We start from the raw sequence: 57,671 nt of genomic DNA on the forward strand, positions 1-57,671 counted from the left end.
GGAGGCGGGGGATGCTCCGGCGGGGGTGGTTCCGGCGGGGGTGGTTCCGGCGGACGCCGGGGCCGGTGCTGGTGCTGTCGGGGACGCTGCGGGTTCGGAGGCGGCTCCGGTGAAGAAGGCGGCGCCGCGGAAGCGGGCGGCGAAGGCCATGGGTGAGGTCGCGGCCGCTAACGGGGCCGCGGTGGCGGCTTCCCCGGGGGTGGAGTCGCCTGCGGTGTCCTCCCCTGAGGTGTCCTCCCCTGCGGTGTCCTCCCCGGCGGTGGAGTCGCCGGCGGCTTCTCCGGCGGTGGGCTCTTCCTCGGTGGCTTCGTCGGTGAGCGGTGGGGGTGGTGCGGGGACCACCGCGCGGACGGTCGCCGCCGACGGCGGGCCGTTGCCGAGCGCACCCGGCACCCGCCCGGTGCCGGCTTTCGTCCCCGCGGACGACGACGCCCTGGACGCCGTCGCCCTCGCCAAGGCCATCGCGGAATCCCAGCTCCGCGAACCCAAGAAAGCCCTCGGCCTGCTGGCGATCGTCGCCCTGCTGGCCTACCTCTTCGGCAAGCGACGGGGCCGCAGGGCCGCCCGCTGACCCCGAAAATTGTCGTACCCCTGTTCTAAAGTGGTGACAGTGGCCGCCGGTCGGTAGCCACTGTCACCACGACGGAGGGACGGCTCATGACCCCCCAGATCACCGTCAACGAGCAAGCCAACCCCGCGCGCCTGCTCGCCCGCCGATCCGGCGAACCCTGGACCGACGACGAGTACTCCAGCGTGGTCGCCGCACTCGCCGCCGACATCAGCGTCGAGCAGATCGCCGAGGAGCTGCAGCGCACCCCCGGCGCCGTCCGCGGCGCGCTCCGGCTCCTCACGCCGCCCGCCCTGGGCCTGCGCGGCGCCGCCGCCGAGAACTGGCTCCGCGAGCAGCTCACCAGCTCCACCGGCTACGACTGGCGAGCCTCCCGCCGCGCCCACAGCAACGGCACGTACTGGACCCCGTCCGCCGACGACGTCCTGGTCGACGGCTGGCGCCGCAGCACACCACTCGGCGAGCTGGCCGCCACCGTCGGCGCCACCGAACTCCACACGCACCGCCGCCTGGTACAGCTCCACCTCTCCCACAGCGTGCTCGACACCGTCAACCGGCTCGGCTGCACCCCCGGCGGTGATCTCGAGGCCCGCTACCTGGTCGCCCGCGACGAGTACCGCTCGGCGGTCTGGGTGCTCACCATCGACGGCCTGGTCGACCAGTACGGCACCGTCTCCGACCACGTCAGCGTCCACTCCAGCCGAGGCTCGGCCGCGATGACGCTGGAACGCCTCACCAACACCCACCGCTTCACCGCCACCGCCCGCCGCCTCTCCCTCCCCGCCGCCCGCTGGCGCCTCGTAGGCCGCGGCCTCGACACCGCCGCCTACGGCCTGGGCCACCCCGACACCTCCGGGGAGATCCCCGCCCACCGAGCCGCCTAGTTCCACCGCGCCGCCCGCCCCAGCGGGCGGCGCACCAAGCGGCCACCACCACGCCGCCCCCGCGGGGGCCGGGACCGGGGGCCGGGGCCGGGGGGCCGCGAGGGCCGGGGCCGCGAAGGCCGGGGCCGGGGGCCGCAGAGGCCGGAGCCCGCGGAGGCGGCGGAGGCCGGGAGCCGGGAAGGCCGCAAAGGCCGGGAGCCGGGAAGGCCGGGAAGGCCGGGAAGGCCGGGAAGGTCGGGGAGCCGGGGAGCCGGGGAGCCGGGGAGGCTCGGAGCCGGGAAGGTCGGGAGCCGGGGAGGCCGGGAGCCGGGAAGGCCGCAAAGGCCGGGAGCCGGGAGCCGGGGAGCCGGGGAGCCGGGAAGGCCGGGGAGCCGGGGAGCCGGGAGCCGGGAGCCGGGGAGCCGGGGAGCCGGGAGCCGGGAGCCGGGAGCCGGGGAGCCGGGAGCCGGGAGCCGGGGAGGCGGGAGCCGGGGAGGCCGGGAGGTTGTCACCAGGATCGTGTCCCCGCTAAGGCCCCGCCGCCACCAAGGTCTCGCCGCCATCCGCGATGGGCGCCACTGGGCACCGCCACCGGCGCGGCCCGCATCCCCAGCTGGCGCAACCAAGCCCCGCAGCTGGCACCGCCCGCATCCCCGGTCGGCGCAACCGGGCGGTACAGCTGGCGCGCTGCCCTGCTCTCAGCCAGTCGCGCAGTCTCGCTGCGGCGCCTCCGCCCGGGCCGTGGGGCAATCAACGCATCGCCATCCGCCTACTCCGCGGGCGGCGCGATCATGCTGACAAGCGGGCACAGCTGCCTCCATGCACCACGCCCCGTGCGCACCACAGGCAGCGCCGGCGAGCGGGCCACCCATCCAGGCGGACGCGACGATGCCCCGTGGCGCACCTGCGGCGTCGGCCAGTGGGCCACCCACATCTCTGGCAGCCGCGACCGTGCCCAGCAAGCCCGCAATCCGCAGCCCGCAATCCGCAGCCGCAGCCCACAGCCCACAGCCCGGGCGCACGGCCCCACGCCCGGCTCCTGGCCGACCGCCTCTCCGGCCCCGACAGAGCGATCACGGTCCGCCGCTCACGCTGACCATCCCTGTCAGCGGCCCGAGCACACCTGGCCGGCCACCTCCCCGGCATGCGCCACCACGCCCTGCTCTCGCCCCACGCACGCATCCCCACCCCACTGCTCGGCACGAGCCTCCGCCGCACCACACGACCCTCCACGCACCACACGACCCTCCACAGCACCACACGACCCTCCGCGCACCAGCCCTACAGCCGCGCAGCGCTGCCCCCCGCTACGCACCACAACAAGCTCCGCACGTAAATCCCCACCGCGCGTAGAAGCCACCGCATAGACCCACACCGCGTAGACCCACACCCCGCCAGACCCCGCCGCACCGAACCGCCCTGCGCCGCGGCAAGCCCTATGCCGCACCGCCCCATGCCGCACCGCCCCATGCCGCACCGCCCCATGCCGCACCGCCCCATGCCGCACCGCCCCATGCCGCACCAACCCCGCACCACACCAACCCCGCACCACACCAACCCCGCACCACACCAACCCCGCACCACACCAACCCCGCACCATGGCGAAGCCGCCACCAGGCCGTGCGGCGTTGCCCGGCCGAGAACCCTGAACTACCAGTGGCCGAGTATCTGGAGTACCGGGTGGCCGAGGATCGCTCCGAGGGCGGCGAGCTCATCGGCGTCGAGCTCGTCCTTCGACCGGTGCGGGTTCGTCACGTCCACGTCGAACGTCGCGAATCCCGTCAAGAACCGAGGATCGGGGTACCGGAGCGAGTTCAAGGCGACGGTGCTCCCACAGCACGGCACCGTCACCTCGGCCGACTCGTACGCCACCCCCTCGAAGAACTCAGCGACCACAGCTCGGGCAGAAGAACTCCCTGCAGTTCTCGCCGGCGTCGCTCCACTCGATCCGGTCGTAGAACCTCGCTTCCATCTCGTCGACGTCCTCGTCCCATTCGGTGAACAGACCCTCGACGTAGGTCACCGCCGCGGCGGCCTCCGCGCCGGGCCGGCCAGGTTCGGCCGGTGGGGATCGGCCGAAGCCCGTGTCACTCCTGTCCGCAGAGGATGGCCACCAACGAGCCGGAGCCGCGACGGCCGAGCCGCAGTAGGGTGACCAGCCAAGCGGACACCCGGCCCGAAGGAGCGCACGGTGAGCACCTCGCCGCACGATCACGTCGGCATCGACGACGCCCGCGTCGAGGACCTGGGCGGCGGGCTCTTCGCCTACATCCAGCCCGATGGCAGCTGGTTCATCAACAACACCGGCTTTCTCGTCGGCCGGGACGGCGTCACCGTGGTGGACGCCTGTTCCACCGAGCGGCGCACCCGCGCGTTCCGGGACGCGGTCGGCGCGGTCACCGGGCAGCCGATGCGTGTGCTGGTCAACACCCACAGCCACCCCGACCACACCACCGGGAACGCGCTCTTCGCGGAGGCGGCGATCGTCGCGCACGAGACCACCCGGGAGGACGTGAAGCGGGGGTTCCCGCCGCTGGACGGGGTCTGGCAACCGTTCGACCCGGGGTCGCTCCCGCCCGCGCCGCCGTTCCTCACCTACCGCGACGGGGTCACGCTCTGGGTGGACGATCTGCGCTGCGAGGTGACGCACGTCGGCCTGCCCGCGCACACCACCAACGACTCGATCGTCTGGGTGCCGGAACGGTCCGTGCTCTACGCCGGTGACCTGGTGTTCGCCGGCGGCACGCCGTTCCTGATGTCGGGGTCGGTCGCCGGGTCGATCCAGGTGCTCACCGACGTGATCGCGCCGCTGAACGCCGCCACGATCGTGCCGGGGCACGGGCCGGTGTGCGGGCCCGAGGTGCTCACCGACGTGCTGGAGTACCTGCGTTTCGTCCAGGACACGGCCCGCGCGGCGAAGGACGCCGGGCTGTCCCCGCTGGACGCCGGGCGCGAGACCGACCTGGGCCGGTTCGCCGAGTGGACCGACCGCGAGCGGATCGTCGGCAACCTGCACCGTGCCTACGCCGAGCTGGACGGCGCCCCGCTCGGCGCTCCCCTGGACGTCGTCCAGGTCCTGACCGACATGGTCACCTACAACGGCGGTGAACCGCTGACCTGTTACGCGTGATCACGCGGGGTCGTGGCCCCAGTTCATGAGCGAGTAGCGCCACGGGGTCTCGCGCACGTCGCCGGAGGGGCGTTGCGCCAGGTGGCGGTGCACGTAGCCGACGACCTTGCGCATGTGGGCGTAGTCGGCCTCGGTCAGGTCGGCCTTCTTCGCGCGCAGGATCGACACGATCTTCCGGCCCGAGTCGTGCCCCACCGACTCGCCGCCGGACGTGCCCTTCGACGCGCCGACCGACTTCGACTCGTCGCTCTCCAGCCACTTCTCGAGCCGGGCCGGCGCCATGTTCACGGCGTCCTTGAACTCGCGCCAGGTGTCCTGCTCGTCGTCGGTCTTCGCCGCCATCGAGTCCTCCGAGGATGTAGTACGAAACATCCTCGGCTACCCCACGGTGACCGATTTACGCCGACGCGCGGGTGACCAGCCGCACCGGCAGCATCTCGCGCACCGGTTCGCCGCCGGACAGCATCTCGAGCAGCGCCGCGACCAACCGACGCCCGAACGCGCTCACCGGCTGGTGCACGGTGGTCAGCGGCGGTTCGGTCCAGGCCGCGATCTCCTCCAGGTCGTCGAACCCGATCACCGCCACGTCCTCCGGCACCCGCAGGCCGGCGCGCCGGAGCACGCCGATGGCGCCGGCCGCGGTCAGGTCACTGGCGGCGAACACGGCGTCCAGGGACGGCACCCGGGTGAGCAGCTCGCGCATCGCCCGCTCGCCGCCGGCCCGGGTGAAGTCACCGTGCGCGATCAGCGCCGGGTCGGGGTCGCCGAGCGTGTCGCGGTGCGCCGCCAGCACCGCCTGATATCCGTCCAGGCGTTCCACGGCGGCCCGCTGGTCGAGCGAGCCGGTGATCGTCGCGATCCGGCGGCGTCCGAGGCCGACGAGGTGCTCGACCGCGAGCCGGGCCCCCTCGCGCTGGTCGACGTCGATCGAGCCGGCGGCGACGACGTCGTCACCCCAGGGGCGTCCGCCGAACATCACCGGGATCGGCAGGCTGCGCAGGGCCGGCAGCAGCGGGTCGGTGCGGTGCACCGACAGCACGATCGCGCCGTCGACGTGGCCGCCGGCCAGGTACGCGGCGATCCGGGCGTGGTCGTTCTCGCCGCCGGTCAGCAGCAGCACCGGCTGACGCCCGGCGTCACCGAGCTCCCGGCTGGTCGCGAGGATCAGCCGGGACAGGTAGGGGTCGGTCATCACCATGTTCGACGGCTCACCGACGACGAGGCCGACCGCGTCGGTGCGCCGGGTCACCAGGCTGCGCGCGACCGGGTTCGGGACGTAGCCGAGCGTCCGGATCGCGTCCTCGACCCGCGCCCGCACCTCCGGTCCGACCTTGGACGACTCGTTCACCACCCGTGACACCGTCGCCCGGGACACACCCGCGAGTTCGGCCACCGCGTCGAGCGTCGGACGCGGTCCCCAGCCCGAACGGGCCCCGTTCGCCACCTGTGTCACCCCTGGTATCAGCGCCCACCGCGCGCGCTTATCGTCTCATCGCGACAGTCACGGGACCGGAAGCCACCCGAGGGTGGAGGGAGGCCCTAGAGAGCGCTTTCTCATGTCGCCCGACACAGTATCGCGCAACCGTGCGAGCGCAGCCGATACCACCGAAACCGTCCGGAAACCTGGATGCGTTTGAACCCGTGGTAGGCGCGGTGCGTACCCAGGGTAGGCGGCCGCGGCAGTTCCGGGGGTGGCTGCCCTGTTCGAGGAGGATCCACCGGTGAAAACACTCCGGATAGCGTCCTTCGGTGCGCTCCTCGGGGTCCTGGTCGCGCTCGGCCTGCCGGCCGGGACGGCCACCGCGCACGGCGCGCTCACCGCGCCCGTCTCGCGGACGGCGGCGTGCGGCACCGAGGGCGGGCCGACCGCTCGATCCGCGGCCTGCCGGGCCGCGATCGCGGCGAGCGAACCCGGGGCGGCCGCGCAGTGGGACAACCTGCGGGTGGCCGACGTCAACGGGCGCGACCGCGCGGTGATCCCCGACGGCAAGCTCTGCAGCGGCGGGCTCGCCCGGTACGCGGGGCTCGACCTGCCCCGCAGCGACTGGCCGACGACGAAGGTGACGCCCGGCGCGAAGTTCACGTTCCGGTACCGCACGACGATCCCGCACGAGGGCACGTTCCGGATGTACGTCACCAAGCCGGGCTACCAGCCGGGCCGGGCGCTGCGGTGGGCGGACCTGGAGAGCGCCCCGTTCCTCTCGATCACCGACCCGCGACGCGACGGCAGCGCCTACGTCCTGCCCGGTCGCCTGCCGGTCGGGCACGCCGGCCACCACCTGATCTACACGATCTGGCAGAACTCCAGCACGGCCGACACCTACTACTCCTGCTCGGACGTCGACTTCGCCGCGTCGATCGGCACGTCGAAGACCGACGAGGCCCGCCCGGAAGCGCCGGCCTCCCCGGTGGTCGACGCCGGGCGCGCCGCCGGAGCACCGAGCGCACCCTCCGCCGGCGGCTCGGCCGACACCGCGTCGCACGCCGCCGAGGACCACGCCGCCCGGGACCACGGCGACGAGCACACCGCCGTCGACGAGATCGACACGTCCCCGGTCGCGGCGCAGGAACCCGTCGGCGTGATGAACGGCAGCCGCTGGCCGCTGATCGCGGGAATCGGCGCGATGCTCGCGGTGATCGGAACCATCGGCCTGGTCGCGCTCCGCTTCCGGCCGCGCCCCCGCCACCGCCGGGGCTAGGCCGGGGGCAGGTCGGGTACCTCCTCGCCCGCCACGACCGGCCCGGGCGGGGTTCCGTCGCCGAACGGACGACCGCCCAGCGCCTCCCGGCCGTGCGGGGTCGCCCAGAGCCGCAGCTCCGGGCCGATCGGCACGATCCCGGTCGGATTGATGTTCCGGTGCACCTCGTAGTAGTGGCGCGTGATGTGGTCGAAGTTCACCGTGTCGCCGAAGCCGGGCGTCTGGAACAGGTCACGGCTGTACGCCCACAGCGCCGGGTACTCGGTGATCTTGCGCCGGTTGCACTTGAAATGGCCGTGATAGACCGCGTCGAACCGGACGAGCGTCACGAACAGGCGCACGTCCGCCTCGGTGATCGTGTCCCCGACCAGGTACCGACGAGTGCTCAACCGGTCCTCGAGCGCGTCGAGCCGTTCGAACAGACGGGTCGCCACCCGCTCGTAGGCCCGCTGCCTGGTCGCGAACCCGGCCGCGTACACCCCGTTGTTCACATCGCGGAACACGTCCTCGTTGACCGCGTCGATCTCGTCACGCAGCGGCTCCGGGTACAGGTCCGGCGCGCCGTCCCGGTGCAGCGGCGCCCACTCGATCTCCAGGTTCAGCGTGATCTCCGGATAGTCGTTGGTCACCAGCTTCCCGGACGGGACGTCGACGATCGCCGGCACGCTGATCCCCCCGTCGTACGACGGCTCCCGCGCCCGGTAGGCCTCCCCGAGGTACTCGATCCCCAGCACCGGGTCCCGTCCACCGGGATCGAGCGTGAAACGCCAGCTCCGAGAATCCTGGATCGGGTCCGCGACCGCCATCGACAACGCGGACTCCAGCCCCAGCACCCGGCGCACGATCACCGCACGCGACGCCCACGGACACGCCCGGCTGACCACCAACCGGTACCGCCCCGCCTCCACCGGCCAGTCCGAAGCCCCGATCCGGTCGGTGAAATGGTTCGGCGCGCGTTCGAAGTCTTTGCTCATGGCGGCTCCGTTCTCGTCGATAGGTCCGACGAGGCTATGCCCGCCCCGTGGGTCCAGTACGCGAAAGCGCAGGTGACAGCGTGACCGAGACGCCCGACTACCAGTTCGCGCACCACACCCTGGACCGGTTCGTCTACGGCGACCTCCGGCAGGCCGCTGTGATCAACGTGGGCCGCTACTTCAACACCGACCTGTACCCCGGTGGCCGGTTCGAGCGACTCGACGGCGGCGGCGACCGCCCCGAGGTCCAGCACCAGTTCACCGCGTCGGACCTGACCGCGGTGCGCTGCCTCGGCACCGACATCAAGCCCGTGTCGGCGATCGCGCTGCTCGAGACCCACGCCGGCCGGCTGTCCGCGCTGCTGCGCCGGATCCCGCACATGCCGCTCTACGAGGCGCCGCTGTCGGAGATCAACGCGTCCTCGTCGGCCGGGACGCTGGCGAGCATGCTCCTCAGCGACGACTTCCCGCACCTCGGGCGGATGACCGCGACGAAGCTGCTGGCGCGCAAACGGCCGCACCTGCTGCCGGTCTACGACATCGTCGTCGGACGCGTGCTGGGCAAACCGCAGAACATCACCCACTGCCTGCACAGCTGGTTCCACAGCGACCCGGAGCGCGCCAAGTCACTGGCCTCGATGCGCGACGAGATCCCCGGCGTGGCCGACATCAGCCTGCTCCGCGTCCTCGACGCCGCCATCTGGACACACGGCTACGAAGACACCGTGGAGGCGGCCTCCTGAGGGCTCCAGGTTCAGACAACGAGCGCTAGCGCGCTCTCAAAACCACTCCGGGGCGACGTCCAGCGTGGTGCGGTCCAGGGAGGCCAGGAGGTCGAACTGGGGGGCGGTCTTCGGGAGCTCGTAGCGGTAGAAATAGCGCGCGGCCTGGCGTTTGCCCTCGTAGAACGGGTCCGCACCGTCGGCGGCGGCGAGGAACTGCTCGAGCCAGAGCCAGGCCACCACCACGTGCCCGACCGCTTCCAGGTAGATCGACGCGTTGGCGAGCGCGACCGCGGGGTCACCGCTGCCCCAGAGCGTCGCCGTCACCTCGCCCACCCGCGTCACCGCGGCACCGAGCGCGGCCCCGAGGTCCGCGGCCTCACCACCACGGGCCGCCGCACGCTCCACCGTCGAACCCAGCACCGAGCCGAGCAGCGCGAGCCCGGCGCCGCCCTGCATCACGACCTTCCGGCCGAGCAGGTCCAGCCCCTGGATGCCGTGCGTGCCCTCGTGGATCGGGTTCAGCCGGTTGTCCCGGTAGTGCTGCTCGACGTCGTACTCACGCGTGTAGCCGTACCCACCGTGCACCTGGATCGCCAGGTTGTTGGCTTCGAGGCACCACTGCGACGGCCAGCTCTTCGCGATCGGCGTCAGCACGTCGAGCAGGAGGTGCGCGCGCTCCCGCTCGTCCGCGGACTCGGCCGTGCGCTCGTCGTCGAGAAGCTTGGCGCAGTAGAGGTTGAGCGCCAGCGCGCCCTCGACGTACGACTTCTGCGCGAGCAGCATCCGGCGTACGTCGGCGTGCTCGATGATCGGCACCTGGGGTGTGGTCGGGTCCTTCGCCAGCCGCCCCTGGGGCCGGTTGCGCGCGTACTCGAGCGACTTGAGGTAGCCGGTGTACCCGAGCGCCGTCGCGCCACCACCGACGCCGACCCGCGCCTCGTTCATCATGTGGAACATGTACGAGAGGCCGTGGTGCGGCTCCCCCACCAGGAACCCCACCGCGCCGTCGCCGGCTTCGCCGAAGTTCAGCATCGTGTTCGTGGTGCCGCGGTAACCCATCTTGTGGTTCAGACCCGCGAGGACGACGTCGTTGCGCGCGCCGTCCGGGAGGAACTTCGGCACGACGAACAGCGAGATGCCCTTGACGCCGGGCGGACCGCCGGGGATCTTCGCCAGCACCAGGTGGACGATGTTCTCGCCCAGCTCGTGCTCGCCGGCGGAGATCCACATCTTGTTGCCGAACACGCGGTACGTGCCGTCGGCGTGGGGCTCCGCGCGGGTCACGATGTCGGAGAGCGACGAGCCCGCCTGCGGCTCGGACAGACACATCGTGCCGTGGAAGCGGCCGTCGAGCATCGCCGGCACGTACCGCTCGACCAGCTCCGGCGACGCGTGCGCGAGCAGCAGGTTCGCGTTGCCCAGCGTCAGGAACGGGTAGGCGGCCGTGCCCACGTTCGCGGCCTGGAACCAGGAGAAACACGCCCGCGCGACGACGCCGGGCAGCTGGCCGCCGCCCACCTCGGCCGGCATCGCGGCGCCGAGCAGACCGGTGCCGGCGAGGACGTCGAGCGCGCGCTTGACCTCGGGGATCATCGTGACGCGGGCGCCGTCGAACGTCGGCTCGGACGCGTCGGCCCGCTTGTTGTGCGTCGCGAAGTGCTCGGTGGCGACCTCCTCGGCGAGCTCCAGCGCACCGTCGAACGTCTCCCGGGAGTGGTCGGCGAAGTACGGACGCTTGGTCAGCGCCTCGACGTCGAGCCACTCGTAGAGCAGGAAGTCCAGGTCACGACGGCTCAGCAGCAGTGACATCGAGGGGCCGCCTTCCAGCGAAGCCGAGGTCCGTGCGGTGGTACCAGGACAGCTCCCGGTCGCCCTCCAGCCAGCAGAGGAGCACCGGGACGCCGTCGAGGTCGGAGGGGAAGTCGATCAGCAGCGGCGCCAGGCTCTTCAGCTCGGCGCCGGTCTCCTGCACGGTGGTCATCAACTCGTCCAGCCGGGCCTGGGCGGCCTTCAACTCCGGAAGGCCACCCAGGTCGGTCGGCGGGCCGTTGAGCTGCACCGCGGCGGCGAGCTCGGCGGCATCGGCGCGGAGCGCGACGATCTCGTCGAGCACCGGCAGGAGCTCGGTCAGCTCCCCACGAGCTTCTTCCACCGTGAACAGACCCATGCGGGCAATTTACAGACCCAGCGACTTGGCGATGATCGTGCGCATGACCTCGCTGGTGCCGCCGTAGATGCGGTTCACCCGGTTGTCGGCGTAGAGGCGCGCGATCGGGTACTCGAGCATGTAGCCGTAGCCGCCGTGCAGCTGCAGGCACTTGTCGATGACCCGGGACGCGATGTCGGTGCAGAACAGCTTCGCCTTGGCGGCGTCGGACGCGGACAGCTCACCGGCGTCGTGGGCGTCCAGCGCCCGGTCGACGACGGCCTGCGCGGCCTCCACCTCGGTCTGGCAGTCGGCGAGCACGAACTTCGTGTTCTGGAAGCCGGCGACCGGCTGCCCGAACACCGTGCGCTCCTTGACGTAGTCCAGCGCGAGCTGCACGGCCGCGGCAGCCTGCGCGTAGGCGCCGACGGCGATGCCGAGCCGCTCCTGCGGCAGGTTGTGGGCCAGGTACGAGAACGCCTTGCCCTCCTCGCCGAGCAGGTCCTCGACCGGCACCTTGACGTCGACGAACGAAAGCTCCGCCGTATCCGAGGTTCGGAGCCCGATCTTCTCGAGCTTGCGTCCGACCTGGTAGCCCTCGGACTTCGTGTCGACGACGAGGATGCTCAGGCCGCCGCGGCGGTCCTCCTTCGTCGCCGGCGCGGTGCGGCAGACCACGAGCACGCGGTCGGCGAGCACACCGCCGGTGATGAACGTCTTCGCGCCGTTGAGCACGTAGTGCGTGCCGTCGGGCGAGAGCTTCGCGGTGGTCTTCATGCCGGCCAGGTCGGAGCCGGTGCCGGGCTCGGTCATCGCGATCGCGGTCATGATCTCGCCGCTGACGAACCCGGGCAGCCAGCGCTTCTTCTGCTCGTCGTTGCCGTACGCGAGGAGGTACGGCAGGCAGAGCGCGGTGTGGACGCTGGAGCCGCCGAAGCTGACGCCGGCCCGGGCCAGCTCCTCGGTGGTGACCGCGGAGAACTTGAAGCTCGACTCGCCCGCGCCGCCGTACTCCTCCGGCACCTCGATGCCGAAGACGCCCATCTCGCCGAGCTTCAGGTAGAAGTCGCGCGGGACGTGCCCCTGCTCCTCCCACTGCGAATAGACCGGGACGACCTCGTCGGCGATGAAGTCGCGAATCGTGGCGCGGTACGCCTCGTGGTCCTCGTTGAATACGGTTCGGCGCACGCGCGTCGTCCTCTCCGGTGCCGCTGGACGTTCGTTAAGTTACTTCCGGGTATAAGCCGCAGTCTACTCAAGGCCCCGCGCGAAATCCGCCGGGATCTCGAACAAGCGTTAAGCTCATGATCCCGCACCCGGAGGTAACCCTGACCACTGCCCCACTCCGTCCGCCCGGCCAGAAGGCGCTGCTGGCCGCCGCCCGGCTGGAGTTCGCCGAACGTGGCTACGGGGGCGCCTCGATCCGGGACATCGCGCACCGCGCGGCGGTGAGCCTGTCCGCGCTGTACCACTACTACGGCGGCAAGCAGGAGATGCTCTACGCCCTGCTCGACGAGGGCATGGACGTCTACGAGGAGACCTGCGCCGAGGTGCTCGCCGAGGTCGGCGACGACCCCGCCGAGCGGCTCGAGGCGCTGGTCGAGGCGCTGATCCGGTTCCGCACCGGGCCCCGGGGCAGCAGCCAGCTGGAGCTCACCGAGTGGCGCAGCCTCAACCCCGAGCAGCACACGGCGCTCCGGGCCCGTCAGGCCGTGGCCACCGACCGGTTCCGGCAGGTCATCGCGGCGGGCGTCGAACAGAAAGTCTTTCTGACGCCGGAGCCCGACGACGCGCGGCGCATGATCATCGCCGGGTGCAACGCGATCGCGCAGTGGTACCAGCCCGGCGGCACCACGCCGGTGGAGGTCCTGATCGACCGCTACGCCGGGCTCGCGCTCACCGTGGTGGAGTACCGGCCGCGCCGGTACCGTCGCCGCACATGAGCATCGTCGTCACCGGAGCCGGGCAGGGAATCGGCCGCGCGATCGTGGAACGTCTCCTCGCCGACGGCGAGGCGGTGATCGCGGTCGACCGCGACGCCGCGGCGCTGGCCTGGGCACCGGAGCGGTCCCGGTTCGTCGCGGACGCGTCCGACGAGGCGGCGATGGAGCGGGCGGCCGATGCGGCCGAGACGCTCGGCCCGCTGACCGGATGGGTGAACAACGCGGCGATCTTCCAGGACCTGTCCGTGCACTCCGCGCCGGCGGCCGACGTCTCGGACGCGATCCGGCGCAACGTCGATCTGGTCGTGGTGGGTTCGGCGGTGGCGGTGCGCCGGTTCCGGACGGGCGGCGCGGTCGTGAACGTGTCGTCGTGGCAGGCGCGGCTGGCGGTGCCCGGGTCGCTTCCGTACGTGACCGCGAAGTCGGCGATCGAAGGACTCACGCGCGCGCTCGCGGTGGAGTACGGGCCCGCCGGGATCCGGGCGAACGTGGTGGCGCCCGGCTCGGTGGACACCGCGCGGTACCGGGAGTACGTGGCGTCGCACCCCGCGATCGAGGCGGAGATGGCGCGGCTGCACCCGCTGGGACGGGTCGCGGCGGCCGCCGAGGTGGCCGCGGCGGTCGCGTTCCTGCTCGGGCCGGACGCGAGCTTCGTCAGCGGCGTCGTCCTGCCGGTCGACGGCGGACGCACCGCACTGGGGCACGATCCCGAGGCGTCATGAGTTGCGCTCGGGGCCGCGGGTGATCGGAAGGCCCAGTTCGGTACGGATCTGACGCTGGACGGTCACCTTGTCCGGGCGGGCGTCGATCGAGGTGACGAACTCCTTGCGGCGGAACAGCTCGAGCACCGGGTTCGTCTTCGAGTGGTAGTCACGCAGCCGCGACTCGAGCGCGTGCTCGGCGTCGTCCTCGCGGGTCATCAGCTCGCCGCCGCAGACGTCGCAGCGCCCCTCCACCTGCGGCCGATGGGCGATCAGGTTGTAGTCCATGCCGCAGCGCGTGCAGAGCCGCCGGTTGAGCACGCGGCGGCGAACCTCGTCGTCGGGCAGCTCGAGGTGGATCACGCCGTCGATGTCGTAGCTCTCCAGGAAGAACTCGGCCTGCGGACGATTGCGCGGGAACCCGTCGACGATGAAGCCGTAGTTCCAGTCGTGCTGGTCCAGCCGGGTCCGCACCAGCGAGCCGACCAGTTCGTCGCTGACCAGTTCCCCGGCGGCCACGATCCGGCGCACCTGGGCCCCGATCTTGGTGTGGTGCTGCACGTGCCACCGCAGCATGTCCCCGACGCTGATCTGGACCAGATCAAAATCACGGGCGAGCATCGCCGCCTGGGTGCCCTTCCCGCTGCCCTGCACGCCCATGATCACGTACTTGCGCATGCTCGTGACCTTCTCACCGGACGGGTCCGTCCGCCAGCGCGCACGCCGCCGCGCGGTCACGGCTGCGGGCGGCTCGCCTCGCGCAGGTGGTCGAGGAAGTCCGGCAGGGCCGGGTGGGGCGGGCCGTCGGCCCAGGCCACGTAGACCGTGATCGGCGGCACGTCGGCCAGCGGCCGGTAGACGACACCCGGATAGGCGTGGGTGTGCCGGGTGGCCGCCGCGGTGACCCCGACCGCTCCCCCGGACGCGATCGCGTTGAGCCACTCGTCGACATTGGAGAGCTCGACGATCCGGGTCGGGCGCCGCTCCGGCGGCCACAGATCGAGGCTCGTCGTACCGACCGGCGGGATCAGCGCGAGCGTCTCCGCGGCCAGGTCGTCGAGGGTCAGCACGTCCCGGGCGGCCAGCGGGTGGATGTCGGGGAGCGCGGCCAGCCGGGGTTCCCGGTAGAGCGGCCGGCCGGGGAAGCCCACCGGTTCGCTGCGCAGGAGCGCGACGTCGACGAGACCGTGTTCGAGACCGGCCGTGCGGGAGTCGACCCGGTGCACCTCGACCGGCACGTCCGGATGCGTGGCCCGCCAGGCACGCAGCAGCGGCGTCGTCCGGCTCCCGAGCGCGGCCCAGGAGTACCCGAGGCGCAGCGGGCGCGGGCCGGCGGCCTCGGCCAGCGCGTCCTCCACCGCGGTGAGGATCGCGCGCGCCCGGTCGTACAGCGCCCGGCCGCGCGGCGTCGGCTCGAGGTGGCGGGTGTCCCGGTCGACCAGCCGGGTGCCGACGCGGTTCTCCAGCTGACGCAGGGTGCGCGAGAGCGCGGGCTGGGCGACGCCGAGCGCGGCCGCGGCGGCGGTGACCGTCCCCGCGTCGACGATGGCCACCAGCGCGCGGAGGTGACGCAGCTCGACATCCATGCCGCGGAAGCATAACCGGTGCTGAAACGGCATTTCCGTGGACGGGCCCGGCGCTGGCAGCGTTCCGGTCATGACGAGACGGACGACCGGCGAGGGCGTCGGGCTGGCCCTGGCCGGCGTGTGTTCGCTGCAGTTCGGTGCGGCGCTGGCGGCGACGCTGTTCCCGGTGCTCGGCGCGCTCGGGACGGTGTCGGCGCGGCTCGTGGGGGCGGCCGTGGCGCTCGGCGCGGCGGCGGTGATCGCGGGCCGCCTCCGCCGGGCGCGGTGGCGGACGGCGGTGGTGTTCGGTCTGCTCACCGCCACCATGAACACGTGCGTGTACCTGGCGGTCGAGCGCCTCCCGCTGGGTGCGGTGATCACTGTCGAGTTCCTCGGGCCACTCGGCCTGGCGCTGGCGCTGTCCCGGCGCGCGCGTGACGTCGGCTGGGGAGCGTGTGCGCTGGCCGGCGTCGCGCTGCTGGGCGGCGGCCTGTCCGACCCCGACCCGCTCGGGCTCGCGCTGACCCTGGTGGCGGCGGTGTGCTGGGCCGGGTACATCGTCCTGAACCGGCGGCTCGGCACGGACGCCGGTGGTGGCGTCGCGAGCCTGGCGCTCGCGGCGCTGATCGCGGCGGTGGTGGCCGCCCCCGCGGCGGTGCCCGCGGCGACGCACCCGGCGGCGTTCGCGCTCGGGTGCCTGGTCGGGGTGCTGGCGTCCGCGCTGCCCTACGCCGCGGACCAGCTGGCGCTGCGCCGCCTGTCGCCCCGGGTGTTCGGGGTGCTGATGAGCCTCGGACCAGCGGTGGCGGCGCTGGCCGGGTGGATCGTGCTGGGTCAGGCGATGACGCCGCTGGACTGGGTGGCGATCGGGCTCGTGGTGGTCGCCGCCGTCGGTGTCACCGGCTCAGCCGAGCAACGCGATGTTGGCGGCCTCGTCGGGGTCGGGGACGGGCTCGGACAGGAACGCGGTGACGCACTCGACGGCGACGTCGGGCGCGAGGCGCTTGAGGCTCAGCGCGACGACGTTCGCGTCGTTCCAGAGCCGTGCGCCCCGCGCGGTCCACGCGTCGGCGACGGTCGCCGCACGCGCCCCCGGCACCTTGTTCGCCGCGATCGCCGTCCCGGTGCCGGTCCAGCACATCAGGACGCCGTAGTCCGCGTCCCCGGCCACGACCGCTTCGGCGACCCGGCGTGACATCACCGGCCAGCCGCCCTCGTACGTCACCACCTCGTGGTGCTGATCGAGGTGGGCCCGCACCGCCTCGACGCACTCGTTGCTGTCGTCCGCCGCGAACGCGATCCGCATGGGGTCACTGTAGGTCGGCGAGCGCCTTCTCCGCGCCGCGGTGCAGCTTCACCGGCTCGGTCCGGCCCGCGGTGTCGAGCGAGATGTCCTTCGCGGCCTTGTTCGCGGCCACCAGCGCCGGCTGCTTCTCGAACAGCGTCTTCGTGAGGACGCAGGCCAGGTCGGCGTCGAGCGACTCCGGCACCAGCAACAGGTTCGGCACCGCGATCGTCGGCACCGCGGCCGGCGTGCCGTAGGTGGCGGCCGGGATCGACGCCTGCTCGTACTCACCGCTGATCTTCTGCATCGCGGGCAGCAGCGGCGTGATGTCGAGGAACGTCACCCGGTTCTTCGCGGTGGTGAAGAGGTCGGTGATGCCGGGGGTCGGCAGGCCACCGGACCACACCATCGCGTCGATCGAACCGCTCTTCATCCCGTCGACGGTCTTCGCCAGGTCCAGGCGCTGGGCTCGGACGTCCTTCGCCGGGTCGAGGCCGGCGGATTCGAGCAGGCGGTTCGCGATCACCTCGGTGCCGGACTTCGGGGAGCCGGTGGAGACACGCTTGCCCTTCAGGTCCTCGACCTTCGTGATCCCGGTGCCGGTGCGGGCGATGACCTGGGTGTAGTTGGTGTGGATGCGGGCCAGCGCGCGGATCGGCTGCGGCTTGCCGTCGAACGCGCCCTGGCCGTCGACGGCGTCGGCCGCGGTGTCGGCGAGCGAGAACGCGACCTGGTAGTCGCCGCGCACCAGCTGCTGGATGTTCTGCACCGACGCGCCGGTCTCCGCCGCGGTGGCCTTGACCTTGCCGCCGGTCGCGGCGCTGACCTGGGTGGCGTACGCGTTGCCGATCGCGAAGTAGACGCCGGTGCTGTTGCCGGTCGCGATGCTGATCCGGGTGTCGGTCTTCACCTCGCAGGTGACCGGAGCGTCGGCGTCGTCGGTGGTGGCGTCGTCGCGGCGGCCGCCGCATCCGGTCAGGGTGGCGGCGGCCAGGCCGAGGGCCAGGGTGCCGCCGAGGATCCGGGCCCACTGCTGCCGCATCATCGCGCCTCCTCCGGTTCGCTGTGGTTGGGGTGGTCGGGTGGGCCGCTTCGGGGCGCGGGGTCGTTCGTCGCCGGGCTCGGCCGGGCCGGGGTCGGCACGGGTGGGCCCGGGTCTGGCTCGGCTGGGCCCGGCGGGGCCGGGGCCGGCTCGGGCGGGGCCGGTGGGGGCGGGGCCGGTGGGGCCGGGGCCGGTGGGGCCGGGGCCGGTGGGGCCGGGGCCGGTGGGGCCGGGGCCGGCTCGGGCGGGGTGGTGTGGTGGCGGCGGTTGAGGGCGGCGGTGGTGATCGCGGCGGCGAACAGGGCCAGGCCGATCGCCACCGGGACCGGGCGCAGGTAGAGCAGGAGCAGCGCCCCGACCCCCGCGAGCACCCGGCCGAGACGCCCGACCGGCCCCACGCCGAGCACCCACCCGCCGGTGGCCGTGGCGAGCGCCGCCACCCCGACCGCCGCGACCACGGTGGCGAGCAGCACGGTCGGCGCACCGCCCCGGCCGAGCAGCCCGTTCCCGGTGTCGGTGAGCACGAACGCCAACGGCACCAGGAACGCGGGCAACGCGTACTTCAACGCCTGCCACATCGTCGGAATCGCCGCGCCCCCGGTCACCGCGGTGGTGCCGACCGCCGCCAACGCGGTCGGCGGCGTCACCTCGGAGAGCACCGAGTAGTAGAAGACGAACATCGCGGCCGCCGCCGCGGGCACCCCGAGTTCGAGCAGCGCGGGCCCGATCACGACCCACCCGATGATGAACGACGCGGTGACCGGCACCGCCAACCCCAGCAACGCGAGCGCGACGGCCGCGAGCACCGCGGTGAGCGCCAGCGTCGCGACCGGGTCGTCGACGATCGCCCGAGCCCCGTCGACGAGCAACGACGCGGTCTGCGCGGCGAGCCCGGTCTTGGTCATCGTCGCGGTGATGATGCCCGCGGCCGCGCACACGACCGCCACCGTGAGCACACCGCGCCCGGCGTCGGCGAGCGCGGCGAACAGGCGGCGCGGGGTCATCGCCGACGACCGGTCCAGGAACGACAGTCCGAACGCCAGCGCGGTCGCGATGAGCACCGCCTCCGCGACCGAACGCCCCAGGAACAGCAGGAACAGGATGACGAACAGCGACGCGAAGTGGTAGCCGAAGCGCGCCAGCAGCCGCCACGCCGACCGGGCCGCCACCTCCACCGGGCGCACCCCGAACCGGCGGGCGTCGATCTCCACCGCGAGCAGGATGCCGAGGTAGTAGAGGACGGTCGGCACCGTCGCCCAGCCGAGCACCGCGAGGTAGGAGACGTCGAGGTACTCGGCGATGATGAACGCGGCCGCGCCGAGCGTCGGGGGCGACAGGATCGCGCCGACACCGGCCGCCGCGAGCATTCCGCCGGCGTTCTCGGCCGGGTAGCCGGCCCGGCGCAGGATCGGCCAGGTGACCGCGCCGACGCTCACCGCGGTGGCGGTGCCGCTCCCGGAGACCGTGCCGAGCAGGAACCCGGCGGCCACGGCCGTGCGCCCGGCGGCGCTGCGCGACCGGCGGAACGCCGCCACCGACAGGTCGACGAAGAACTGGCCGGCGCCGGAGTAGCTGAGGACGGCGCCGTAGAGCGTGAACAGCACGATGTAGGTCGCGGCGACGTCGAGCGGGGTGCCGTAGAAGCCGCTGCCGGAGTTGTAGAGCGCGTCGACGATCTGGTCGGCGTTCAGCCCGGCGTGCGCGACCGACCAGGTCTGCGGCAGGTAACCGCCGTAGTAGCAGTACGCGAGGGCGACCAGGCAGACGACCGGGAGCACCCAGCCGGTGGTGCGGCGGCACGCTTCGAGCAGGAGCACCAGGAGGATGCCGCCGGCGGCGACGTCGAGCGGGTCGAGCAGACCCTGCCGGTCGAGGAACGCGTTGTAGCCGACGAGGACCGGGTAGGCCGCCACCGCGAGCGCGGTGGCGGCGAGGATCCAGTCGAGGACGGACGGCCGGTCCGCGCTGGACGGCCGGAACCGGTAACAGAGGAAGACGAGCGGCAGGACGACGGCCAGGAAGAGGATCAGGTAGAACTGGTTGCCCTGGCTCAGCGGGCGGAGCGCTTCGTACACCGCGAAGAGCACGACGGCCGCGGCGGCGATCGCCACCGCGAGCCCCACGCGTCCCGCGAGTTGCCTCGCCGGTAGTTCCTCGTCGCGGACGACGACGTCCGGCGCCACGGTCCCGGGGGCGGCCATGCCGGGACCCTACCAAGAACGGACATGTCTTGATTGGTCCAGAGATCGGACAGCCCCCGGAAACCCGGGGGCTGCACCGTCTACTCAGGAGTTGACCGGCTCCGGGGTCGCCGCCGCGACGGCTTCCTCCGTGCGGCGGCGCTTGTCGGCCTTCCGCTCCTTGCGCCCCTCGACGAGCGTGTAGAGCGCCGGCACGAGCACCAGCGTCAGCAGCGTCGAGCTCACCAGACCACCGATGACGACGACCGCCAGCGGCTGGGAGATGAACCCGCCCTCGCCGGTCAGCCCCAGCGCCATCGGGATCAGCGCGAAGATCGTCGCGGCCGCGGTCATCAGGATCGGGCGCAGCCGGTGCCGCCCGCCCTCGACGACGGCTTGGACGACCGGCATCCCGTCCCGCCGGTACTGGTTGACCAGGTCCATCAGCACGATCGCGTTGGTGACCACGATGCCGACCAGCATCAGCACGCCGATCAGCGCCGGGACTCCCAGCGCGGTGCCGGTGAGCAGCAGCAGGAGCAGCGCGCCGGTGGCCGCGAACGGGATCGACACCAGCAGGATCAGCGGCTGGATCAGGCTCCGGAACGTCGCCACCATGACGATGAAGACGATCACGATCGCCGCGAGCACGGCCAGCCCGAGCTGCTGGAACGCTTCGGCCTGGTCCTCGGAGGCGCCGCCGAGCGTGTAGCTCGCACCGGCCGGCAGGTCCAGCGCGTCCAGCTTCTTCTGCAGGTCAGCGGTGGTCGCGGTGAGGTTGTCCCCGCTCGGCGTCGCGCTGACGGTGGCGCTGCGGGCGCCGTCGATGCGGGTGATCTCGACCGGCCCGGGCTCGGTGCGGACGTCGGCCACCTGGCTCAGCCGGACGACGCCGCCCGCGGTGGGGACCGGGATCGCCTGGACGGCCTGGACCGTCGTCGGGGGCGCCGCGGCGAGAACCGTGATCGGCTGTTCGACGCCGTCGATCACGACCTGGCCGGCGGGCACCCCGCGGAACGCGGCCGCGACGATCTGCCCCAGCGTGCCCTCGGTGAGCCCGTACCGCGCGGCCACCTGCTCCTTGAGCGACACTTCGACCCGCGGGGTGCTCTCCGCGAGGTCACTGCTGACGTCGTCGAGGCCGTCGACCGACTCCATCGCCTTCGTCACGGCCCCGGCGGCGGCGCGCAGCGTCTCCTCGTCCGGCGCCTGCACGATGACCTGCTGCTCGCTGCCGCCGAACCCGGACTGCGCGGCGCCGACCTCGATGTCGCCGGCGTCGGACAGCCCGTCGAGCTTCTTCTCCAGGTCGTCCTGGACCGCGGCGGTGTCCCGGTCCTCGTTGACCGTGAGCTGGTAGGTGGCCGAGTTGCCGGCCCCGCCGAGCCCGAACGTGCCGCCACCGATCGTGACCTGGTAGGACTCGAGGTCGCCGCGGTCCCGGAAGTCGGCGAGCACGTCCTCCACCCTCTTCGCCGCCGCGTCGGTGGTGGCCAGGCTGGAGCCGACCGGCAGGGTCTGGGTGAGGTTGAGGGTGTTCTGACCCGACTGGTCGAGGAAGTTCGTCTTGAGGAACGGCACCATGCCGAGCGTCGCGATCAGGATGACGATCGCGATCGAGATCGTGGTCCAGCGGCGACGCACGGCGAAACCGATCACCGGGACGTAGATCCGCTGCAGCAGCCCGCGCCGCTCCTTCTCCTCGGCCTCGGCGCGGACCCGCTCCGCGTCCTCGACGTCCTTCGGCGGGCGCAGGAACCAGTAGGCCAGCACGGGCACGATCGTGAGCGCGACGACGAGCGAGGCCAGCAGCGCGACCGTCACGGTGATCGCGAACGGACGGAACAGCTCGCCGACCAGGCCGCCGACCAGGGCGATCGGCGCGAAGACCGCGACCGTGGTGAGCGTCGACGCGGTGACCGCACCGGCCACCTCACGCACACCGTCGAAGATCGCGGTGAGCTTCTCCTCGCCGTAGCCGAGGTGCCGTTTGATGTTCTCCAGCACGACGATCGAGTCGTCCACCACCCGGCCGATCGCGATCGTCAGCGCGCCGAGCGTGAGGACGTTGAGCGAGAGCCCGTCGGCCCACATCACGATCAGCGCGATCAGCACCGACAGCGGGATCGAGACCGCGGTGACGAGCGTCGAGCGCAGCGACAGCAGGAAGACCAGGATGACGACGACGGCCATCACCAGGCCGAGACCGCCCTCGGTGGCCAGGCTGTTTATCGACTTCTCGATGAACGGCGCCTGGTCGAAGACCACCGTGAGCTCGGCGCCGTCGCCGAGGGCCTCGGTCCACTCGTCGAGCTTGTCGCTGATCGCGTGGGAGATGTCGACCGCGTTGCCGTCGGGCGTCATCGTCACCGAGATGCCGAGGCTCGCCTTGCCGTTGGTGCGGGTGATCGAGGAGGCCGGGGTCTCGACCGACTCGATCGCGGCGACGTCGCCGAGTTTCACGGGGGTGGCGTTCTCGGCGGTGGACGTCAGGTAGAGGTTTTTCAGGTCCTCGACCGAGGTGTAGCCGCCGCCGACCTGCACCGTGAGCGCCTGGGTGCCGTCGGCGACCTGACCGGCCGGTACGGCGGTGCCGCCGCTGCTGATCGCGGTGCTGATCGCCGGCGTGCTCAGCCCGGCCGCGGCCAGCTTCGCCAGGTCGGGCCGGATGACCACGGACTTGTCGGGCGCGCCGGACAGCGTCGCCTCACGCACGCCCTCGATGCCGCTGAGCTCGGGCAGGACGATCTTCTGGAGTTTCTGCGCGAACGCCGACGGGTCACCGCTGCCGGACGCGGACAGCGCGACCGCGGGCAGCAGATCGTCGGTGCCGCCGGAGAGGATCGACGGGTCGACGTCGGCGGGCAGCTGCGCCCGGTCGATGGCCTGCTGGAGCTTGTTCACGGTGGCGCCGATGTCGGTGCCGTACTCGAGCTCCACCTGAACGGTGGCGAAGCCCTCCAGCGAGCTCGACTGGGTGCCGGTGACCCCGGCGACACCGCGGACGGCGTCTTCGATCGGTTCGGTCACCTGGCTCTCGACGACGTCCGGCGACGCGCCGGCGTACGGCGCGGTGATGAACGCCGCCGGGATCTCCAGGGACGGGATGAGTTGCTGCTTCAGCGACGGGATCGCGATCAGGCCGAACGCGGTGACCGCGATGGTGATCAACGCGATCAATGCCCGGTTGGCGAGGCTGAACCTGGCCAGGAACGACATGGCGGTTGCTTTCTCCGATCGGCGGGATCCCGGTTGACCCGGGCCTTGCTCCGGCGGCCGTCCCACAATGGACGGCCGCGAACTGGCGAACGGTAGTCACCCACAACCAACCGGGGTGGGCGCACCCATCCTCAGCGGAATTTCAGTCGGAGTGCGTACCGGTGTGGGTCGGTGCCGGGCGCCGGACTCCACCCCGGCACCCGGCTCGGGATCAATGCCCGGGAAGGCCGGCCTGCTCGCGGGCGAGGCGCTCGTCACCGCTGAGCGTCGCCAGCGGCTTCTCCTTCACGAACAGTACGGCGACCAGCGCCAACGCCGCGATCGGCGCGCCGACGAGGAACAGGTCGGCGGTGGCTTCGCCGTACACGTCCTGGATGACGCGGAGCACCGCGGGCGGCAGCGTCGACAGGTCGGGAACCTCGGCCGAGCCGTCACCGCCGCCGGCCACCGGGCCGAGTTTCTCGGTGGTCAGCGTCGTCACCCGGTTGGCGAGCACCGCGCCGAGCGCGCTGACCCCGACCGCGCCGCCCAGGCTGCGGAAGAACGTCAGCACCGAGGTGGTGGTGCCCAGGTCACGCGCCGGAACGTCGTTCTGCGCGGCCAGCACCAGGTTCTGCATGAGCAACCCGACGCCGACGCCGAGCACGAACATGTAGAGCGAGAGCATCGGGACGCTGGTGTCGGCACCGATCGTGCCGAGCAGCCCCATGCCGATCACCATGATCACGCCGCCGGCGAGCAGGTACACCTTCCACTTGCCGTACTTCGTAATCAGCGCGCCGGCGATCGTGGACGAGGAGAGCAGACCGAAGATCAGCGGCAGGCTCATCAGACCGGCGACGGTCGGCGACTTGCCCAGCGCCACCTGGAAGTACTGGCTCAGGAACACCGTGCCACCGAACATCGCGACGCCGACGAGCGCGCTGGCGATCGTCGTCAGCGAGACCGTGCGGTTGCGGAACACACCCAGCGGGATGATCGGCTCGGCCACCCGCGCCTCGACCACCACGAACAGCACGAGCAGCACCACGGCCAGCGTGACCAGGCCGGCCGTCCAGGCCGACGCCCACTCGAACTTGTCGCCGGCCAGCGTCGACCAGATCAGCAGCGTCGAGACGCCGGCCGTGATCAGCAGGGCGCCGAGCCAGTCGATCTTCACGTCCTTCTTCGCGACCGGCAGGTTGAGCGTGCGCTGCAGCAGCACGATCGCGATCAGCGCGAACGGGACACCGATCAGGAAGCACCAGCGCCAGCCGAGCCAGGACGTGTCGACGAGCAGACCGCCGATGAGCGGGCCGGCGATCGTCCCGACGCCGAAGACGGCGCCGAAGATGCCGGAGTACCGGCCGAGCTCACGCGGGGGGATCATCGCGGCCATCACGATCAGCGCGAGCGCGGTGACCCCGCCGGCGCCCATGCCCTGGATGACCCGGCTGAGGATCAGCACCTCGACGTTGGGCGTGAGGCCGGCCACGAGCGAACCGATCACGAACATCGTCAGCGAGAGCTGCATGAGCAGTTTCTTGCTGTAGAGGTCGGCGAGCTTGCCCCAGAGCGGGGTGGTCGCGGTCATCGCGAGCAGCTCGGTGGTGACGATCCAGGTGTAGACGGACTGGCTGCCGTTCAGGTCGGCGATGATGCGGGGCAGCGCGTTGGAGACGACCGTCGAGGCGAGGATCGAGACGAACAGGCCCATCATCAGGCCGGACAGCGCCTGGAGGACCCCGCGCCGCGACATCCTCGCGGGGGGCCCGGCCGGTAACTCGGTGCCGACGGTGTCAGCGGGCCCCGGGGAGCTGGTGGTGGTCACGCGCGTTTCTCTCTCGTGAGACAGGGGTTCAGGGGTGGTGCGTGGCGGCGAAGCCGGTGGAGAGGGCGCCGAACGCCTCGTCGACGAGCGCGATGAGTGACTCGTCACCGGTGCCGAGGGCCCAGCGCATCATCGCGACACGCAGCGCACTGCCCGCGGTGACCGCGAGCAGCAACGAGTACCCCTCGGGGGCGGGATCGTGGGGCGTGTGCGTGCCGTCGGGCGGGGGCGAGCCGTCGGGGCCGGGTGGGTTGCCGGAGAGACGCTCGGCGAGGGCTTCGGCGAGGGCGAGTTCGGCGGCCGAGCCGGATTCGACCAGCCGGGCGAGCATCGACGGGTTCCTGTTGCACACCGCCATCCGCAGCTTGAGCCGCTCGGCGTCGGACTCGAGCTCCACCGCCTCTTCGCGGTAGGCCGCCCAGATCACGTCCCACACCGGCCGGTCGGCCGGTGCGCGGGTGACCGTCTCCCGGATCCGGTCGCTGCCGTCGAGCATCGTGCCGAAGACGGCGTCGTCCTTGGTGGCGAAGTAGTTGAAGAACGTGCGCGGCGAGACGTCAGCGGCCGCGCTGATCTCCTCCACTGTCACCTGGTCGAGGCCCCGCTCGGCGACGAGCCGCAGCGCCGCATCGGCGAGCGCGGTACGCGTCTGCTGCTTCTTCCGCAGCCGGAGCCCCTCGTTGTGCACAGCCACACCCTAGATCTTGATTGCAGTCCCTGCAAATCTTTATTCTCTGCACTATTGCTGGGCGTGCATCAGAAGAACGCGCGGAGAACCGGAGCCAACACGGAGGCGTCGACGTCATGGGTCTGACCGGGCAGGGTCCGCCGCGAGGCGTCGAGCAGCACGCCGGCCAGCGCGTCGGCCGCGCTCCCGGCCCACTCCGGGCTCGCTCCCCCGTCCAGCACGAGCACGGGCACCGTCACCGAGGCCCAGCGGTGCAGTGGCAGCGGCCCACCGGTCACCGCGTCCTCGAGCAGCGCGACGTCGTAGGCCAGCGTGTGCGCCACGCTCTCCATCGCCGCCCAGGCCGGCGCGTGCTGCATTCCCCGCACCGCCTTCAGCGGCACACCCACGGCCTCCACCAGGAACAGCTCCACCGCTCCGTCGCGCTGATCGGTCATCACCAGGCGCTCGAGGCGGGGCTGCAGGTCGTCGGCGATCGGCTTGCGGCTCGCGTCGACGACGAACGGCGGCTCGTACACGGCGACGGCGTTCACCGCGGGGCGGCGGGCCGCGGCGTCGAGCGCGAGCGCCGCCCCCGACGACATCCCGTAGAGCGCCGCGGTGCCACCGGCGTGCTCCACCAGCGCGGCGAGGTCGTCGATCTCGCGTTCGGGCGTGTGCGGGGTGGCGCCCTGGCCGCTGTCCCCGCGGCCCCGCCGGTCGTAGTGGTACACGGCGTGGTCCTCGGCCAGCAGCCGGGCCAGTTCGGCGGTGCCCGGGTCGATCGCCCGGTGCTGGAACGCGCCTCCCACCAGGATCACCGCCGGTCCACTGCCGTAGCGGTCGAAGGCGATCGGGGTGCCGTCGGCGGAGAGAACGGTGTCCATGGTCAGTGGTTCCCTTCGGTCTCGGTGCGCGTTCCGAGCTTTCCAGGCAAATCGGTCACCGCGGCGTCAGTGCCCGTGAGCGTGTCGCGGGTCGGGTCCGGCAGGATGGGCCTGCTCGTGCGTGTGACGCAGGTCATGCACCGGGCACGTCGAGGAGCCGCCGGCTGCTCCGACCCCCTCGCGTCAGGCCCTCCCCGAGAGTTCGGAGCCAACGATGAAGTACCTGCTGCTGATCCAGACGAACCCGGCCGTGTTCGAGGCGCTCTCGGAGGAGGAGAGGAACGCGGTCTTCGCCGGTCACGACGCGTTCTCGGCCGAACTGAAGGAGAGCGGCGAGCTGCTGGGCTTCGTCGCGCTGGCCGACCCGTCGGCGTCCACCACCGTGCGGGTGCGCGGCGGCGCCGTGGACGCCACCGACGGGCCGTACGTCGAGGCGAAGGAGTTCCTGGCCGGCTACTACGCGGTCGACTGCGAGACCCCGGAGCGGGCGGTGGCGCTGGCCGCGAAGGTCCCGGACGCCGCGTACACCGCGATCGAGATCCGGCCGGTGATGGCCGAGGCGGGTCTGGAGATGTGACCGGAGCCCCCGGCCTGGAGGACCTGTTGCGTGCCTGTGCGCCGCAGGTCCTCGGCGCCCTGGTCCGCCGGCACGGGCAGTTCGACGCCGCCGAGGACGCGGTGCAGGAAGCGCTGCTGGCCGCGTTCCGGCAGTGGCCCACCGAGGGGGTGCCGGAGAATCCGCGGTCCTGGCTCGTCACGGTGGCGGCCCGCCGGCTCACCGACACGTTCCGCAGCGAGTCGGCGCGCCAACGCCGGGAGCTCGTGTCCGCGCCGGAGGAACCACCGCCCGTCCCGGGCACCGACGACACGCTGACGCTGTTCTTCCTGTGCTGCCACCCGGCGCTCTCGCCGACCACGCAGGCCGCTCTGACGCTGCGTGCCGTCGGTGGCCTCACCACCGCCGAGGTCGCCGCCGCGTTCCTGGTGCCGGAAGCGACGATGGCGCAGCGCATCTCCCGGGCGAAGGCCCGACTTCGGGGGGCGGAGTTCGTGTTGCCGCCGCCGGAGGATCGGGCCCAGCGGCTGTCGGTGGTGCTGCGGGTGCTGTATCTGATCTTCAACGAGGGTTACGTGGCGACGGCGGGCCCGGCACTGCACCGCGCCGACCTGACCGCGGAGGCAATCCGCCTGACGAGAGCGATCCGCGCGTCCCTACCGACCGGTGCGCACCCCAGCGCAGGGGCTAGCGGGGGCGGCGCCTCCGACACGGGCGGCACCCCCGGCGGGCGCGGCACTCCCGGCGGGCACGGCACCCCCGGCGGGCGCGGCGGCTCCAATGACGGCAGTGGCTCCGACGGCAGTGGCTCCGACGGCAGCGGCTCCGACGGCAGCGGGCCTGGTTCCGGCGGTGCTGGGTCTCGTGGGGGCGCTGAGTTGGCTGGTGCGGCCGGCGAAGTGGCCGGGCTGCTCGCGCTGATGCTGCTCACCGAGGCCCGCCGCCCGGCGCGGCTCGGCGCCGACGGGGACCTGGTGCCACTCGCCGACCAGGACCGACTGTCCTGGGACGGCGCCCTGATCTCCGAGGGGGTCGCGCTGCTGACCGAAACCCTCCCGGTCGCACCGCTCGGCCCGTACCAACTCCAGGCCGCGATCGCCGCGGTGCACGCCGAGGCCCCATCCGCCGCCGACACCGACTGGCCGCAGATCGTCGCCCTCTACACGCTGCTGGAACGCTTCGAACCGGGCCCGATGGTCACCCTGAACCGGGCCGTGGCCGTGGCCCAGGTACACGGCCCGCAGGCCGGGCTGGAACTCCTGGACACGTTGCGACCGCAACTCGATCGGCACCACCGCTGGCACGCCGTCCGAGCCCACCTGCTGGAGCTCGCCGGCGACCCGGCCGGCGCGAGGGCCGCCTACCGCGAGGCCGCCCGCCGCACCCTCAGCCGCCCCGAACAGCGCTACCTGAACACCCGCGCCTCCCGCCTGGCCGGCGGCTAGCCCGCCCGTGCCGCTCCCACCGCACGCCCCAGTTCGAACGCGGCGTCGACAACCGCCGGATGGTCCAGGTCGAGCGGCTCGATCTTCAGCACCGCGGGCGGCTCCTCGCCCCAGTACCCCACGATCCGCCACGCCGGCCGGTGGTAACTCCACCAGCGGACGCCGTCCCACAGCCGGTCGCCGCGCTGGTTGCGTTCCCCGTAGATCCGCAGGGCCCAGGTCTGACTCGCGGAGCGGTTCCGTTCGATGACCTGACTGGGACGGAGGCCACGCTCAGCGAGGTTGGGGGCGCTGTCGAGTTCGAGCAGCCGGACGCGGTCGGCCAACCGGTACGTCACCAGCGCGCTCACGCTTCCCGGTGTGCATTCCGGGCTGAACATCTGACGGGTCCAGTCCGGAACGTCGCCGAACGACTCGCCGACCGCACCACTGGCTTCGAGCGCGAAGTAGGTGATCCGGTAATGCGCCGGGTTGTCGAACCGCCCGTCCCCCTGCCGAGGGCTGACGTGGAGCGCGTGGCCCGGTAACCCTGGCTGAACGCCAGATACATGAGGGATTACGCGATAAAGGAGCACCTGCCACGCTCCTCCCACCGCTCGTCTCCGTGTGTACCTGGATGTCCGCCTCCGCGGGCGAAACTTTCGAACATGAAACACACACCTGGCCCTTCGATTCGAGTCAGTCCACCGAAGAGCAGGGAGCTGCCGCGGGTGCGAACTGAGGCGTCCTCATCAGCTCGACCCAATTTCATTTCCGGCGCCCCCGCCCGACGCAGAAATAGTGCCGTCTACCGACGACTCGCCTGTCGCACCGGGCCCACAAGCGGCGCGACACACCCGGAACATGTATTGAGCTGATCTCATAGTGACTTGCCGCTGACCTCCTGGCAAGATGAATGGAAATTGCCAACGGAATTGCGCGGCATCGACCCCCGGTGCGGTACGACCGAGGGGTCGCTTACTCGGTCAGAAAGCTGCTCGATCAGGAGGACAGCATGACTGACGCCGAGTCCTCGTCCTCTCCCACGCTGCGACGCCTGGCCGTCGCGGCCGCGCTACGCCGACATCGACGCTCGTCCGGATTCACCACCGCCGAGGTCCTCGACCGACTCGACTTCTCGGCGTCGAAGCTCTCGCGAATCGAAACCGGCACGCGCCCCATCCAGCTCAAGGATCTCGAGCAGCTCTGCACCCTCTACCGAATCGACGACGACGAACGAGCTGAGCTGGTCCGTTGGGCGGCCGAGAGCCGCCAGAGCAGCACGTACCGGCACGTGGCCGGGTCGAGCGTTCCGTGGGTCGAGTTCGCCGAGCTGGAACAAGCCGCCCGCCGGATCGACGACTACAAGACGTCCACGATCACCGCGTTGCTACAAACCGCGGACTACACCCGGGCGCTGGTACGGACTTTTCGCCCGAACGCTCCCGGCGACTGGATCGAAGAGCAGGTGCACATCCGGCAGATGCGCCGAGAACAGGTCGTCGACTCGGAGGCGAGCGGCGCCGAGCTGACGTTCGTCGTCGACGAGGCGTCACTACGCCGCGTGGTGGGCGGAACCAATACCATGCGTACACAATTGGCCTATCTCGCGGCGCTGTCCGAACAGGACCGGGTCCGTTTCCACGCCATTCCGTTCAACTCCGGAGCCCATCCCGGAATGGACAGCCTCTTCACCATTCTGTCGTTCGGCGACGCGGTTCGCGATCGCGTTTACGTCGACAGCCTGGCCGGGTCGACATTCTTCTCGTCGGTGGCCGATCTCGAACGGTTCCGGGACTCTTTCACCCGAATCCTGAACGTCGCGCTCGACCCGGCCGGAACCATTGACCTCATCCGCGATATTCACCGTTCGCTCTAGCCGGGTCGAATTCCCCGGCTTTTGCTCCATCGAGGAACGCGCTCCACGCGGAAGCGCTGACGACCAGCGCGGCCCGGTCGTCCCGCACCGCGACGAACCCGCGGGCCGGCACGCCGGCCCACACGCACTCGCCGTGGGAACAGCGAGATGACTTTCGCCAAGAAAATTCGGACTCGAAGCCCCAGGGCGTACGTCCGTCACCCAATTCACCAGGTAACTTGGACATCATTGTTCCCATCTGCCACGGAGTTCTTTGGTTATGCACGCGCCACGAACACGCGGGTAAGGACCCGCGGACAAGAACGCCCGCGGGTGCGTCATTCGACGGAACCGCGGTCAGGCACGGCCCGGGCTACACCGATTCGACCCCGCGAAGCCCTACGCGAACATTGTTCACGTACTGGGCCGCGCGCTCGATCGACCGCCGGCACGCTGGATCACGGTCCATTGCCGATCTCAATTCGTTCCGATGAAAGCCTCGCTCCGGAGCATCTGAGGTAACGCTCGAAGCAAACTATAGCTTGCCTCCGAACCTTCGGCACCGGCCCCGCGCAGGCGAATCCATTCCGTTCTTCCACGAATAGTAGAACTCACCCTGAGATCAATTCGTAAACGGTAGACGCCAATCAACCATTGCGAGACGCGGCTTCTTATGGGCACGTCCCTAAGTGCTACGGAAAGCAACCGCAAGAGATTCAGAGGTAGCGACGCCGGATCACGCGCTGTAGTGATCGCTTCCCCGCTCGGCGTGGAGGGGCTATAACGCTCTGAGCGGCGTGTCCGGTTTCCCGGTGGGCCGCACAGTTCTCCCTCGCAGTTCCCCCGCTGTACGAGGAGGCGTGATGGCCGTCGCCGACGAACACTCCGACGAAGCGAGACTCGCGGAGCTGGGCTACAAGCAGGAACTCCGCCGGACCTGGTCCGGGTTCTCCAACTTCGCGATCAGCTTCTCGATCATCTCGATCCTGGCCGGCTGCTTCACCACGTTCGCGCAGGCCTGGAACAACGGCGGGCCGATCGCGATCTCGCTCGGGTGGCCGCTGATCAGCGTCTTCATCCTGATCATCGGGCTCTGTCTGGCCGAGATGGGCTCGGCCTACCCCACCGCGGGTGGGATCTACTGGTGGGCGGCGCGGCTCGGTGGGCCGGCGGCCGGGTTCTACACCGGCTGGTTGAACCTCGTCGGCCTCATCGCGGTGACGGCCAGCGTCGTCTACGCCTGCGCGGGGTTCTGGAACATCACGCTGACGCTGTTCTGGCCGGGATGGGCCGACACGTTCGGCGGGGACGCGTTGAACCAGCAGTTCTTCTGGTTCGCGATCCTCATGGTGCTGGTCTGCGTGCTCAACATCTTCAGCTCGCACCTGCTGGCGCTGATCAACAACGTGAGCGCGGGCTGGCACGTGGTCGGCGCCGCGGTCATCATCCTGGTGCTGCTGTTCGCGTCCAAGGGCCACCAGGACGCGAGCTTCATCTTCACCGAGCGCATCAACAACTCCGGCTTCGGCGACCAGTCCTTCTGGTTCTACGTGCTGCCCCTCGGCTTCCTGCTCACGCAGTACACGATCACCGGGTTCGACGCGTCCGCGCACATGTCCGAGGAGACCCAGGCCGCGAGCCGGAGCGTCGCCCGGGGCATCTGGACGAGCATCTTCTACTCGGCGATCGGCGGCTGGCTGCTGCTGCTCGCGTTCCTCTGGGCCGCGAAGGACGTCGGCTTCATCAACTCGCCCGACAACGGCTACGGCGTCGGCAGCGTCATCGCGATCTTCTCGTCGGCGTTGTCGCCGGCGCTGTTCAAGCTGGTCATGGTCATCGCCACGATCGGTCAGGTGTTCTGCGGCATCGCGGCGATGACGAGCCTGTCCCGGATGGGCTACGCGTTCAGCCGTGACGGCGCGGTTCCCGGGCGCAGGCTCTGGAGCAAGGTCTCGCCGACGACCGGCGTCCCGGTGAACGCGGTGCTCGGCGGCGCCGCGGCCGGCGTGCTCATCACGCTGCCCGCGCTGTACAAGAGCCCGGCCGGCATCCCGGTCGCGTTCTACGCGGTCGTCAGCGTCGCGGTGATCGGGCTGTACCTGGCGTTCCTCATCCCGATCTACTACCGGCTGCGGGCCGGCTCGACGTTCCAACCCGGACCGTGGAGCCTCGGCAACAACTACCGGTGGATGAACGTCGTCGCCGCGATCGAGATCGTCGTGATCAGCATCTACTTCTGCCTGCCGATCGTGCCCGGCGGGGTTCCGTTCAGCGACGGCTTCAGCTGGTTCGACGTCAACTACGCGCCGATCGTGACCGGTGCGGTGCTGCTGGCGATCACGATCTGGTGGTTCACGTCGGCGAGGACGTGGTTCACCGGTCCACGCCGGACGATCGACGAAGCGCCCCTGTAGCCGAACGGGCCGGGGAGTCCCTTGACGTCCCCGGCCCATGGCTTCCGTTGTGCTCTGTATCGAGGATGCCTCGGTTACCCACCGCGCTCGATCAGCTACCGGACGGAGCCGATGTCATCGCGCTGACATGTACGCGGTGAACTCCTCCAGCGAGATCTTGCCGTCGCCGTCGGCGTCGACCCGCGCCACCGCGGCCACCGCGTCCTCCTCGGTGATCGGATCGCCCAGCGCCCCGGTCACCTGGACCAGCTCCGCGGCGGAGATCAGACCGTCGTTGTCGAGGTCGATCAGGCTGAATGTCGTCGAATAGTCAGTCACGACGCACAGACTAATCAACGCGACGCCGTCGACTCCCGCATCGACTTGAGCATCTTCAGCTGCTCGTGCACGGTGCCGTCGGCCTCGAGCAGGCGGTAGCCGTACTGGTGGGCCGAGATGCCGGCGGACGGACGGTACGCCGTGTAGACGGTACCGACCTGCACCTGCGGGTACTGCGCGGCGGCGAGCTTGAACGAGCGGACCATGTAGTCACCGGCGATGTGGTCGCTGGCCACGCCGAACAACCAGGTCTGCTTGATGCCCGCGTTCGAGTGCACGGACGTACCGAACTCGGTCCACCAGATCGGCTTCGTGCCGTCACCGTTGGCCTTCATCGCCGCGATCACGGCCGGCATGTTGGTGATGCGCGACTTGCCGGTGATGTCCGTCGACTCCGGAGCCTTGGTCTGGTTGCCCTGGTAGGGGTGCACGGCCATGATGTCGAACGCGCCCTTGGCGCCGGCGGCGTACGCGGCCTTGATGAACACGTCGTCGGTCTGCGCGGTGCCACCGAAGATCACCGGCACGGACTTGTTACCGGCCTTGATACCGGCGTACGACGCCTTGAGCACGGCGACGAACCGCTTGACGCGGGCGTCCGCGTCGGCGATGCCGGTGAACTCGACCAGGTTCGGCTCGTTCCAGACCTCGATGCCCGCGATGCGCGCGCCGTACGTCTTGGCCATGAACGTCATCCACGGTCGGATCGAGTTCGGGTCCTTGGGGAGCTGCATGAGGTTGCTGCCGGTGCCCGGGCGGGCCCACTCCGGCGACTGGTGCAGGGTCAGGAAGACCTTCAGGCCCTTGGCGCGGATGCGGTCGATCGCGATGCTCAGCCGCTTGTTGTGCCACGAGTTGGCGTCCGGCGCGGCCTTCGTCGGCTGGCTCGCCGACCAACCCATGTCGACGCGGACGATCTGCACCTTGTTCGCGGCCAGCGCGTTGAGGTGCTTGTCGAACATCGCGTTCGGGGTCTGGCCGTTCCAGTACATCTCCCACATCGCGTGCATCTGCACGCCCAGCTGCGGAACCTTGGTGGCCGTGACGGCCGTGCCCGCCTCCGCGGCCACCACCGCCGTCGTCTTCTTCTTTTTCTTCGCCGAGGCGTCGGCGGTGGGCTTGGTGGTCATCGCCGTGGTCGCCGCCTGCGCGGTGCCACCGATGGCCCCTCCCACCAGGCCACCGACGGCCATGACGGCGGCTGCCAGCTTCAGCTTCATCCTCGCCCCTCAATTCATCCCTTGACTGCCTCTCGATAGACAAGTTCGGCAGGTTGGGTTGCGAGGAGAGAAGCTCGACGGGAGTAGGACGGTTGCCGCTCCCGGGACCACGCTCAGAGGGTGCGGAACGGGTGCGCCCGGGGTGCGATCAGCGCGATTCCACCGTCATCGTGACGTCGAAGCTCTCCGCCTGCTGCACGGTGAGCGTGAGCCGCATGCCCTCGCCGGACGCCTCGGCCGTGCAGAGCGGGAACGCGCCCGTGCGGTTTCCGGTGGGGCGGCAGTCCCCATCGACGCCCGGGCGCTCCCAGCCGGCGGCCTCGATCGATCGACGCAGCTCACCGGGGGTCGGCGGTCGTTCGGCCTGCCAGCGCCGCACCGACATCGGGCACCCCGAGTCGAGGCAGCCGGCGCCCGACCGGTCCTCGATCTCGACCTGCCACCAGCCGGCCAGCGGCCGGAACCGGTTCGCGGCGGCGACGACGTCCGACTCGCCGCCACCGCCCAGCGTGAACACCGCCCCACCGACCCCGACGGCCACCACGGCCATCGACGTCGCCGCGGCGAGTATCCACGAGCGGTAGCGCGGTTCCACGTCGATCGCGTGTCGGGCCTGGCTCATGCTGTCTCCTGCTCCCCCGTACCCGCGTCACCTGTATAGCAACGCCTCTTCAATGAGTTACGTAGCGAACGCGCTGGGTGTTCATTCCGGTCTCAGAAACTGCGTGAGCGGCGGTGCCGACCGGCCGGACGGGTGCGCAGCGCGAGCGTCACCAGCGTCCCCGCGGTGGCCGCCAGCAGCGCCCCGGCCGCCACGACCAGGCCCGTCGCGAGCTCCGGCTCCGCGTCGGCGGCCCGCGCAACCGGCACCACCCGATTCGGACGCCGCCCGGCGGCCCGCTGCCCCGCCGGTACCGCGGTGAACCGCGAGGACCCGGCTCCGCGCGGCACCGCCACGGCCGGTGCGCTCCGGCCGAACTCGTTCACCGCCTCGACGGTCAGCGCGGTGGTGCGGTCGGGAAGTGCGGCCAGGTCGGCCTGGCGTGCCGAGCCCGGGACGTGGGCGAGCAGCCGCCCCTCGGCGTCGTGGACCCGCCACGCGTCGACGCGGCCGGCGTCGGCGCCGGGGGTCCACCGCACTATCGCCCCGTCGGCCCCGTACGCGGCGCGGACGGTGACGCCCGTGGGCCCGGACGGGAGCCGCCGCCCCAACCCCACCCGGTCGACGTGCACGGCCGCGCTCGCGAGCAGCTCCGCGCCGTCGGCGGCGTCGACCCCGACCCGGACCCGGCCGGTGAACGGCTCCGGATAGCTGTGGTCCACGGTCGGCCGGTCCGTCGTGCGGTCGACCGTTCCGTCGCCGTCGAAGTCCCAGTGGTAGGTGGCGTCCGGCGGCCCCGCGACCGCGAACGTCACCGCGCTCCGGGGCTGCGTCCAGTACTCGTCGAGCACCAGCGTGGTGACCGGTCCGCCGGTCGGCGGCGTCGACGACGGAGACCCGGTCACCGACGGCACCGGGCCGGACGCCGCCGGACGGTCACCGCCGGCCGCGGGAGTACCGGCGGCGGGCGGCGGCGTCGGCGCCGGTGACGGCGTCGGCCCGGCCGGAGCCGCCGGGTTCGCGGCCACGTCGATGCTCTCGCCGCGCTCTCCGAGCGCGCTGCGCACCGCACCCGCCGCCTCGAGCGCCGCCTGCTCCACCGCCCGCCCCGGCTGGGCGTACCGACCGTGCGTGGAGTGCACGAAGTCCGCGAGGTTGCTGTTGCAGATCGGATCGTCCCGGTCGCACCATGACCCGGTCCGCGTCGCCACGTCCGCGGGGACGTACGGCGAGCGGGCGTCGAGAATGCCGTTGTCGGTGTAACAGCTGGCCGTACCCCGGCGCCACGGTGACAGCGACTTGCCGCGGCAGCCCACCGGGAAGATGCCGCGCCCCTCCGGGAGCGACAGTTTCGGATCGCCGAACAGGCCGACGAACGCCACCCGGTCACGCAGGTCGCGACCGAGACCGGCCAGCGCGTCGCCGACGACCTGGGCGCCCTGGGAGTACCCGCCCAGCACCAGGCGCTCGGTGGGGCACGTCCGCACCCGCTGCGCCAGGTACGCACGCAGCTCGGTGACCCCGGCGGCCACGCTCGCCCGGTACCGGTGGCCCTCGTTCCCGGTCCAGAACGCCCCGGCGTCCAGCAGGTTGGCGAACGCGTCACCGCTGTCGACGCCCACGCCGACCGCCGGGTACCGCGCCCCGCCGTAGGACGCCGACCCGAGCTCGTACGCGGTGGCGCTGACGTCGTCGCCGAGCCGGCCGGAGAGCGCGCGGAGGAACACGGCGCTCTCCCGCTGCGCGAGCCCCTGGCCCGAGCCGCGAGCGAACACGACCGCGACCTCGCCGCAGCCGGAGTTGCCGGCGAGCGCCGGAGCGGGCCCGCCCGCCAGCACGACCCCGGCGAGCAGGGTGACGACCGCGAGCGCCCGCAGACGCCACGCGTGAGGCAAGAGCTGAGACACGACCGACCTGGTTCGCCGAGGGGTGGCTAACGGAATAGGTGGGCCGGCTGGCCAGGGAATCACCCAACCGACCCGCGGCAGCTTATGGCGCCCCGACCGGCGAATACCCCGCTATCCCTTCCTCTGTTCGGCGCGGAAAATGGCGCGCACGATCGATTTCGTACCGGCCCGGACGGAGGATGGGAGCACGTCATCCACGGGATATATCAGGTCCAAGCTGGACAAAAATCAGCACTCGAGCTCGGTTATCCGTGACTCAGCGCAATTTCCGGCAGAACAATTCCCGACCCCCGGGAGCCCCAGAAGAATCAACCACATCACGTATTTGAATTACCGGGAATTGCACATCCGCTCGCGTTCCGCACCGGACCGGGCGCAGCCCCGGCCCGGACTACCCCGGAGAAACGTTCAGGCGTCCGGCCCCGCTGCCGATCTGGCCGAAGATAGGAACTGGCGTCCCGAGGGGCTCTCATGTCGTACCGCCTGGTGACCCGTAGCGACTTCGACGGCCTGGTGTGCGCGGTGCTGCTGCGCCAGCTCGACCTCGTCGACGAGATCACGTTCGTGCACCCGAAAGACGTCCAGGACGGGACGTTCGAGGTCAGCGACCGGGACATCCTCACCAACCTGCCGTACGCGCCGGGCGCCCACCTGGTCTTCGACCACCACCACTCGGAGACGCTGCGCAACACCGGCGACGCCGAGAACCACATCATCGACCCGGAGGCGCCGTCCGCGGCCCGGGTGGTCTACGACTACTACGGCGGCAACGAGCGGTTCCCGACGGTGTCGGCGGAGATCATGGACGCGGTCGACCGCGCCGACTCCGCGCAGTACGACATCAAGGAGGTCCTCGACCCCACCGGCTGGACGCTGCTCAACTTCCTGATGGACAGCCGCACCGGGCTGGGCCGGTTCCGCCAGTTCCGGATCTCGAACTACCAGCTGATGATGAAGCTCATCGACGCCTGCATCGAGCACCAGGACGTCGAGGACATCCTCGACCTGCCCGACGTCGCCGAGCGGGCCGACCTCTTCAACGCCCACCACAAGTTTTTCGTCGACCAGCTCAACCGGGTCGGCACGATGCACGGCGACGTCGTCGTGCTGGACCTGCGCGACGAGGAGACGATCTACGCCGGCAACCGGTTCCTGGTGTACGCGCTCTACCCGCAGGCCCGGGTCTCGATCCACGTCATGTGGGGACGTCAGAAACAGAACACCGTGCTCGCGGCGGGCAAGTCGATCCTCGACCGCACGTCGCCGGTGGACATCGGTTCGGTGATGCTGAAGTACGGCGGTGGCGGGCACGTCGCCGCCGGTACCTGCCAGGTGCCGCACGAGGACGCCGAGCGGGTGCTGGCCGAGGTGATCGACGCGGTCAGCGCACCACGCACGGTCTCGGTCTAGACGGGCTCGCCCACCACTAGCGTCGCCGGTCCGGCGCTCGCGAACGCCGTCAGCCCGGCGCCCTCGGCCTCGATCGCCTCGGCGTCCGCCGCCGACCAGGGCACCAGCGGCCGCACGGTCAGCGTGACGCCACCGCGCTCGCGGGTGAGCACCCAGACCCCGCGGACCTCGCCGTCGATCAGGATCGTGCCCGGCAGCACCCCGTTCTTCGTGAACGTGCGTTCCCGGGCCGCCGCCGTCTCCGGCGTCTGGAAGCGGGTGCGCTGCGCGTAGGACAGGTGCAGGTTCTCGAAGTCGTACAGGAACCGCACCGGGGCCGGCGTGTCCTCGTCGGGCCGGGGTGCGTCCGGGACGTCGAACACCTCGACGCCCTCGTCGTCGGTGTGGACGACCAGGGCGGGCCGGAGCCGCTCGAAGACCTCACGCAGCCGGGTGAGGCCCGACCAGACCTGGGTGTCCTTCACCCCGGCCGGGCCGAACGCCGCGAGGTGGCGCAGCACCAGCTCGTCGGGGCTCGCGGCCGGCACCCGTGCGTCGAGCCACGCCTCGGCCGTGGTGTGCGCGATCGGGCCACTGATCGGGCCGGACCCGCCCCAGGTGCCGCGCGGCGGCACCTGGACCAGCGTGAGGTAGGCGCGCACCGCGTACGACAGCGCGTGCGGGTCGTGTCCGGGCCAGCGCTCGGCGAGGCGCTTCTCCAGCGCCGCGAACGTCAGCGGCTGCTCCGCCAGCAGCGTGCGGCCGAGCGCGGTGAGCTCGTCCAGGTCGACGCCCTCGAGTTTGCGCCGGTACTGGCTGAGCGACGCGCGGACGATCATCGGTTGCAACAGCGGACGCCAGGCCAGGCAGTCACGCGCCGACACCAGGTGGATCGTGGAACGCTGCAACGCCAGCCGGACGACGCGCCGCTCGGTGAGCGCGGCCGAGACGTCGAGGGCCGAGAGGCCGGCGATCCGGGCCCAGAGCCCGTAGTACCAGGAGTGCGGCGTCTGCGCCTGCAGCCCGGCGAGGCGTTCGACGACGGCGTCGACCGGGAGGTCGGTCCGTTCGAGCAGGAACTGCCGGGCGAGCGTGGCGCGGTTGAGCGCGCGCCGCGAGATCCGCCCGGCGGTCACTGCGGCGCCAGCGTGGAGAGGAAGATGCGGTCGATGTCGCTCCCGCTGTCGGCCCGGTACGCCTTGCCGCCCACCGCGGCGGTGATGACGCGCAGCTCGTTCAGGTCGGCGTCGCTGCCGAAACCGATCGCGATGACCTGCACCGGCCGGTCGGGCTTCATCACCTGACGCAGCTTCTGCACCAGCTGCGGGCGGGTCAGGCCGCCGTTCTTCTCGTCGCGCCCGTCGGTGAGGATCACCAGCAGGTTGAGCCGGCCGGGCTGCCAGTTCTTCTGCACGTACTGGTAGGCGGCGAGCGTGGTGTCGAAGAGGCCGGTGGCGCCCTTCGGGGTCAGGTCGCGGCGGATCGCGGTCTCCAGCGCCGCCCGGCGGGGCGTCTTGTCGGGCAGCGCGCCGCTGATCGGCCCGATCGGCACCAGCTGCCGGTAGTCCTTGGCCCCGTCCTGCTTGGTCGAGAACCGCCACAGGCCCACGCCGGACTCCGGGCTGAACAGGGCGATGGCCCGCAGGCAGGCCTCCTGCACGACCCGGATCCTGGTCTGCTTCCCGTCCGGGGCGGGGTCGGTCATCGAACCGGACGTGTCGACGGCGGCCAGCACGTTGGACTTGCGCTGCAGCGCGGACCAGAACACGAGGGTCTTGGTCATCGCCTCGTCGTCGGGCAGGCCGCGGGTGCGGTCGGAGACCGGGCCGCCCATCCCCAGCACCGGCTGCAGGTCACGCGAGTAGCGGGTGGTGCGCTCCGGGTCGCGGAAGCCGGCCCGCCCGTACGCCCGGCGCCCGGCGTCGCTCTGGATCACGTCCAGGAAGCTGGCCGCGATCCGCTGCCGGATCGGGTCGACCCAGGACGCGGCGAGCGTGACGTACGGGTAGTCGGCGAAGACCGTTCCCTCGGCCGGCTGCACCGCGGCCAGCGGCACCGCCGGGCTGTCCCGGTCGTACGCGGCGACCTGCTGCTCGGTGGCCGGGAAGAGGCCGGCCTCGGTGAGCAGCGCGCCCGGGTCGGTCGTCGCACGCAGCCCGGCCAGGTACGCCGCCGACGTGGGCTGGTCGAGCGTGTTGGCCCGGGAGAGCATCAGCGCGTTGTGCAGCTCCTCCTCGCTGACCTGGCCGTTCATGTCGGCGTCGACGACCGAGAGCAGCGTGCCGAGCGCGGCCGTCGACTGGCGCGGGTCACCGACGCCGAGGCGCAGCGCGCCCCACTCCGGGCGGCCGAAGTCGCTCCAGGTGGTGCCGTTGATGTGCTGCAGGCCCAGTTTCGTCCAGGAGATCGCCTGCTTCGGCCAGCCGAGCGCGCTGGCCATCGGCCGCGGGGCGGCGAGCACGATCGGCGAGGACGCCACGCTCGGACGGTCGTAGGCGAACAGGCGGCTCATGCCGGGCCGGGCGGCGGCGCTGGTGATCCACGTCGACGAGTCGGGCATCCAGACGTCGACCCGGTCGTTCTCGGCCGCGCCGTTCTGGCTCGGGGTCAGCGCCTGGCCGACCGCGGCGGACTCCTGCCCCCGGACCCGGATCTCGCCGCAGTGCCCGTCGAAGTTGTGGTCCTCGCGCTGCCAGGAGGACGCCAGCTCACGCACGACGCCCTGCTGATCGGGCGAGGCGACGACGGAGAGCACCACCGGATCGCCGGCGCACTCGCCGGAGCGGCGCACGTACGCGAACGTGAGCGCGCCGAAGACGAGGACCAGGACGATCGCCGCGGCCAGCCACGGCCGTGCCCACCAGCGTCGTCCGCCGGGGTGGGACGCCGCCGCGACGGACGCCTGTTGGCGGAGAACCACCGCGGTGCGGTGCCGACCACGCGCCATGAGCGGGAAGGTACCCGATCGGCTCGCATACGGACCAGAGGAGGACAGCTACCGAATCCCAATAGAAACAGGGGCAACTTTCATCGTCTGCAACTCCACGATCGCGAACGAGTCGGTACGCTCCGACAGCCAACAGCGAGCTATCGGGAGCGCGGGTGTCGCTCGACCGCCACGACGACGCGGGCGTCCTACTGGGGTTGGACCGCCTGCGCGCGATCGCTGCGACGCCGGACGAGGCGGACGCACCGACCCTCACCGTGCCCAGCGGCCCCTTACCGGCGCCCCGGCCGTCGATCGAGGTGCCCACCGGCGGCGTCCCGACCGTGGACGTCCGCGAACCCGACGTCCGCGCGGCCGCGGCGGCGAAGGCCACCCAGGCCTCGGCCGGGTACGAGATCCTCGGCGAGCTGGGCCGCGGGAGCCGCACGGTCGCCTACCGGGTCCGCCGGGGCGACGGCGTCTACGCGATGAAGATCGCCCGGGAGCGCCCGCCCGCGTCCGACGGTACGGGCGGGGACCAGGACGACGCGGGCGAGCGGGCGTTCCGGCGCGAGGCCGCCCTGCTCGCCTGCATCGCGCATCCCGGCCTCGCGCGGGTGCACGAGGTCGGCACCGCCGACGGGCGTCCCTATCTGGTGATGGACCTCGTCGAGGGCGACCGGCTGCCGCAGGTGCTCGCCGACGGCCCGCTCGACGTCGGCACGCTGCTGGCGATCGGAATCGACGTCGCCGACGCGCTGGCCGCCGCCCACCGCGCCGGGCTGGTGCACCGCGACATCAAGCCGGAGAACATCCTGGTCAGCGGCGGCGTCGGGCACGTCGCGCCACAGGCCCGCCTGATCGACTTCGGCATGGCGTCGCGGCTGGGGGCGCCGCCGGACGGCACGGTGGCCGGGACGATGCTCTACTGCGCCCCGGAACAGTCCGGGATGCTGCACCGGCCGGTCGACGGCCGGGCCGACCTCTACGCGCTCGGCGCCGTGCTGTTCGAGTGCGCCACCGGCGCCCCGCCGTTCGCGTCCGACGACGTCGGCGCGCTGCTGCGGATGCACGCGACGGTGCCACCGCCGGACCCGCTGGTGACCCGGCGCGACCTGCCCTCGGCGCTGGGCGCGGTGATCCTGCGGCTGCTGGCCAAGGACCCGGACGACCGCTACCAGAGCGGTGCGGGCCTGGTCGCCGACCTGCGGCGGATCGCGTCCGGGGCGGACCGGTTCACGCTCGGCGCCGACGACCACCCGGTCGCGGTGAAGTCGGAGAGCCCGCTGGTCGGCCGGGACGCCGAACTCGGCGCGCTCGCGGCCCGGTGGCAACGCGTGCGCGACGCCGCGACCGGCGCCGGCCCGCCCGCCGGTGGTGCCGTGCTGGTCACCGGCCCGCCCGGCAGCGGCAAGAGCCGCATCACCGCCGAGCTGACCGGGGCGGTCACCGCGAACCGGGGGCTGGTGCTCTCCGGGAAGTGCGACCCGGACGCCTCGCTCCCGCTCGCGCCGTTACGGGCCGCGCTGGACGACTACGTCGCCACCGTGCGCGCGCTGCCCCCGGCCCGGCGGGTCGCGGCCGCCGTCGACCTCACCGCGGCCGCGGGTCCGGCGGCCCCGCTGCTGCACGGGCTGTCCCCCGCGCTCGGCGCGCTCGTCGACGCCGCTCCCCCGCTCGCCGACGAACGGGACCAGCCGCTGTCCGGAGCGGTGGCCGGGTTCCTGGCCGCGCTGGCCCGCTCGGCCGGCGGCCTGGTGCTGCACCTCGACGACCTGCACTGGATGGACGACGCGACCGGCCGGGTGCTGCGCCAGCTGGCCGACGAACTGCCGGACGCACCGGTCCTCGTGCTGGGCACCTGTCGCGACGACCCCGGCCACGCCGCCGAGCTGGCCACCGCACGCAACGCGCTCGGGCCCGCGCTGGACCTCACCGTGCGGCTCGAACCGCTGGCGCCGGCCGCCATCGCCGAACTCGTCTTCGGCATGACCAGCGGCATCCGGATCGACTCCCCCACCGCGGCCGCGCTGGCCGCACGCAGCGACGGCAACCCGTTCACGCTGCTGCAGTTCCTCACCGCGATCGTCGACGCCGGGCTGGCCCGCCCGTCCTGGGGCACCTGGCAGATCGACCCCGACCTGCTGCACGACGTCGAGTTGCCGCTGGACGCCGTCGAGCTCGTGCTCGACCGGCTGCGCGGGCTGGACGAGGAGAGCAGGCAGCTGCTGGGCATCGCGGCGGCGCTCGGCCCGCACTTCGATCCGGGGCTGGTCGCCGAGGTCGGGCGCATCGCCCGCCGGCGCGCGATCGAGGTCGCCAGCGCGGCGGCCTGGCGTCACCTGCTGGAGCGGCGGGACGGCGACAACTTCCAGTTCCTGCACGACCGGATCCGCGAGGCGCTGCTGGCCCAGTTCGACCCGGCGACGCTGCGCGGCGTCCACGCCCGGATCGCCGACGTGCTCGCCGGGCAGGCGGCGTCGTCGCCGTCCGGGTCGGTGCCGGCCACGGTCTACGCCCGGGCGCGGCACCGCCAGCTCGCCGACGACGGCTCGCCCGACGTCGACCTCTTCGAAGCCTGTGCCGTGGCGGGCCGGCTGGCCCTCACCGAACACGCGCCGGCCGAGGCGGTGGGCTTTCTCGAGGCCGCCGCGTCCGCCGCGGCGCGCGCCGGTCTCATCCCGGACGCCGGCTTCCTCCTGACGCTCGGCCGCGCGCAGCACCGCACCGGGCACTTCCGGGAGGCGCTGGGGACGCTGGAGATCGCCCATCGGCGGGCGGCCGACCCGATGGAGCGCGCCCGGGTGCTCGCGCTGGTCGCCCAGGTGCACGACAGCACGTGGGCCACCGACCGGCAGGTGAGCGCGGTCGACGAGGCGTTGGCCGTGCTCGGCCACCCGCTGCCGGAGAACCCGTTCGTGCTGGTGGCGTCCACCGTCGGCACCGCGCTGCTGGGCTGCCTGATGAGCGTCGTGCGGATCGGGTACGGCGGTGTCCGCGGCACCCGGCGTGAGCTGTACGGGCTGCTGACCGAGCTCTACGACATCGGGGCGCTGGCGTACGCCCGGCAACTGCGGCCGACGGTCGCGCTCGCGTTCACGTTGCGCGGGGTGTTCCTGACCGCGCGGATCGGCCGGGGCCAGGAGAGCGCCCGGATGAGCGCCGCCGCCGCGCACCTGGCGTTCGTGGCCGGGCTGCGTCCGGTCGGGCGGTGGCTGACCCGGCGCGCGCACCGCACCGCCGCGTGGGTCGGTGACCCGCAGCTGATCGCGTTCGTCGACTGGCTGGAGGCCCTCGACCGCCACTTCTTCGGCCTCGACCAGGGTGAGCGGGTCCGCGAGGTGCTGGCCGGCCGGGCCCGGTGGCTCGACGCCGGTCGCCGCATCGACCTGCTCTCGGTGCTGTGCTGGGACACGCTGCTGCGCGGCGACGTCACCGGCGCCGAGGACGTGTTCGCCCGCAGGCAGGCGCTCGTCGAGGCCAGCGACGGGGCCGGTGCGCTGAGCACCACCGTGCACGCCTGTCACGTCGGGTTGCTGGCGTTGCAGGGGCGTCCGGCCGAGGCCGCGGCCCAGCTCGAGCGGGTGCGCGCCGGCGGCACCGGCACGCGGTGGGAACGCGTCGACGTGAGTTACGCGGCGATGCTGGCCGAGGTGGAGCAGGGCGACTGCGGTCCCGCGTTCGACCGGGCCGCTGAGGACCTGGCCGCGACCGGGGTGCCGTGGTGGAACCTGATCCCGATCCAGCGCGGGCTCTTCGTCTACCAGGCCTACGGGCGGGTCGAGCAGCTGCGGATGGCGCCGGACGACGAGCGTCTCGCGCGGGCCAGGGCCGCGGTCCGGACGCTCCGGCTGGTCGCGAACACCGCGCTGCTGCGGGCCCACTACCGGGTCGTCCGGGCCGCGCTGCGGCTCGCGGAGGGCCGCGCCGACGGGGCGCTGCGCGCGCTCAACGCGGCCGAGCCGGCGCTCCGCGCGGTCGACGCGCCGCTGGTGGCGTTCGAGGCGGCCCGGCTGCGTGCCCGGGCGCTGCTGGCGCAGGGCGTCGAGGGTGAGAGCGCACGTCAGGCGCGGTACGCGCTCACGCTGGCGGTGGGGCAGCGGTGGCCGCACCGGGCCCGGCAGGTGGCGGCCGAGTTCGACCTGGAGGACGTCGGCCGGCTGAGCCTCACCCAGGCCCGGTCGAGCGACGGCGTCGCGGTCAGCCTGTACCGGCAGCGGCTCGACGCGATCCAGCAGGTCGGGCTGGCCGCGTCCCGGGTGCTGCACCCGTCCCGGGTGGCGGCGGTCGCGCTCGACGAGACGATCCGCATCCTCGGCGCCGAGCGCGCGTTCCTCTTCCTGGTCGACGACGCCGGGCAGCTGCGCCCGCACGGTGGGCGCGACGCCGCCGGGGCCGACCTCGGCACGCTGACCGGCTACAGCGCGACGCTCGTCGAGCGGGTCTGGCAGACACGCACCGCGCTGGTGGTGACCGGGACCGAGGAGGGGGCCGCGCTGGGCGCGGAGAGCGTCGTCCTGCACGGGCTGCGCAGCATCATGGTCGCGCCGATCCTGCTCGAACCGCGGCTGCTCGGTGTGGTGTACCTCGACAGCCGGGTCGCGAAAGGCATCTTCACCGCCGACGACGTCGGGGTGCTGACCGCGATCACCAGCCACGTGGCGGTCGCGCTGGAGACCGCGCGGGCCGCGCAGCTGGAGGTCGCGGTCTCGGCCGCGCACCGCCAGCGCGACCTGGCCGAGACGCTGCGCGACGCGCTCGCCGCGATCACCGGGATCCTCGAGCCGACCCCCGAGCAGGTGCTCCGCCGGCTGCTGACCGTCGTGTTCGGTGTCGTCGGCGGCGACAGCGGCTGGCTGGTGCAGCCCGCGCCCGCGCCGCCGCTGATCTGGGTGCGTGCCGCGACCCGGACCGGACGTCATCACCGCACCGACGACCTGGCCGCGGTGTTCGCCGCGGTGGCCGACGCCGACGAGCCGGGCGCCGACGACTCGGGCCTGGGGGTGCCGACCGGTTCGCACCCGGTGGCGATGGACGCCGACGGGCGGCTGGCCCGGCTGCTGGCCGCCGACCAGCCGGTGATCAGCCGGGTGGACGCGCCCCGCCTGGTCACCGACGCGCTGCCGGACGCGCGGTGCTGGCTGGCGCTGCCGCTGATCGCCCGGGGTGAGCACCTGGGGGTGCTGCTGTTCGCGACGGCGGAGGAGAACGACTACGACGACGGCGTGGCCGAGATCGCCGGTGCGCTGGTCGGGCAGGGCATGGTGGCCTACGAGAACGCGCGGCTGTTCGCCGAGGTGCGGCGGCTCGCGACGATCGACGGGCTGACCGGGGTGGCCAACCGGCGGCACTTCTTCGAGCTGGCCGTGCAGGACGTCGCGGTCAGCCGGCGGGACGGGGCGGCGAGCTGGCCGGTCGCGGCGATGATGATCGACATCGACCACTTCAAGCGGGTCAACGACGAGCACGGGCACCAGGTGGGCGACGAGGTGATCCAGGTCGTGGCGGCCCGGCTGCGCCAGAACGGGCGCGGGCTCGGGCTGCTCGGGCGCTACGGCGGTGAGGAGTTCGTGTTGACGTTGCGCGCCGGGCCGCTGGAGGCCGCGCGGGTGGCCGAGGAACTGCGCGCCGCGGTGGCCGACGAGCCGGTGCCGACCAGCGCCGGACCGGTGCCGGTGACGATCAGCCTCGGCATCACCTACCTGCGCGACGGCGACCTGGAGGGCGACCCCAGCGCGGACGCGCTGGTCAGCGCGCTGCTCGGGCGGGCGGACCGGTGCCTGTACCTGGCCAAGCACGCGGGCCGCAACCGCGTTCACGTCGGGTAGCCCACCTCCACGGTGAAGCCGTTGAGCACCGCGGTGCCGCTCAGCGCGTCGAGCTGGTTCGGGTCGGTGAGCGTGTTCGCGTTGACCCCCTCGGTCTGCTCGGCGACACGCAGCCTGGTGCCCGGCAGGCCGGAACCGAAGCCGTGGGGCAGGCTGACCACGCCGGGCATGATCGACGCGCTCGGCTCCAGCACCGTGGTGACCGCGCCGACCCGGGAACTCACCCGCACCTGCTGCCCGGCTTCGAACCCGAGCCGGGCGGCGTCGTCCGGGTTCATCTGCAGCGTGCACCGGTTGGATCCCCCGGCCAGCCCGCTGACGTTGTGCGACCAGCTGTTGTTCGTGCGCAGGTTGCGTCGGCCGACCAGCACGAACCCGTCCCGCCGGGCGCCGAGGCCGGCACGCAGCCGCGCCAGGTCGGCGACGATCGGTGCCGGTGCGAGCTCCACCCGGCCCGACGCGGTGGCCAGCAGCGCGTCCAGAACCGGCTCGAGCGGGCCGAGGTCCAGGCCGTGCGGTGCGTCGAGCAGCGTGCGCAGCGAGAGGCCGCCGGGGCGGGCGCCGAACGCGTCACCGAACGAACCGAGGCGCAGCATCAGATCGAGCCGGCGTTCGCTGCCGTCGGCCCCGGTGAGCTCGGCGGCCAGCGCGGCCGGGTCGCGACCGTGCACCGGGGAGGCGGGATCGGCGACGGCTTTGGCCAGCGCACCGGCGATGAGGCCCTCGTCGAGCTGGGCCGGGTCGGCCCCCGCGCCCTGGCCGGCGGCGATCAGCGTGAGCCGGGCGAGGATCTCCGACTCGTTCGGACGGTCGGCGGCGCGCTCGAGAACGGGCGGGGAGTACCGGGCGATGCGCCGCACCGCGAACCCGAGCAGCGCGACGTCGTAGTGGCCGGACTCGAGGATGCGTGCCGGCGGGAGGACGACGTCGGCGTGGCGCGTGGTCGCGTTCAGGTACGGGTCGACGCTGACCAGGAAGTCGAGCGTCGCGAGCGCCTCGTCGAGGCCGGGCCCGTCGGGGGTGGAGAGCACCGGGTTGCCGGCCACCGTGACCAGCGCGCGGACCTGGCCCTCGCCGGGCGTGCGGATCTCGTCGGCGAGCGTGGCGACCGGGAGCTCACCGATCACCTCGGGCAGGTGCCGCACCCGGCTGTGCCAGCGGCCGGTGCGGAACGGCTTGCGCCACCGGGTGCGCCCGTGCGGCGCGACGCCGAACATGCCGCCGCCCGGCCGGTCGAGGTTGCCGGTCAGCGCGGTGACGACGTCGACGAGCCAGCTCGTCAGCGTGCCGAACTCGGCGGTGGACGTGCCGATGCGGCCGTAGACGACCGCGGTGGGTGCCGCGGCGAGCTCGCGGGCCAGCGTCGCGATCTGCTCGGCGGGGACGCCGCACACGGCGGCGACCGCGGCCGGCGGGAACTCCTTCGCGAGCGTGCGGAGATCCTCGACACCGGCGAACCGTTCGTCCGCGGTGGTCAGCTCCTCGGCGAAGAGCGTGTGCACGATGCCGAGCAGGAGGTACGGATCGGTGCCCGGCCGGATGAACAGGTGCCGGTCGGCCAGGGCCGCGGTGCGGGTGCGGCGCGGATCGACCACGACGAGCCGGCCGCCGCGTGCTTTCAGCGCCTTGAGCCGGCCGGGAAAATCGGGTGCGGTGCAGAGGCTGCCGTTGGACTCCAGCGGGTTCGCGCCGAGCATCAGCAGGTAGTCGGTGCGGTCCAGATCGGGCACCGGGATCGCGGTGGGGTCACCGAACATCAGCCCGGCCGAGACGTGTTTGGGCAGCTGGTCGACGCTGGCGGCGGTGTAGACGTTGGTGGTGCCCAGCGCTTTGCGCAGCGGCCCGAGGTAGAGCTGACCGGCCAGCGTGTGCGCGCTGGGGTTGCCGACGTAGAGCGCCACCGCGTCGCGCCCGTGCGCGGCGGCGACCCGCCCGAGTCCCTTCTCGACGGCCGCGAACGCCTCGGCCCAGGTGGCGGGCTCGAGCACGCCACCGCGCCGGACGAGCGGCCCGGTGAGGCGGTCGGGGTCCTGGTCGAGCTCGCCCAGCGTCGCGCCCTTCGGGCAGAGGAAGCCACGGCTGAACACGTCGTCCCGATCGCCGCGGACCCGGACGACGTCCCGGCCCTCGAGCGTGATCTCGAGGCCGCAGACGGCCTCGCAGAGCGGGCAGGTGCGGTATGCGGTGCGGGCCACTGACGACCACCTCCGGACCACAGTCTGGCCCGCCCCACCGACAAAATCGCCGGTGTTCGACGAACACCGGCGACTTCACCGATCCACCGGGTCAGTTCAGTGCGGCCGCCAGAGCGCGGAACGCCTCCCGGGGGAACTCGCGGCGCTCGACGCCCAGCACCTGGATCGTCACCTCGTCGGCACCGGCCTCGTAGTGTTTCTCCAGGCCGGCCGCGACCTGCTCGGGCGTGCCCCACGGGATCAAAGCGTCGACGAGCGCGTCGCTGCCGCCGTTCGCGAAGTCCGCCTCGGTCCAGCCGAACCGCTGCAGGTTCCTGGTGTAGTTCGGCAGCGTCAGGTAGCCCGCCGTGTACTCCCGGGCGACGGCGCGCGCTCGCTCGGCGTCGGCTTCCAGGACGACCGCCACCTCGGGCGCGAGCAGCGCACCGGGGCCGAGCGCCGCACGGGCCTCCGCGGTGTGTTCGACCGGGATGAAGTACGGGTGCGCGCCGCGCGACCGGTCGCGGGAGAGCTCGAGCATGCGCGGCCCGAGCGCGGCGAGGACGCGCTGGTCGGGGGCGACGCCGGCGGCGTCCAGCGCGTCCAGGTACTCGACCATCTTCGAGTAGGGCTTGCGGTACCGCCGGTCGTCGTTGTCGACGATCACCGCGTGGCTCGTCCCGAGCCCGAGCAGGAACCGGCCGGGGTGGTCGCGTTCGGCATCGGCGACGAAGCCGGCCACGTCGGCCGGGTCCGAGTGCCAGATGCTGAGGATTCCCGGGGCGACGCCGATCCGTTCGGTCCCGTCGAGGAGCTCCCGGAAACGGGTCGGGACGCCGTCCTGGAAACCGGCCGAGAACCAGATCCGGGTGTAGCCCAGCTCTTCGAGTTCGACGGCGGTCTCGAGCACGGCGTCCCGATCCTTGGACGCGAGGAAGTAGGGCTGCCAGACACTCACGAGTCGTTCTGCCATACCCCCGACAGTATTACCGGAGTTCGGTGAGCAGCTCGGCGAGACGCTCGTCGGAGTCGCGGACCCCGACCTCCATTCCGGACGCGATGATGCCGTCGCGGTCCTCCACCGACTGGAAGCTCGACAGCGTGCGCACCCGCGTGCGGCCGCCGGACTCGGTCATCGTGACCGCTTCCAGCGCGACGTGACCGGGCATGCCCTCGAACTCGAACGTCTGGACCGTCAGTTCGGGCGCCGGGTCGCCGTGGAACACGCCCCGGAACGCGTACTCGTTGCCCTCGGCGTCGACGTGCACGTAGCGGTAGCGCCCGCCGTCCTTCAGGTCGTACTCCTCGACCCGCGTGGTGAGCTCGCGGGGGCCGAGCCAGCGCGGGATCAGGTCGGGGTCGGTGAAGCAGCGGAACACCAGGTCGCGCGGGGCGTCGAACTCCCGGCTGACGACGACCTGCGACGTACCGGGCTCAGCGGTGATCTCGGTCTCGGGCATCGGGTTCTCCGTTCGAGTTCTGCAGTTCGGCGAGCAGTTCGTCGAGTCGTTCGTGGCTGGCCTCCCAGAACTGCCGGTAGGAGGCGAGCCAGTCGGTGGCGTCGCGCATCGGTCGGGCCTCCAGGTGACTCAGGCGCGCGGTCGCCCGGCGCGACCGCGAGATGAGCCCGGCGTTCTCGAGCACCTTCAGGTGCTTGGAGATCGCCGGCTGGGACATCGCGAACGGGCCGCTCAGCTCGGCGACCGTCGCGTCTCCGCCGGCCAGGCGGGCGAGGATCGCGCGACGCGTCGGATCGGCCAACGCGCCGAACACCAGGCTGAGCTGATCGAGCGCCATTCATAACCACCTAGTTCTAGAACCGATGGGTTAAGAATGGGGGCACGCGTCGGCCGTGTCAACCGGTCGGCGGGAATTCAGAGCGCGGAAACCAGCGGGTACGTGGTCACGGGCGGTTGCGTACCGCCGGGCTGGGCCTTTCCGAACAGCCATCCCTGCAGACGGTCGGCGCCCGCCGCCACCAGCGCCCGGGACTGCTCCGGGGTCTCCACGCCCTCGGCGACGACCTCCAGCCCCAGCGTGTGGGCGAGGTCGATGCAGGCGCGGGCGATCGCGGCGGCGGCCGGGTCGTCGAGCTTCGCGGTGAGCGACCGGTCGAGCTTGAGTTCGGTGGCCGGGAGCCGCTGCAGGTACGACAGCGCCGAGTAGCCGGTGCCGAAGTCGTCGATCGCGACGCCCACACCGGCCCGGCGCAGCGCCGCCAGGACGTCCCGGCCGGTGTCCAGGTCGCCGATCGCGACCTGTTCGGTGATCTCCACCGTCAGCGTCGACGGCGACAGGCCGCGCGTGGCCAGGCCGTCCAGGATCTCCTCGACGAGCGTGGGGTGCAGCAGGTCGGAGGCGGCGAGGTTCACCGAGACCTGCACGAGCGGACCCACCCGGCCCCAGCGGGCGGCCTGATCCAGGGCCAGGCCCAGAACCCGCCGGGTGAGGAACGGGGTCAACCCGGTGCGCTCGGCGAGCCCGAGGAACTGGTCCGGCGCGATCATCCCGTGCAGTGGGTGGCACCAGCGCACCAGCGCCTCCACCCGCGGCGGCGCGGCCACGTCGGCCGCCACCAGCGCCTGGTAGTGCAGCTCAAGGTCACCGTAGGGCGCCACCGCGGACGTCGCCCCGGTCAGCATCGCCCGCAGCTCGGACGCCCGCTCCAGCGAGTCGCGCTGCCGGTCGGGGCCGAGCGAGTCGTAGCGCACCCAGCCGCGCCGCTCGGTCTTCGCCCGGTACATCGCGGTGTCCGCGCAGCGCAGCAGCTCCAGCGTGCGTTCGCCGACGGTGCGGCCGGCCGGCGTGTCACCCTCGACCGCGATCCCGATGCTGACGTCGGTCGGCACCACGATGCCACCGACCGGGAGCGGGCTGCGTACCGCGGCCAGCAGGCGCTCGGCCAGCTGCTCGAGTTCGCCGTGCGCGGTGAGCACGGCGAACTCGTCGCCACCGAGGCGTGCCAGCAGGTCGTCCGGCCCGAGCGCGCCGGCCAGCCGGGGCGCCAGCGCCGACAGCAGCTGGTCGCCGACCTGGTGCCCGAGGCCGTCGTTGACCTCCTTGAACCGGTCCAGGTCCAGCAGCAGGATCGCGTGCGTCCGGCGGGTGTCGGCGGCCAGCGCCTCCTCGACGCCGCGGAGGAAGCCCCGCCGGTTGTAGAGCCCCGTGAGCTCGTCGGTGATCGCCAGCCGCTGCTGTTCGCCCGCGTCGAGCAGCACGCGGATGCCGAAGCCGACGCGGACCAGCGCCGCCAGCACGCAGACGGCCGCCAGCACCTCGGCCACCGGCGGCTGCTCGGTGAGCGCCCCGACCGCCAGCACGATCACCGCCGACGCGGCGCACACCAGCGGAGCGAGCAGCGTCCACAGGTCGAGCGGGCGGTCGGCCATCCGGCGCGAGCGCTGCCAGGCCGCCGCCGCGAGCAGCAGGCCGATCACGCCGGCGAGCTGGTCCACCCGCTCGACGCCGCCGCCTCCGTCCGCCAGCACGCGGCTGACCAGGCCGTTGGCCACCGCGAACACGAGGACCGTGGCCGAGAGCAGGCGCCAGCGCGCGTCCAGGCGCCAGCCCGCCAGCGCCGCGATCGAGCCGATCATGCCGACCAGCACCATCGTCAGCGCCGGGTACCCGAGCGTGACGATCGCGTCCAGCGGCGAGGCCCCGGTCCAGTTCAGCACCGAGCGGCCGAGCACCAGCGCCATCACCGCGGCGCCCAGCGTGCCCGCGACGACCGCGTCCCAGACCCGGACCGCCCCGACGCCCCCGACCAGCGGGCGGGACATCATCCAGACGGCGATGCCCAGCAGCGGCAGCGGGGGCAGCCAGAACGCGTCCGCGAGCGAGAACGACGGGAGCGGGTCACCGGACGAGAGGAGCCGGTCCCAGACGACGTACCCGGCGCCGTTGAAAGCCGCCACGGCGCCGATCAGCGCCCAGGCCACCCGCTGGGACGGCATCAGGACGCACCGCAGGCCGACCAGAACGGCGCTGGTCAGCAGGATGATCTCGATCAGCGCCCAGGACGACCAGAGGTGCAGAGGCGAGCCGTCGCCGTGGCCGGACCAGACCCAGGCCAGGTGCACGGCGAGCGCGGCGCCGAGCAGCGCGCAGACCCAGCGGACGACCCGGGCGACGGAAGCCGCCACGGAGCGCTCGGCCATGGCTGGTCTCCTCCGGCTCCGGGCGCCGCGGGCGGCCCCTTGTCATCTGGAGTCGTCCAAATCGGTGCCGACCTGAGACGTCCGGCCAGGATACGGCGGCAATCCACAGGGAGGTGAACAGTGACTACCTGATGCCGTTCGATTGGCGTAGCGTAACTTCGAACACGCGTTCGAACAAAACGGGGAGCGCTCATGTCTGCGGTACCGATCGCCGTGTACGGCGCCACCGGCCACACCGGCCGGCTCGTCGCCACCGAACTGCTCGCCCGTGGTCACCCGGTCGTCCTCGGCGGCCGGGATGCCACCGGACTGATCGAACTCGCCGCCGACCTGGGCGAAGGCGATCGGGTAACGGTCCGGCCGGCCGCGCTCGACGATCCGGAGGCCTTACGCGCGCTGGCCGCGAGCGCGCCGGTGCTCATCCACTGCGCCGGGCCGTACGCGCTCACCGGCCCGCCGGTCGTGGCCGCGGCGATCGACGTCGGCACCCACTACGTCGACCACGCGGTCGAGGTGCACCACGTCAAGGACCTGTTCGAGTCCTACTCCGGTGCAGGCGTCCGGATCGTGCCCGGGATGAGCTTCTACGGCGGCCTCGGCGATCTGCTGGCGGCGCTGGCCGCGGAGGGGATGCCGCGCGTCGAGAAGGTCACGGTCGGCTACGCGGTGAGCGGCTGGCGGATGACCAGCGGCGCCCGCCGCACGGCCGATCTGCTGATCAACGAGGTCGAACGGATCACGTTCACCGACGGCGCGCAGCGGGTCGGCCCGCTGCCGATGTACACCACCACCTACGTCTTCCCCGCTCCACTGGGCCCGCGGATGATGATCGGCCCGTTCCCCACCGGCGACGCGGTGACGATCCCCCGGCACGTCCCGACAGACGCGGTGGAGGTGCTGCTCACCGCGACGACGTTCACCGAGCCGCAGGTCTTCACGTCCGAACACGTCGACGACACCGAGCGTGCCGCGACCGCGTTCACGGTGGCGGCCGAGGTCGTCGCGGGCGGCGTCCACCGCACCGCCCACGTCACCGGGCACGACATCTGGTGGGCGGGCGCGGTGGCGTCGGTGGAGGCGGCGCTCGATCTCGCGTCGGACTACCACCGCGAGCCGGGCACCGGCGTACGGAGCCCGGCGGAGACCTTCCCCGCCGGGCCCTTCCTGCGACGGCTGGAGGAGCTCGGTGCGTTCGTGCTCGCGGTCAGCTGACCTTCAGCCGAACCAGCTGCGGGTCGTGGTCGCTCGCCTGGTCGGCGTACTCGGCGTTCACGTGCACCACGTCGTACGAGTACGACCGCGCCGCCGCGCGGCTGAGCAGGATGTGGTCGAGCACCTGCGAGTTGCCGTCGAAGACGTAGGTGTACCGCTCGGCCACCGGCAGCGTCGCCGGCAGGTCCACCAGCTGCGTGCCGGCCAGCGTCTTCACCGTCGGGGAGAACTCGAAGTCGTTGAGGTCACCGACGACCGCGATGCGTGCCTGCGGGTCCCGGGCCAGCACCTGCTTCACGAACCCGTTCACCAGCGCGGCCTGCTTGCCGCGCTTGGCCGCCGACGACTGCGCCGGTGGCTGGAACCGGCCGAACAGCGGCTGGTCACCGCCCTTGGAGACGAAGTGGTTCGCGATCACGAACACCGACCGGCCCCGGAACACGAACTCGCCCGCCAGCGGCTTGCGGCTGTCGGCCCAGGCCGGGTCGGCGGGTGCGATGCGGCCGGGGTTGAGGGAGAGGTGCCCGGTGCCCGTCACCGCGACCGGCGTGGTCGCGTCACCGGCCGGCGCGCTGGCGAACGAGACGCCCCGGCTCGCCGCGTACAGGAACCCGACCCGGATGTTGCCACCCGGCTCACCGCCGTCGGCGTTGTTCACCGGGTCGATCTGCCGGTACGTGTAGGCCGGGCCGCCCGCGGCCGTGATCGCCGCGATCAGCGTCGCGTACGTGCGGTCGGCGGCCACCGTCGCGTCGTTGGTGGCCCCGGTGTTGTCCTGCACCTCTTCCAGGGCCAGCACGTCCGGAGCACGCAGGTTCCCGACGATGATCGACGCCAGCCGCGCGAACTTCGCCGGTGGGTCGTTCGGGTCCAGGTTCTCCACGTTGAACGTGGCCACCGAGAGCTCGGCCGCGGTGTCGGCGCGGGTCGTCTCGGGCGCCTTCGTGCCGGCGAAGGACGCGGCCGCGGTCAGGATCACCTTGAAGTTGCCGAAGCCGTAGCTCACCACCCCGTCCACCGGCCGGGCCGCGGTCGCCCCGACGTCGGCCTTCGGGGGCGCGAAGCCCAGCCCGTCGTCGAGGATGACGCGTTCCGGGTTCGCGTCGTCCGGCCGCACCACGATGCCGCCGCGGACGCTGTGCGGGCCGGCGCCGCGGCCGCGGTCGGCCAGCACCGGCAGTTCGTTGAACGAGTTCGTGGGGCCCACCGCCACCGCGCCGTTCACCCGCACCCGCATCGACTCCAGCGACTCGTAGAAGTCGATGCCGTCGGTGGCCGGGTCGAACGTGCCGCCGGCTTCGACGTCGCCCTTGGCGTCGTTCTCGATCACCGTGGTCGGGGGGCGCCGGCCGCCGGCACCGAGCACGGTCGGCGCGGGCAGCGGGTTGCCCGACGAGGTGACGGTGACGGTCGGCGACGTCAGCTCGGTGGTCGTCAGGTTGGCCGTGCCGTCGGCGCCACCGGGCCGGAACTCGGTGACGGTGCCCTCGACCGTGACCGCGTCGCCGACCGCGACCGTCGGCGCCGAACCGGTGAACACCAGGATCGCCTCGGACGTGCGCTGATCCCGGTCCGGCCGCGGATCCTGCAGGTAGAAGCCGTTGGACGCCTTCGCGGTGACGACGCCGGGAACGCTCACCACGGTGCCGCGCAGCGGCGAGACGTGGGCGGCTCCCTGCACGTCGTGGATCCGTGTCGCGGTCGCGGCCTGCGCCGGTGCGCTCACGAGCACACCGCCCACGAGCACCAGGCCCAGAGCAGTTCGTCTCAACATGCGGGTATTACGCCATACCAGTTCGGTACAAGCCCGCACATCCACGAACTGTTGGCCTAATGGACTATCAGCTCTGGGAATCCGGACACGGGAACGGGCGGCCGCACCAGTCACACACTCCGCCGGCCGGTACGTGCAGCCGGCGGAGGGTCTCCCGGGCCGCCGCCCGCTCGGCGGCCAGCTCCTCGGGCGTCAGGCCCGCGTCGAGGTCGTCGTCGGGTGTCGTCCCCCATTCGGCGTCGGTAGTGGGGTTCGGTCCGCCGTCGGGCGTGGGGTTCGGTCCGCCGTCGGGCGTGGGGTTCGGTCCGCCGTCGGGCGTGGGGTTCCGCTCGACAGCGGGCGTTGTTCTCCGCTCGTCGTCGGGGCGGGCCCCCCACCCGCTCGTCCGGCGCCGATCGTCACCACCGGTCATCACACCGCCGCTCCGGAACGTCAATGGCCCGGCGCCATCGCGACGAGCAAGGCCGGCACCAGCCGCACCAGCCAGCGGAGATCGCCCCCCGGCGCTCCGACCGTGGTCGCGGCGTCCAACTCGGTGGCGTCCACGACCGCCTGGCGCCCCGGTACCGGACACCGGCGCGTCACGCGCGCCCGATCGTCCTTTCCGGAGGCCGATCTGACCAACTCCACCAACACCGTGGTTTCGCGCTTCTCCATGGCGTTTCCCCCTGGATCTCGACCCTCTCTCCTGGCCTAACGAGGCCCTCGGCCCGGAGCGACTGCCAATTCGGTCGGTTGACCCAGAAATCTGGCCGAGGTGTCCGTTGAGTGATCAACATTGCTCTGAATGGAGGATACGGACCACCGTGCAGACCCCCAGATGGCTTGCGGGGCTGTGACCAGTGGTTATGTGGCTTTGTCGGCCGGCTGTGCGGGGGTCTTCTCGCCGGTGCGCCGCGGGTGTGCGTGCGCGTGCCGTTTCGCCGGTGGCTGCTGTGGCTCGAAGCTTCCTGCTGCGTGCGCTGTCGTAGGTTTGACCTCGTTTCAGCCGATTGGCATCGTCCTGATCGAGACGGGCTGCGGGTGGTTCGGCCTGGTCCCCAAGGTGCTCCGCGTTGGGCTTCAGGCGCGATCGCCAGGATGCTCGGCGCTGGGCTTGAGGCGTGGGCGCTGCGGGGATCGCGCTGGCCGAGGCGTGCCGGAGATAGTGCGGTGTCGTCGGCAGGTCGGTGCCGCTGGGTTTGGCCCTGTTCGCCGCCAGCATCGTGGTCACCGAGGCTTGCCGCGAGCGGCGCAACGGAGCGCTAGGTCAGTTGCCGCTAGGTCAGTCGTCGGCACGCTAGTCATCGGCACGCCGGTCGTCGGCACGCTAGTCATCGCCACGCCGGTCGTCGGCACGCTAGTCATCGCCACGCCGGTCGTCGGCACGCTAGTCATCGCCACGCCGGTCGTCGGCACATTGGACGTCACCACATTGGACGTCAGCACATTGGACGTCGGCACATTGGACGTCGGCGGGTTGGTCAGCGCTGGTCTCTCGCCGAATGCGCGCTTTCGGACGTCGTT

General features: G+C 72.0%; 47 protein-coding genes and 1 pseudogene (1 of these 48 running past the window's edge). 15 read left to right on the top strand and 33 right to left on the bottom strand.

From position 1 onward, the window contains the following. Both ABD437_RS25420 and ABD437_RS25425 read left to right on the top strand, forming a co-directional pair. Window positions 1-571, top strand: the 3' portion of a protein-coding gene (locus ABD437_RS25420) for an SRPBCC family protein (RefSeq protein ID WP_344651438.1). It extends 437 nt beyond the left edge of the window; only the last 571 of its 1,008 coding nucleotides appear in the window; the start codon falls outside the window, past its left edge; it ends in the stop codon at window positions 569-571. An 86-nt stretch (window positions 572-657) separates the two neighbouring features. Next, window positions 658-1,452, top strand: a complete 795-nt coding sequence (locus ABD437_RS25425) for a hypothetical protein (RefSeq protein ID WP_344651439.1) — start codon at window positions 658-660, stop codon at window positions 1,450-1,452. A gap of 1,629 nt (window positions 1,453-3,081) precedes the next feature. Here ABD437_RS25425 and ABD437_RS25430 read toward each other — a convergent pair. Further along, window positions 3,082-3,216: a hypothetical protein gene (locus ABD437_RS25430; RefSeq protein ID WP_344651440.1), complete on the bottom strand. Its 135-nt coding sequence runs from the start codon at window positions 3,214-3,216 to the stop codon at window positions 3,082-3,084. Window positions 3,217-3,316: 100 nt separating this feature from the next. Next, entirely contained in the window at window positions 3,317-3,454 is a 138-nt protein-coding gene (locus tag ABD437_RS25435; protein WP_344651441.1) for a hypothetical protein, read from the bottom strand. Window positions 3,455-3,622: 168 nt separating this feature from the next. Here ABD437_RS25435 and ABD437_RS25440 point away from each other — a divergent pair, with 168 nt between their 5' ends. Continuing rightward, the gene (locus ABD437_RS25440; protein WP_344651442.1) at window positions 3,623-4,561 is read left to right on the top strand and encodes an MBL fold metallo-hydrolase; all 939 of its coding nucleotides are present in this window, start codon (window positions 3,623-3,625) and stop codon (window positions 4,559-4,561) included. On the opposite strand, the gene ABD437_RS25445 is transcribed toward ABD437_RS25440, so the two are convergent. Next, window positions 4,562-4,903 (bottom strand): DUF3140 domain-containing protein, encoded by a 342-nt coding sequence (locus tag ABD437_RS25445; protein WP_344651443.1) that lies wholly within the window; start codon window positions 4,901-4,903, stop codon window positions 4,562-4,564. Between the two features lie 55 nt (window positions 4,904-4,958). Further along, window positions 4,959-6,005: a LacI family DNA-binding transcriptional regulator gene (locus ABD437_RS25450; RefSeq protein WP_344651444.1), complete on the bottom strand. Its 1,047-nt coding sequence runs from the start codon at window positions 6,003-6,005 to the stop codon at window positions 4,959-4,961. Between the two features lie 277 nt (window positions 6,006-6,282). Between ABD437_RS25450 and ABD437_RS25455 the strand changes: the two genes are divergently transcribed. After that, entirely contained in the window at window positions 6,283-7,260 is a 978-nt protein-coding gene (locus tag ABD437_RS25455) for a lytic polysaccharide monooxygenase auxiliary activity family 9 protein (protein WP_344651445.1), read from the top strand. Here the strand turns inward: ABD437_RS25455 and ABD437_RS25460 are convergent. Next, window positions 7,257-8,234, bottom strand: coding sequence for a glutathione S-transferase family protein (locus tag ABD437_RS25460; protein ID WP_344651446.1), 978 nt, complete (start codon window positions 8,232-8,234; stop codon window positions 7,257-7,259). The genes ABD437_RS25455 and ABD437_RS25460 overlap by 4 nt on opposite strands. Before the next feature lie 80 nt (window positions 8,235-8,314). Here ABD437_RS25460 and ABD437_RS25465 point away from each other — a divergent pair, with 80 nt between their 5' ends. Then, entirely contained in the window at window positions 8,315-8,977 is a 663-nt protein-coding gene (locus tag ABD437_RS25465) for a DUF6308 family protein (protein WP_344651447.1), read from the top strand. 36 nt (window positions 8,978-9,013) lie between these two features. Here the strand turns inward: ABD437_RS25465 and ABD437_RS25470 are convergent, their stop codons facing one another. Genes ABD437_RS25470 through ABD437_RS25480 form a run of 3 tightly spaced genes read right to left on the bottom strand, consistent with a single transcriptional unit; the run spans window position 9,014 to window position 12,293 of the window. Next, window positions 9,014-10,768, bottom strand: a complete 1,755-nt coding sequence (locus tag ABD437_RS25470; RefSeq protein WP_344651448.1) for an acyl-CoA dehydrogenase — start codon at window positions 10,766-10,768, stop codon at window positions 9,014-9,016. Beyond that, window positions 10,743-11,126 (bottom strand): DUF2203 domain-containing protein, encoded by a 384-nt coding sequence (locus ABD437_RS25475; protein ID WP_344651449.1) that lies wholly within the window; start codon window positions 11,124-11,126, stop codon window positions 10,743-10,745. Before ABD437_RS25475 ends, ABD437_RS25470 begins: the two co-directional genes overlap by 26 nt. A 9-nt stretch (window positions 11,127-11,135) precedes the next feature. Next, window positions 11,136-12,293 carry an acyl-CoA dehydrogenase family protein gene (locus ABD437_RS25480; RefSeq protein WP_344651450.1) on the bottom strand — a complete coding sequence of 386 codons (1,158 nt, stop codon included), beginning with the start codon at window positions 12,291-12,293 and terminating at the stop codon, window positions 11,136-11,138. Between the two features lie 116 nt (window positions 12,294-12,409). Between ABD437_RS25480 and ABD437_RS25485 the strand changes: the two genes are divergently transcribed. After that, the gene (locus ABD437_RS25485) at window positions 12,410-13,048 is read left to right on the top strand and encodes a TetR/AcrR family transcriptional regulator (protein ID WP_344651451.1); all 639 of its coding nucleotides are present in this window, start codon (window positions 12,410-12,412) and stop codon (window positions 13,046-13,048) included. After that, window positions 13,045-13,770, top strand: a complete 726-nt coding sequence (locus ABD437_RS25490; RefSeq protein ID WP_344651452.1) for an SDR family NAD(P)-dependent oxidoreductase — start codon at window positions 13,045-13,047, stop codon at window positions 13,768-13,770. Before ABD437_RS25485 ends, ABD437_RS25490 begins: the two co-directional genes overlap by 4 nt. Here the strand turns inward: ABD437_RS25490 and ABD437_RS25495 are convergent. Beyond that, window positions 13,765-14,427, bottom strand: coding sequence for an adenylate kinase family protein (locus tag ABD437_RS25495; protein ID WP_344651453.1), 663 nt, complete (start codon window positions 14,425-14,427; stop codon window positions 13,765-13,767). The two genes, ABD437_RS25490 and ABD437_RS25495, sit on opposite strands and share 6 nt — an antisense overlap. A 56-nt stretch (window positions 14,428-14,483) precedes the next feature. Further along, window positions 14,484-15,335 carry a LysR family transcriptional regulator gene (locus ABD437_RS25500; protein WP_344651454.1) on the bottom strand — a complete coding sequence of 284 codons (852 nt, stop codon included), beginning with the start codon at window positions 15,333-15,335 and terminating at the stop codon, window positions 14,484-14,486. A 304-nt stretch (window positions 15,336-15,639) separates the two neighbouring features. Between ABD437_RS25500 and ABD437_RS25505 the strand changes: the two are divergent. After that, window positions 15,640-16,200 (top strand): annotated as a pseudogene (locus ABD437_RS25505) (EamA family transporter); the annotation flags it as partial. An 18-nt stretch (window positions 16,201-16,218) separates the two neighbouring features. Here the strand turns inward: ABD437_RS25505 and ABD437_RS25510 are convergent. From ABD437_RS25510 to ABD437_RS25540, 7 genes are all read right to left on the bottom strand, one after another. Next, entirely contained in the window at window positions 16,219-16,620 is a 402-nt protein-coding gene (locus ABD437_RS25510; protein WP_344651455.1) for an RpiB/LacA/LacB family sugar-phosphate isomerase, read from the bottom strand. Between the two features lie 4 nt (window positions 16,621-16,624). Beyond that, on the bottom strand, window positions 16,625-17,644 hold the full coding sequence (locus ABD437_RS25515; RefSeq protein WP_425558233.1) for a TAXI family TRAP transporter solute-binding subunit: 1,020 nt from the start codon (window positions 17,642-17,644) through the stop codon (window positions 16,625-16,627). Further along, window positions 17,641-19,842, bottom strand: coding sequence for a TRAP transporter permease (locus ABD437_RS25520; protein WP_344651456.1), 2,202 nt, complete (start codon window positions 19,840-19,842; stop codon window positions 17,641-17,643). The genes ABD437_RS25515 and ABD437_RS25520 overlap by 4 nt, the downstream gene beginning before the upstream one ends. 84 nt (window positions 19,843-19,926) lie before the next feature. Continuing rightward, entirely contained in the window at window positions 19,927-23,040 is a 3,114-nt protein-coding gene (locus ABD437_RS25525; protein WP_344651457.1) for an efflux RND transporter permease subunit, read from the bottom strand. Between the two features lie 211 nt (window positions 23,041-23,251). Then, window positions 23,252-24,778, bottom strand: a complete 1,527-nt coding sequence (locus ABD437_RS25530; RefSeq protein ID WP_344651738.1) for an MDR family MFS transporter — start codon at window positions 24,776-24,778, stop codon at window positions 23,252-23,254. A gap of 100 nt (window positions 24,779-24,878) precedes the next feature. Next, window positions 24,879-25,544 carry a TetR/AcrR family transcriptional regulator gene (locus ABD437_RS25535; protein ID WP_344651458.1) on the bottom strand — a complete coding sequence of 222 codons (666 nt, stop codon included), beginning with the start codon at window positions 25,542-25,544 and terminating at the stop codon, window positions 24,879-24,881. A gap of 62 nt (window positions 25,545-25,606) precedes the next feature. After that, window positions 25,607-26,404, bottom strand: coding sequence for an alpha/beta fold hydrolase (locus ABD437_RS25540; protein ID WP_344651459.1), 798 nt, complete (start codon window positions 26,402-26,404; stop codon window positions 25,607-25,609). Between the two features lie 214 nt (window positions 26,405-26,618). Between ABD437_RS25540 and ABD437_RS25545 the strand changes: the two genes are divergently transcribed. Both ABD437_RS25545 and ABD437_RS25550 read left to right on the top strand, forming a co-directional pair. Further along, window positions 26,619-26,981 (top strand): YciI family protein, encoded by a 363-nt coding sequence (locus ABD437_RS25545; RefSeq protein ID WP_344651460.1) that lies wholly within the window; start codon window positions 26,619-26,621, stop codon window positions 26,979-26,981. Next, window positions 26,978-28,405, top strand: coding sequence for an RNA polymerase sigma factor (locus ABD437_RS25550; RefSeq protein WP_344651461.1), 1,428 nt, complete (start codon window positions 26,978-26,980; stop codon window positions 28,403-28,405). Before ABD437_RS25545 ends, ABD437_RS25550 begins: the two co-directional genes overlap by 4 nt. Here the strand turns inward: ABD437_RS25550 and ABD437_RS25555 are convergent. After that, entirely contained in the window at window positions 28,402-29,061 is a 660-nt protein-coding gene (locus ABD437_RS25555) for an RES domain-containing protein (protein ID WP_344651462.1), read from the bottom strand. The genes ABD437_RS25550 and ABD437_RS25555 overlap by 4 nt on opposite strands. A 338-nt stretch (window positions 29,062-29,399) precedes the next feature. Between ABD437_RS25555 and ABD437_RS25560 the strand changes: the two genes are divergently transcribed. After that, a complete protein-coding gene (locus tag ABD437_RS25560) occupies window positions 29,400-30,263 on the top strand; it encodes a helix-turn-helix domain-containing protein (protein ID WP_344651463.1) in 864 nt (287 codons plus the stop codon). Here the strand turns inward: ABD437_RS25560 and ABD437_RS25565 are convergent. Continuing rightward, window positions 30,235-30,501 (bottom strand): DUF397 domain-containing protein, encoded by a 267-nt coding sequence (locus ABD437_RS25565; RefSeq protein WP_344651464.1) that lies wholly within the window; start codon window positions 30,499-30,501, stop codon window positions 30,235-30,237. The two genes, ABD437_RS25560 and ABD437_RS25565, sit on opposite strands and share 29 nt — an antisense overlap. Before the next feature lie 604 nt (window positions 30,502-31,105). Here ABD437_RS25565 and ABD437_RS25570 point away from each other — a divergent pair. Then, the gene (locus ABD437_RS25570) at window positions 31,106-32,656 is read left to right on the top strand and encodes an amino acid permease (protein ID WP_344651465.1); all 1,551 of its coding nucleotides are present in this window, start codon (window positions 31,106-31,108) and stop codon (window positions 32,654-32,656) included. 114 nt (window positions 32,657-32,770) lie between these two features. Here the strand turns inward: ABD437_RS25570 and ABD437_RS25575 are convergent, their stop codons facing one another. From ABD437_RS25575 to ABD437_RS25590, 4 genes are all read right to left on the bottom strand, one after another. Then, window positions 32,771-32,974, bottom strand: a complete 204-nt coding sequence (locus ABD437_RS25575) for an EF-hand domain-containing protein (protein ID WP_344651466.1) — start codon at window positions 32,972-32,974, stop codon at window positions 32,771-32,773. A gap of 14 nt (window positions 32,975-32,988) precedes the next feature. Next, window positions 32,989-34,194: a cellulase family glycosylhydrolase gene (locus ABD437_RS25580; protein ID WP_344651467.1), complete on the bottom strand. Its 1,206-nt coding sequence runs from the start codon at window positions 34,192-34,194 to the stop codon at window positions 32,989-32,991. Window positions 34,195-34,342: 148 nt separating this feature from the next. Next, window positions 34,343-34,816, bottom strand: coding sequence for a hypothetical protein (locus ABD437_RS25585; protein WP_344651468.1), 474 nt, complete (start codon window positions 34,814-34,816; stop codon window positions 34,343-34,345). Window positions 34,817-34,908: 92 nt separating this feature from the next. After that, window positions 34,909-36,702, bottom strand: a complete 1,794-nt coding sequence (locus ABD437_RS25590) for a cutinase family protein (protein ID WP_344651469.1) — start codon at window positions 36,700-36,702, stop codon at window positions 34,909-34,911. Between the two features lie 471 nt (window positions 36,703-37,173). On the opposite strand from ABD437_RS25590, the gene ABD437_RS25595 reads away from it, so the two are divergent. Next, window positions 37,174-38,112, top strand: a complete 939-nt coding sequence (locus tag ABD437_RS25595) for a DHH family phosphoesterase (protein ID WP_344651470.1) — start codon at window positions 37,174-37,176, stop codon at window positions 38,110-38,112. Here ABD437_RS25595 and ABD437_RS25600 read toward each other — a convergent pair. Both ABD437_RS25600 and ABD437_RS25605 read right to left on the bottom strand, forming a co-directional pair. Next, a complete protein-coding gene (locus ABD437_RS25600) occupies window positions 38,109-39,227 on the bottom strand; it encodes a winged helix DNA-binding domain-containing protein (RefSeq protein ID WP_344651471.1) in 1,119 nt (372 codons plus the stop codon). The two genes, ABD437_RS25595 and ABD437_RS25600, sit on opposite strands and share 4 nt — an antisense overlap. Further along, window positions 39,224-41,038 (bottom strand): substrate-binding domain-containing protein, encoded by a 1,815-nt coding sequence (locus ABD437_RS25605; RefSeq protein ID WP_344651472.1) that lies wholly within the window; start codon window positions 41,036-41,038, stop codon window positions 39,224-39,226. The genes ABD437_RS25600 and ABD437_RS25605 overlap by 4 nt, the downstream gene beginning before the upstream one ends. A gap of 155 nt (window positions 41,039-41,193) precedes the next feature. Here ABD437_RS25605 and ABD437_RS25610 point away from each other — a divergent pair, with 155 nt between their 5' ends. Beyond that, on the top strand, window positions 41,194-46,845 hold the full coding sequence (locus tag ABD437_RS25610; protein ID WP_344651473.1) for a diguanylate cyclase: 5,652 nt from the start codon (window positions 41,194-41,196) through the stop codon (window positions 46,843-46,845). On the opposite strand, the gene ABD437_RS25615 is transcribed toward ABD437_RS25610, so the two are convergent. The 5 genes from ABD437_RS25615 to ABD437_RS25635 form a co-directional block, all read right to left on the bottom strand. Continuing rightward, a complete protein-coding gene (locus ABD437_RS25615; protein WP_344651474.1) occupies window positions 46,833-49,040 on the bottom strand; it encodes a molybdopterin-dependent oxidoreductase in 2,208 nt (735 codons plus the stop codon). The genes ABD437_RS25610 and ABD437_RS25615 overlap by 13 nt on opposite strands. A 91-nt stretch (window positions 49,041-49,131) precedes the next feature. Beyond that, window positions 49,132-49,992: a TIGR03620 family F420-dependent LLM class oxidoreductase gene (locus ABD437_RS25620; protein ID WP_344651475.1), complete on the bottom strand. Its 861-nt coding sequence runs from the start codon at window positions 49,990-49,992 to the stop codon at window positions 49,132-49,134. A gap of 13 nt (window positions 49,993-50,005) precedes the next feature. Continuing rightward, window positions 50,006-50,479 (bottom strand): SRPBCC family protein, encoded by a 474-nt coding sequence (locus tag ABD437_RS25625; RefSeq protein WP_344651476.1) that lies wholly within the window; start codon window positions 50,477-50,479, stop codon window positions 50,006-50,008. Next, a complete protein-coding gene (locus ABD437_RS25630) occupies window positions 50,454-50,816 on the bottom strand; it encodes an ArsR/SmtB family transcription factor (RefSeq protein WP_344651477.1) in 363 nt (120 codons plus the stop codon). Before ABD437_RS25630 ends, ABD437_RS25625 begins: the two co-directional genes overlap by 26 nt. A 77-nt stretch (window positions 50,817-50,893) precedes the next feature. Then, window positions 50,894-53,179: a putative bifunctional diguanylate cyclase/phosphodiesterase gene (locus ABD437_RS25635; RefSeq protein ID WP_344651478.1), complete on the bottom strand. Its 2,286-nt coding sequence runs from the start codon at window positions 53,177-53,179 to the stop codon at window positions 50,894-50,896. A 192-nt stretch (window positions 53,180-53,371) separates the two neighbouring features. On the opposite strand from ABD437_RS25635, the gene ABD437_RS25640 reads away from it, so the two are divergent. Continuing rightward, window positions 53,372-54,391 carry a saccharopine dehydrogenase NADP-binding domain-containing protein gene (locus ABD437_RS25640; RefSeq protein ID WP_344651479.1) on the top strand — a complete coding sequence of 340 codons (1,020 nt, stop codon included), beginning with the start codon at window positions 53,372-53,374 and terminating at the stop codon, window positions 54,389-54,391. Here ABD437_RS25640 and ABD437_RS25645 read toward each other — a convergent pair. From ABD437_RS25645 to ABD437_RS25655, 3 genes are all read right to left on the bottom strand, one after another. Continuing rightward, a complete protein-coding gene (locus ABD437_RS25645) occupies window positions 54,384-56,165 on the bottom strand; it encodes an endonuclease/exonuclease/phosphatase family protein (protein WP_344651480.1) in 1,782 nt (593 codons plus the stop codon). The genes ABD437_RS25640 and ABD437_RS25645 overlap by 8 nt on opposite strands. 67 nt (window positions 56,166-56,232) lie before the next feature. Further along, on the bottom strand, window positions 56,233-56,577 hold the full coding sequence (locus ABD437_RS25650) for a hypothetical protein (RefSeq protein WP_344651481.1): 345 nt from the start codon (window positions 56,575-56,577) through the stop codon (window positions 56,233-56,235). A 20-nt stretch (window positions 56,578-56,597) separates the two neighbouring features. Then, window positions 56,598-56,822, bottom strand: coding sequence for a hypothetical protein (locus tag ABD437_RS25655; RefSeq protein ID WP_344651482.1), 225 nt, complete (start codon window positions 56,820-56,822; stop codon window positions 56,598-56,600). Between the last annotated feature and the right edge of the window lie 849 nt (window positions 56,823-57,671).

This window comes from Cryptosporangium japonicum (genome assembly GCF_039524755.1).
Classification (GTDB): Bacteria; Actinomycetota; Actinomycetes; order Mycobacteriales; family Cryptosporangiaceae; genus Cryptosporangium; species Cryptosporangium japonicum.

Bases quoted from the DNA above. Each gene is read 5' to 3' on its own strand.
- ABD437_RS25425 (WP_344651439.1), top strand. From the start codon at position 658: ATGACCCCCCAGATCACCGTCAACGAGCAAGCCAACCCCGCGCGCCTG.
- ABD437_RS25445 (WP_344651443.1), bottom strand. From the start codon at position 4,903: ATGGCGGCGAAGACCGACGACGAGCAGGACACCTGGCGCGAGTTCAAG.
- ABD437_RS25460 (WP_344651446.1), bottom strand. From the start codon at position 8,234: ATGAGCAAAGACTTCGAACGCGCGCCGAACCATTTCACCGACCGGATC.
- ABD437_RS25470 (WP_344651448.1), bottom strand. From the start codon at position 10,768: ATGTCACTGCTGCTGAGCCGTCGTGACCTGGACTTCCTGCTCTACGAG.
- ABD437_RS25475 (WP_344651449.1), bottom strand. From the start codon at position 11,126: ATGGGTCTGTTCACGGTGGAAGAAGCTCGTGGGGAGCTGACCGAGCTC.
- ABD437_RS25485 (WP_344651451.1), top strand. From the start codon at position 12,410: ATGATCCCGCACCCGGAGGTAACCCTGACCACTGCCCCACTCCGTCCG.
- ABD437_RS25490 (WP_344651452.1), top strand. From the start codon at position 13,045: ATGAGCATCGTCGTCACCGGAGCCGGGCAGGGAATCGGCCGCGCGATC.
- ABD437_RS25495 (WP_344651453.1), bottom strand. From the start codon at position 14,427: ATGCGCAAGTACGTGATCATGGGCGTGCAGGGCAGCGGGAAGGGCACC.
- ABD437_RS25500 (WP_344651454.1), bottom strand. From the start codon at position 15,335: ATGGATGTCGAGCTGCGTCACCTCCGCGCGCTGGTGGCCATCGTCGAC.
- ABD437_RS25510 (WP_344651455.1), bottom strand. From the start codon at position 16,620: ATGCGGATCGCGTTCGCGGCGGACGACAGCAACGAGTGCGTCGAGGCG.
- ABD437_RS25515 (WP_425558233.1), bottom strand. From the start codon at position 17,644: ATGATGCGGCAGCAGTGGGCCCGGATCCTCGGCGGCACCCTGGCCCTC.
- ABD437_RS25520 (WP_344651456.1), bottom strand. From the start codon at position 19,842: ATGGCCGCCCCCGGGACCGTGGCGCCGGACGTCGTCGTCCGCGACGAG.
- ABD437_RS25525 (WP_344651457.1), bottom strand. From the start codon at position 23,040: ATGTCGTTCCTGGCCAGGTTCAGCCTCGCCAACCGGGCATTGATCGCG.
- ABD437_RS25530 (WP_344651738.1), bottom strand. From the start codon at position 24,778: ATGTCGCGGCGCGGGGTCCTCCAGGCGCTGTCCGGCCTGATGATGGGC.
- ABD437_RS25540 (WP_344651459.1), bottom strand. From the start codon at position 26,404: ATGGACACCGTTCTCTCCGCCGACGGCACCCCGATCGCCTTCGACCGC.
- ABD437_RS25545 (WP_344651460.1), top strand. From the start codon at position 26,619: ATGAAGTACCTGCTGCTGATCCAGACGAACCCGGCCGTGTTCGAGGCG.
- ABD437_RS25560 (WP_344651463.1), top strand. From the start codon at position 29,400: ATGACTGACGCCGAGTCCTCGTCCTCTCCCACGCTGCGACGCCTGGCC.
- ABD437_RS25565 (WP_344651464.1), bottom strand. From the start codon at position 30,501: ATGGGAACAATGATGTCCAAGTTACCTGGTGAATTGGGTGACGGACGT.
- ABD437_RS25570 (WP_344651465.1), top strand. From the start codon at position 31,106: ATGGCCGTCGCCGACGAACACTCCGACGAAGCGAGACTCGCGGAGCTG.
- ABD437_RS25580 (WP_344651467.1), bottom strand. From the start codon at position 34,194: ATGAAGCTGAAGCTGGCAGCCGCCGTCATGGCCGTCGGTGGCCTGGTG.
- ABD437_RS25585 (WP_344651468.1), bottom strand. From the start codon at position 34,816: ATGAGCCAGGCCCGACACGCGATCGACGTGGAACCGCGCTACCGCTCG.
- ABD437_RS25595 (WP_344651470.1), top strand. From the start codon at position 37,174: ATGTCGTACCGCCTGGTGACCCGTAGCGACTTCGACGGCCTGGTGTGC.
- ABD437_RS25605 (WP_344651472.1), bottom strand. From the start codon at position 41,038: ATGGCGCGTGGTCGGCACCGCACCGCGGTGGTTCTCCGCCAACAGGCG.
- ABD437_RS25620 (WP_344651475.1), bottom strand. From the start codon at position 49,992: ATGGCAGAACGACTCGTGAGTGTCTGGCAGCCCTACTTCCTCGCGTCC.
- ABD437_RS25625 (WP_344651476.1), bottom strand. From the start codon at position 50,479: ATGCCCGAGACCGAGATCACCGCTGAGCCCGGTACGTCGCAGGTCGTC.
- ABD437_RS25630 (WP_344651477.1), bottom strand. From the start codon at position 50,816: ATGGCGCTCGATCAGCTCAGCCTGGTGTTCGGCGCGTTGGCCGATCCG.
- ABD437_RS25635 (WP_344651478.1), bottom strand. From the start codon at position 53,179: ATGGCCGAGCGCTCCGTGGCGGCTTCCGTCGCCCGGGTCGTCCGCTGG.
- ABD437_RS25640 (WP_344651479.1), top strand. From the start codon at position 53,372: ATGTCTGCGGTACCGATCGCCGTGTACGGCGCCACCGGCCACACCGGC.
- ABD437_RS25645 (WP_344651480.1), bottom strand. From the start codon at position 56,165: ATGTTGAGACGAACTGCTCTGGGCCTGGTGCTCGTGGGCGGTGTGCTC.
- ABD437_RS25650 (WP_344651481.1), bottom strand. From the start codon at position 56,577: ATGACCGGTGGTGACGATCGGCGCCGGACGAGCGGGTGGGGGGCCCGC.
- ABD437_RS25655 (WP_344651482.1), bottom strand. From the start codon at position 56,822: ATGGAGAAGCGCGAAACCACGGTGTTGGTGGAGTTGGTCAGATCGGCC.